This window comes from Flavobacterium sp. 123, assembly GCF_003634825.1.
In the GTDB taxonomy this organism is placed as follows: Bacteria; Bacteroidota; Bacteroidia; order Flavobacteriales; family Flavobacteriaceae; genus Flavobacterium.
Genome location: NZ_RBXD01000001.1, coordinates 230383 through 288053 on the forward strand (window position 1 = coordinate 230383; position 57671 = coordinate 288053).

Annotated in this window: 53 protein-coding genes, 3 tRNA genes and 1 pseudogene (2 of these 57 only partly in view); 27 read left to right on the forward strand and 30 right to left on the reverse strand. The window is 31.9% G+C overall.

Annotated elements, in window-relative coordinates:
* The 8 genes from C8C88_RS01070 to C8C88_RS01105 all read right to left on the reverse strand — a co-directional run.
* Positions 1–32: the beginning of a sulfite exporter TauE/SafE family protein gene (locus tag C8C88_RS01070; protein WP_121336365.1), read on the reverse strand. It extends 670 nt beyond the left edge of the window; the window shows 32 of its 702 coding nt (coding positions 1–32); the start codon lies at positions 30–32; its stop codon lies off the left edge, out of view.
* A gap of 64 nt (positions 33–96) precedes the next feature.
* Entirely contained in the window at positions 97–546 is a 450-nt protein-coding gene (locus tag C8C88_RS01075; RefSeq protein ID WP_121336366.1) for a FixH family protein, read from the reverse strand.
* A 29-nt stretch (positions 547–575) separates the two neighbouring features.
* The gene (gene ccoG / locus C8C88_RS01080; RefSeq protein ID WP_121336367.1) at positions 576–1994 is read right to left on the reverse strand and encodes a cytochrome c oxidase accessory protein CcoG; all 1419 of its coding nucleotides are present in this window, start codon (positions 1992–1994) and stop codon (positions 576–578) included.
* A gap of 57 nt (positions 1995–2051) precedes the next feature.
* Positions 2052–2951: a cbb3-type cytochrome c oxidase N-terminal domain-containing protein gene (locus C8C88_RS01085; protein ID WP_121336368.1), complete on the reverse strand. Its 900-nt coding sequence runs from the start codon at positions 2949–2951 to the stop codon at positions 2052–2054.
* A 19-nt stretch (positions 2952–2970) separates the two neighbouring features.
* Positions 2971–3150, reverse strand: coding sequence for a CcoQ/FixQ family Cbb3-type cytochrome c oxidase assembly chaperone (locus tag C8C88_RS01090; RefSeq protein ID WP_121336369.1), 180 nt, complete (start codon positions 3148–3150; stop codon positions 2971–2973).
* 11 nt (positions 3151–3161) lie between these two features.
* Positions 3162–5339: a cytochrome-c oxidase, cbb3-type subunit I gene (ccoN, locus tag C8C88_RS01095; RefSeq protein WP_121336370.1), complete on the reverse strand. Its 2178-nt coding sequence runs from the start codon at positions 5337–5339 to the stop codon at positions 3162–3164.
* 2 nt (positions 5340–5341) lie between these two features.
* On the reverse strand, positions 5342–5533 hold the full coding sequence (ccoS, locus tag C8C88_RS01100; protein ID WP_121336371.1) for a cbb3-type cytochrome oxidase assembly protein CcoS: 192 nt from the start codon (positions 5531–5533) through the stop codon (positions 5342–5344).
* Between the two features lie 119 nt (positions 5534–5652).
* Entirely contained in the window at positions 5653–8055 is a 2403-nt protein-coding gene (locus C8C88_RS01105) for a heavy metal translocating P-type ATPase metal-binding domain-containing protein (RefSeq protein ID WP_121336372.1), read from the reverse strand.
* Between the two features lie 160 nt (positions 8056–8215).
* Here C8C88_RS01105 and C8C88_RS01110 point away from each other — a divergent pair, with 160 nt between their 5' ends.
* Positions 8216–8896, forward strand: a complete 681-nt coding sequence (locus C8C88_RS01110) for a Crp/Fnr family transcriptional regulator (protein ID WP_121336373.1) — start codon at positions 8216–8218, stop codon at positions 8894–8896.
* 31 nt (positions 8897–8927) lie between these two features.
* On the opposite strand, the gene mazG is transcribed toward C8C88_RS01110, so the two are convergent.
* From mazG to def, 3 genes are all read right to left on the reverse strand, one after another.
* On the reverse strand, positions 8928–9701 hold the full coding sequence (gene mazG / locus C8C88_RS01115) for a nucleoside triphosphate pyrophosphohydrolase (protein ID WP_121336374.1): 774 nt from the start codon (positions 9699–9701) through the stop codon (positions 8928–8930).
* Between the two features lie 81 nt (positions 9702–9782).
* On the reverse strand, positions 9783–10256 hold the full coding sequence (locus C8C88_RS01120; RefSeq protein ID WP_121336375.1) for a DUF5606 domain-containing protein: 474 nt from the start codon (positions 10254–10256) through the stop codon (positions 9783–9785).
* An 82-nt stretch (positions 10257–10338) separates the two neighbouring features.
* Positions 10339–10926: a peptide deformylase gene (gene def / locus C8C88_RS01125; protein ID WP_121336376.1), complete on the reverse strand. Its 588-nt coding sequence runs from the start codon at positions 10924–10926 to the stop codon at positions 10339–10341.
* A gap of 188 nt (positions 10927–11114) precedes the next feature.
* On the opposite strand from def, the gene C8C88_RS01130 reads away from it, so the two are divergent.
* Positions 11115–13328: an FUSC family membrane protein gene (locus C8C88_RS01130; protein ID WP_121336377.1), complete on the forward strand. Its 2214-nt coding sequence runs from the start codon at positions 11115–11117 to the stop codon at positions 13326–13328.
* A gap of 63 nt (positions 13329–13391) precedes the next feature.
* On the opposite strand, the gene C8C88_RS01135 is transcribed toward C8C88_RS01130, so the two are convergent.
* The 3 genes from C8C88_RS01135 to C8C88_RS01145 all read right to left on the reverse strand — a co-directional run bounded on the left by C8C88_RS01135 (position 13392) and on the right by C8C88_RS01145 (position 16126).
* Positions 13392–14888, reverse strand: coding sequence for a malate:quinone oxidoreductase (locus tag C8C88_RS01135; protein ID WP_121336378.1), 1497 nt, complete (start codon positions 14886–14888; stop codon positions 13392–13394).
* 121 nt (positions 14889–15009) lie between these two features.
* Positions 15010–15426 (reverse strand): Holliday junction resolvase RuvX, encoded by a 417-nt coding sequence (ruvX, locus tag C8C88_RS01140; RefSeq protein ID WP_121336379.1) that lies wholly within the window; start codon positions 15424–15426, stop codon positions 15010–15012.
* 37 nt (positions 15427–15463) lie between these two features.
* A complete protein-coding gene (locus C8C88_RS01145) occupies positions 15464–16126 on the reverse strand; it encodes a hypothetical protein (RefSeq protein ID WP_121336380.1) in 663 nt (220 codons plus the stop codon).
* Between the two features lie 238 nt (positions 16127–16364).
* Here C8C88_RS01145 and C8C88_RS01150 point away from each other — a divergent pair, with 238 nt between their 5' ends.
* From C8C88_RS01150 to C8C88_RS01160, 3 genes are all read left to right on the forward strand, one after another.
* Positions 16365–17180 carry a 2,3,4,5-tetrahydropyridine-2,6-dicarboxylate N-succinyltransferase gene (locus C8C88_RS01150; protein ID WP_121336381.1) on the forward strand — a complete coding sequence of 272 codons (816 nt, stop codon included), beginning with the start codon at positions 16365–16367 and terminating at the stop codon, positions 17178–17180.
* Between the two features lie 87 nt (positions 17181–17267).
* Complete coding sequence (locus C8C88_RS01155) at positions 17268–18311, forward strand: glycosyltransferase family 9 protein (protein ID WP_233549300.1); 1044 nt, start codon at positions 17268–17270, stop codon at positions 18309–18311.
* Between the two features lie 4 nt (positions 18312–18315).
* Entirely contained in the window at positions 18316–19095 is a 780-nt protein-coding gene (locus C8C88_RS01160; protein WP_233549301.1) for a glycosyltransferase family 2 protein, read from the forward strand.
* On the opposite strand, the gene C8C88_RS01165 is transcribed toward C8C88_RS01160, so the two are convergent.
* Positions 19092–19856 carry a lipopolysaccharide kinase InaA family protein gene (locus C8C88_RS01165; protein ID WP_121336384.1) on the reverse strand — a complete coding sequence of 255 codons (765 nt, stop codon included), beginning with the start codon at positions 19854–19856 and terminating at the stop codon, positions 19092–19094. The two genes, C8C88_RS01160 and C8C88_RS01165, sit on opposite strands and share 4 nt — an antisense overlap.
* An 88-nt stretch (positions 19857–19944) precedes the next feature.
* Here C8C88_RS01165 and C8C88_RS01170 point away from each other — a divergent pair, with 88 nt between their 5' ends.
* The 5 genes from C8C88_RS01170 to C8C88_RS01190 all read left to right on the forward strand — a co-directional run bounded on the left by C8C88_RS01170 (position 19945) and on the right by C8C88_RS01190 (position 25089).
* Positions 19945–21015 carry a glycosyltransferase family 1 protein gene (locus C8C88_RS01170; RefSeq protein ID WP_121336385.1) on the forward strand — a complete coding sequence of 357 codons (1071 nt, stop codon included), beginning with the start codon at positions 19945–19947 and terminating at the stop codon, positions 21013–21015.
* 107 nt (positions 21016–21122) lie between these two features.
* Complete coding sequence (locus tag C8C88_RS01175) at positions 21123–21692, forward strand: L-threonylcarbamoyladenylate synthase (protein ID WP_121336386.1); 570 nt, start codon at positions 21123–21125, stop codon at positions 21690–21692.
* Between the two features lie 53 nt (positions 21693–21745).
* Positions 21746–23179: a CCA tRNA nucleotidyltransferase gene (locus C8C88_RS01180; protein WP_121336387.1), complete on the forward strand. Its 1434-nt coding sequence runs from the start codon at positions 21746–21748 to the stop codon at positions 23177–23179.
* A 51-nt stretch (positions 23180–23230) separates the two neighbouring features.
* Complete coding sequence (locus C8C88_RS01185; protein ID WP_121336388.1) at positions 23231–24253, forward strand: COX15/CtaA family protein; 1023 nt, start codon at positions 23231–23233, stop codon at positions 24251–24253.
* A 62-nt stretch (positions 24254–24315) separates the two neighbouring features.
* Positions 24316–25089 carry a CDP-alcohol phosphatidyltransferase family protein gene (locus tag C8C88_RS01190; protein WP_121336389.1) on the forward strand — a complete coding sequence of 258 codons (774 nt, stop codon included), beginning with the start codon at positions 24316–24318 and terminating at the stop codon, positions 25087–25089.
* A 92-nt stretch (positions 25090–25181) separates the two neighbouring features.
* On the opposite strand, the gene C8C88_RS01195 is transcribed toward C8C88_RS01190, so the two are convergent.
* From C8C88_RS01195 to C8C88_RS01205, 3 genes and pseudogenes are all read right to left on the reverse strand, one after another.
* Complete coding sequence (locus C8C88_RS01195) at positions 25182–25940, reverse strand: LytTR family DNA-binding domain-containing protein (RefSeq protein WP_121336390.1); 759 nt, start codon at positions 25938–25940, stop codon at positions 25182–25184.
* A 52-nt stretch (positions 25941–25992) separates the two neighbouring features.
* Positions 25993–26301, reverse strand: a complete 309-nt coding sequence (locus C8C88_RS01200) for a 2TM domain-containing protein (protein WP_121336391.1) — start codon at positions 26299–26301, stop codon at positions 25993–25995.
* 28 nt (positions 26302–26329) lie between these two features.
* Positions 26330–27298: pseudogene (locus tag C8C88_RS01205) on the reverse strand (histidine kinase); the annotation flags it as partial.
* A 186-nt stretch (positions 27299–27484) separates the two neighbouring features.
* Between C8C88_RS01205 and C8C88_RS01210 the strand changes: the two are divergent.
* The 6 genes from C8C88_RS01210 to C8C88_RS01235 all read left to right on the forward strand — a co-directional run bounded on the left by C8C88_RS01210 (position 27485) and on the right by C8C88_RS01235 (position 32298).
* Positions 27485–28042: a sugar O-acetyltransferase gene (locus C8C88_RS01210; protein WP_121336393.1), complete on the forward strand. Its 558-nt coding sequence runs from the start codon at positions 27485–27487 to the stop codon at positions 28040–28042.
* 35 nt (positions 28043–28077) lie between these two features.
* Positions 28078–28467: a VOC family protein gene (locus tag C8C88_RS01215; protein ID WP_121336394.1), complete on the forward strand. Its 390-nt coding sequence runs from the start codon at positions 28078–28080 to the stop codon at positions 28465–28467.
* Positions 28468–28632: 165 nt separating this feature from the next.
* On the forward strand, positions 28633–29913 hold the full coding sequence (locus tag C8C88_RS01220) for a chloride channel protein (RefSeq protein ID WP_121336395.1): 1281 nt from the start codon (positions 28633–28635) through the stop codon (positions 29911–29913).
* A 6-nt stretch (positions 29914–29919) separates the two neighbouring features.
* Positions 29920–30528, forward strand: coding sequence for an HPP family protein (locus C8C88_RS01225; protein ID WP_121336396.1), 609 nt, complete (start codon positions 29920–29922; stop codon positions 30526–30528).
* Positions 30529–30611: 83 nt separating this feature from the next.
* Positions 30612–31151: a hypothetical protein gene (locus C8C88_RS01230; RefSeq protein ID WP_121336397.1), complete on the forward strand. Its 540-nt coding sequence runs from the start codon at positions 30612–30614 to the stop codon at positions 31149–31151.
* Positions 31152–31239: 88 nt separating this feature from the next.
* Positions 31240–32298: a nucleoid-associated protein gene (locus tag C8C88_RS01235; protein WP_121336398.1), complete on the forward strand. Its 1059-nt coding sequence runs from the start codon at positions 31240–31242 to the stop codon at positions 32296–32298.
* A 676-nt stretch (positions 32299–32974) separates the two neighbouring features.
* On the opposite strand, the gene C8C88_RS01245 is transcribed toward C8C88_RS01235, so the two are convergent.
* Positions 32975–34042 (reverse strand): hypothetical protein, encoded by a 1068-nt coding sequence (locus C8C88_RS01245; RefSeq protein WP_121336400.1) that lies wholly within the window; start codon positions 34040–34042, stop codon positions 32975–32977.
* A gap of 97 nt (positions 34043–34139) precedes the next feature.
* Here C8C88_RS01245 and C8C88_RS01250 point away from each other — a divergent pair, with 97 nt between their 5' ends.
* The 4 genes from C8C88_RS01250 (at position 34140) to C8C88_RS01265 (ending at position 40640) form a co-directional block, all read left to right on the forward strand.
* Positions 34140–35036 (forward strand): ABC transporter ATP-binding protein, encoded by an 897-nt coding sequence (locus tag C8C88_RS01250; RefSeq protein WP_121336401.1) that lies wholly within the window; start codon positions 34140–34142, stop codon positions 35034–35036.
* A 41-nt stretch (positions 35037–35077) separates the two neighbouring features.
* Positions 35078–35914: an ABC transporter permease gene (locus tag C8C88_RS01255; RefSeq protein ID WP_121336402.1), complete on the forward strand. Its 837-nt coding sequence runs from the start codon at positions 35078–35080 to the stop codon at positions 35912–35914.
* Between the two features lie 14 nt (positions 35915–35928).
* Positions 35929–37791 (forward strand): T9SS type B sorting domain-containing protein, encoded by a 1863-nt coding sequence (locus C8C88_RS01260; protein ID WP_121336403.1) that lies wholly within the window; start codon positions 35929–35931, stop codon positions 37789–37791.
* A 68-nt stretch (positions 37792–37859) separates the two neighbouring features.
* Positions 37860–40640, forward strand: a complete 2781-nt coding sequence (locus C8C88_RS01265; RefSeq protein WP_121336404.1) for a T9SS type B sorting domain-containing protein — start codon at positions 37860–37862, stop codon at positions 40638–40640.
* A 217-nt stretch (positions 40641–40857) separates the two neighbouring features.
* Here the strand turns inward: C8C88_RS01265 and typA are convergent, their stop codons facing one another.
* Positions 40858–42654, reverse strand: coding sequence for a translational GTPase TypA (gene typA / locus C8C88_RS01270; protein WP_121336405.1), 1797 nt, complete (start codon positions 42652–42654; stop codon positions 40858–40860).
* A gap of 164 nt (positions 42655–42818) precedes the next feature.
* On the opposite strand from typA, the gene C8C88_RS01275 reads away from it, so the two are divergent.
* Complete coding sequence (locus C8C88_RS01275; protein ID WP_121336406.1) at positions 42819–44531, forward strand: PAS domain-containing protein; 1713 nt, start codon at positions 42819–42821, stop codon at positions 44529–44531.
* A 1-nt stretch (position 44532) separates the two neighbouring features.
* Complete coding sequence (locus tag C8C88_RS01280) at positions 44533–44940, forward strand: response regulator (protein WP_121336407.1); 408 nt, start codon at positions 44533–44535, stop codon at positions 44938–44940.
* 80 nt (positions 44941–45020) lie between these two features.
* Here C8C88_RS01280 and rpsT read toward each other — a convergent pair whose 3' ends face one another.
* The 5 genes from rpsT to proS form a co-directional block, all read right to left on the reverse strand.
* Positions 45021–45272 carry a 30S ribosomal protein S20 gene (rpsT, locus tag C8C88_RS01285; protein WP_100429968.1) on the reverse strand — a complete coding sequence of 84 codons (252 nt, stop codon included), beginning with the start codon at positions 45270–45272 and terminating at the stop codon, positions 45021–45023.
* Positions 45273–45305: 33 nt separating this feature from the next.
* Positions 45306–45377, reverse strand: a tRNA-Glu gene (locus tag C8C88_RS01290).
* Between the two features lie 42 nt (positions 45378–45419).
* A tRNA-Glu gene (locus C8C88_RS01295) sits at positions 45420–45491 on the reverse strand.
* 48 nt (positions 45492–45539) lie between these two features.
* Positions 45540–45611 (reverse strand) — tRNA-Glu (locus C8C88_RS01300).
* A 78-nt stretch (positions 45612–45689) separates the two neighbouring features.
* On the reverse strand, positions 45690–47168 hold the full coding sequence (gene proS / locus C8C88_RS01305; RefSeq protein WP_121336408.1) for a proline--tRNA ligase: 1479 nt from the start codon (positions 47166–47168) through the stop codon (positions 45690–45692).
* Between the two features lie 102 nt (positions 47169–47270).
* Between proS and C8C88_RS01310 the strand changes: the two genes are divergently transcribed.
* The 5 genes from C8C88_RS01310 to C8C88_RS01330 all read left to right on the forward strand — a co-directional run bounded on the left by C8C88_RS01310 (position 47271) and on the right by C8C88_RS01330 (position 52673).
* Positions 47271–48203, forward strand: coding sequence for a hypothetical protein (locus C8C88_RS01310; protein ID WP_121336409.1), 933 nt, complete (start codon positions 47271–47273; stop codon positions 48201–48203).
* Between the two features lie 51 nt (positions 48204–48254).
* Complete coding sequence (locus C8C88_RS01315; protein WP_121336410.1) at positions 48255–49757, forward strand: OmpP1/FadL family transporter; 1503 nt, start codon at positions 48255–48257, stop codon at positions 49755–49757.
* Between the two features lie 225 nt (positions 49758–49982).
* Positions 49983–51296, forward strand: coding sequence for a 30S ribosomal protein S12 methylthiotransferase RimO (rimO, locus tag C8C88_RS01320; protein WP_121336411.1), 1314 nt, complete (start codon positions 49983–49985; stop codon positions 51294–51296).
* 42 nt (positions 51297–51338) lie between these two features.
* The gene (locus C8C88_RS01325; RefSeq protein ID WP_121336412.1) at positions 51339–51860 is read left to right on the forward strand and encodes a hypothetical protein; all 522 of its coding nucleotides are present in this window, start codon (positions 51339–51341) and stop codon (positions 51858–51860) included.
* 12 nt (positions 51861–51872) lie between these two features.
* Positions 51873–52673: an N-acetylmuramoyl-L-alanine amidase gene (locus tag C8C88_RS01330; protein WP_121336413.1), complete on the forward strand. Its 801-nt coding sequence runs from the start codon at positions 51873–51875 to the stop codon at positions 52671–52673.
* A 62-nt stretch (positions 52674–52735) separates the two neighbouring features.
* On the opposite strand, the gene C8C88_RS01335 is transcribed toward C8C88_RS01330, so the two are convergent.
* From C8C88_RS01335 to C8C88_RS01355, 5 genes are all read right to left on the reverse strand, one after another.
* Positions 52736–53539, reverse strand: coding sequence for a TorF family putative porin (locus C8C88_RS01335; RefSeq protein ID WP_121336414.1), 804 nt, complete (start codon positions 53537–53539; stop codon positions 52736–52738).
* Between the two features lie 406 nt (positions 53540–53945).
* A complete protein-coding gene (locus tag C8C88_RS01340; protein ID WP_121336415.1) occupies positions 53946–55298 on the reverse strand; it encodes an NAD-dependent succinate-semialdehyde dehydrogenase in 1353 nt (450 codons plus the stop codon).
* A gap of 69 nt (positions 55299–55367) precedes the next feature.
* Positions 55368–56018 carry a GNAT family N-acetyltransferase gene (locus C8C88_RS01345; protein WP_121336416.1) on the reverse strand — a complete coding sequence of 217 codons (651 nt, stop codon included), beginning with the start codon at positions 56016–56018 and terminating at the stop codon, positions 55368–55370.
* A 63-nt stretch (positions 56019–56081) separates the two neighbouring features.
* Positions 56082–57503: an aldehyde dehydrogenase family protein gene (locus C8C88_RS01350; protein WP_121336417.1), complete on the reverse strand. Its 1422-nt coding sequence runs from the start codon at positions 57501–57503 to the stop codon at positions 56082–56084.
* A protein-coding gene (locus C8C88_RS01355) for an aspartate aminotransferase family protein (protein WP_121336418.1) crosses the window boundary here: on the reverse strand, positions 57503–57671 show its 3' end. The gene runs 1130 nt beyond the window's last position; 169 of the gene's 1299 nt are visible here — the last part of the coding sequence; its start codon lies beyond the right edge, outside the window; it ends in the stop codon at positions 57503–57505. Before C8C88_RS01355 ends, C8C88_RS01350 begins: the two co-directional genes overlap by 1 nt.

Sequence of the window (57671 nt, forward strand, 5' to 3'; positions counted from 1 at the left end):
ATTAAGCCAAAAAAGAAAGCTGAGTAAAGCATTTATTATAATCTGAGGTTAAAGAATCGAAAAATAAAAATTACATTCCTCCTTTCGAGTTCAAAACTAATTTATATAAATTATTTCTTTGGTCAAATATGATTTTCCTTCATTTTGCCATTCCATATTAATATCCCAACGACCGCCTACCAAACTTTTTTTAGGTATGAGCAAAGTGTGACCAGAAAGCGAAATCGGAACTTCAAAATCTAGTTTTTTGTTAGACGGTCTATATAGGGACACATTTCCTTTTATTTCATTGGGAATAAACACCTCTGGAAAAGTGACTAAAATGCCCTCTGAAGTAGATTTTATTGATGGTTTTTGAGCTAAATCATGCGCATTTTGAACCCTTACCATTTCATCACCAAAATGAGCGTCATGTTTATAATATTCCTCAACAACTAACTCATTATCATATTTTGAATTTGATTGTACTTTAAAAACAAAATATAATATGAATGACATGAATAATGCAAAAGCAATTACAACGCCTGTTCCCCAATTGAATTTCATTATTTTTTATTTAAATTTTTATTATTTGATTAATCAAAACTTCTTGGACTTAAGAAACTAGTTGTACTAGTTTCAATTTTTTTATCACCATTATATACTTCAATCTGCAATTTAGTTTTGTCACTTTGTAACAAATATTGATTGATTTCAATAAATAAAGTTCCTCCATCCATACCTTGTTTAGGCACTTTGAAATCTTGTTTTCCTACTACTTTTAAAGTCCCTTTAATACCGACTAATTTAAAATGAATGTCATTAAAATCAGTGTTGGTTTTATTAATGATTTTAAAAGTATAAATATTACTTATATTATCTCCTTTGTGCTGAAACAACTGCCCTGGTAATCTTAAAAAGGTGGCTTCAACCTCAGTTCTCAAGAATAATAAACCAATTAGAATTCCCGTCAAAATAAATAAGACAGCGGAATATCCTTTCATTCTGGCTGTAAATTTGAACTTAGATTTTTTCTCTATTTCATCTTCTGATGCATATCGAATCAATCCTTTTGGCAATCCAACACCTTCCATAATTGTATCACATTCATCGATACAAGCGGTGCAATTTACACACTCTAATTGAGTTCCATTACGAATATCAATTCCTGTTGGGCAAACATGCACACATTGTTTACAATCGATACAATCTCCTTTGCCTGTTAAGGCTCTGTCTTCTTGCTTATTGAATTTTGCACGACCAACTTCTTTTTCACCGCGGACAAAATCATAAGCTACATTTATTGATTTATTGTCTAACAAAACCCCTTGTAATCTTCCGTAAGGGCAAGCTATTATACACACTTGTTCTCTAAACCAAGCAAATATAAAATAGAATACTCCAGTAAAAATGAGTAAAGCAATTAATGTGCTTATATTGTTCTCTGGCCCTTCTTCAATCATTTTGAACAATTCATCACTACCGATTAAATACGCTAAAAATACATTAGCAATAAAAAAAGATATGATAAGAAAGATAAACCATTTAACACCTTTTTTTCTTATTTTTTCGGCATTCCATTCTTGTTTACTCAAACGAATTTGAGCACCACGATCTCCTTCAATCCAATATTCTATTCTTCGGAAAACCATTTCTAAAAAGATAGTCTGTGGACAAATCCATCCACAAAATATACGTCCAAAAATTACCGTAAAAAGAATAACGAAAACGACACCAACAATCATGAAAAGAACAAAGAGATAAAAATCTTGGGGCCAAAAAGGAAATCCGAAAATATTAAATCTTCTTTCTAAGACATTAAACATCATGAACTGATTGCCATTAATCTTTATGAACGGATTAGCAACTAAAATAATTAACAAGAAATAACTAATCCATTTCCTGTAATCATAAAATTTTCCGGAAGGTTTTTTAGGAAAAATAAATTTTCTATTCCCTTCTTCGTCAATAGTTCCTATGGTATCTCTAAAAGCTTCGTCTGGTAATTTTGACATGTGTTTTATATTTTAAAAGACCAATTTCACATTTGAGAAATTGGTCTTTTTATTTTTTTATTTTGCTGGGGTTGCAGCTGCATCCTCAACCCAAATTTCTCCATCTGGTGCTTTTGGATCTTTTGGATTACTCCCTTTTAAAGAGATAACATAACTGGCAACTTTTTGTATTTCTTTCGGTTTAAGTGTTCCTTTCCAGGCAATCATTCCTTTTCCATCACGACCACCATTAGTAATGGTATGAAACAAGTTCTTAATTCCACCACCTAGAATCCAATTGTCATCTGTCAAGTTCGGTCCAATTTGTCCACCAGCATCTGCTCTGTGACAAGCAGCACAATTAGTTTCAAATATAGTTTTACCTTCTGCTAAGTCGGCTCCTTCTGTCAATAAGGTAACCGTTTTTTCATCCATTAAATCTGGAGCAGTTTTCATATACTCAGCCACTTCAATTTTAGCTTGAGCCATTTCTTTTTTAAGTTCCATTTCTTGATTATCAGCACCCAAAATTTCAAAACGAACTAGGTAAACAATCGAAAATAGGATACAAGCATAGAATAAATATACCCACCATGGTGGTAAATTGTTATCTAACTCTTTAATGCCATCATAATCATGATCTAATAATAGTTGACCTTCATTTTCAATTGGTTCTGATTTAGTCAAGCTTTTTACTAATTTCTCATACCACTGACTTTCTTTAAAACTAGTGGCACTTGCAGCTTCTAATTTTGCTTTTTGCTCATCTGTCAATAATTGGTATGTGATTTTATCAATGGCACTAATTGTAATTTCTATTGCTATCAAAAGAAATAAAAATACAAATAAGAAAACGGAGACCATTGGGAACTTTATAAAAGCTGGCCTATCTCCAGAGTCTACAAAATACTCCATTGCTGCAAATACAGCAAAAAAGATAAGGGGGACTCTAACATATACTGGGATTAATTTTTTCATTTTCTAAATTTTTAAAAAATTATATTGTTTGATTGTCATTCAATGGGATTTGGCTCATCTCTTCTATTTTTTCTTTCTTATAAGAGAAAACCCATAGACCAAGTCCTACAAAAAACAAAAAGAAGATTAATAACGATAGTATCGGATAAATCGCAACTCCTGCGATGGTTTCCATATTGTGTTTTATTTGTTCAAACATGACTATATTATTTATTCTTTTACTTTAATATCTGTTCCTAATCGTTGAATATAAGCTATTAATGCTACGATTTCTCTTTCATTCATTGGCACAAATTTCTCTCCTTTTGCATCCGCTTTTTTCTTGCTATCATCATAACTTTTTACAAAGTCTGGATCATTTTTCAAACTTTCTTCAATAGAAATAGCTTGAGCTCTTAAATCTTTTTGAGCATTCGCAACTTGCGCGGCAGTATAAGGTACTCCTAAAGTAACCATTGCTTCCATTTTCTTTTGAGTCATAGAAACATCCATTGCTTTGTTATCAAACAACCATTTGTACCCTGGCATAATTGAACCTGCAGAAATACTTTGTGGACTCCAGAAGTGGTTGAAATGCCAGTTATCATTGTATTTACCACCTACTCTTAACAAGTCTGGACCGGTACGTTTAGAACCCCAAAGGAATGGATGATCGTATACAAATTCACCTGCTTTAGATTGTGGTCCATATCGTTCCACTTCACTACGGAAAGGACGAACTGACTGAGAGTGACATCCTACACAACCTTCACGAATGTATAAATCACGCCCTTCTAACTCTAATGGAGAATATGGTTTTACACTTGCAATAGTAGGGATATTAGATTTCACCATAATAGTAGGCACAATCTGAATAATTCCTCCAATTAAAATAGCTACTGTAGCCAAAAGTGTTAACTGAATAGGTTTTCTTTCTAACCAAGGGTGGAATTTTTCTCCTTTAACTCTTCCTGCACTAATTTTTACTAATTCAGGTGCTTCGGCTAATTCATCTTCAATTGCAGAACCTGCTTTTACCGTTTTGATAATATTATAAACTAACACAAACATTCCTGTTAAGTATAATGTTCCTCCTACAGCTCTCATCCAATACATTGGCATAATTTGAGTTACTGTTTCAAGGAAGTTACCATACGTTAAAGTTCCGTCTGGATTAAATTGTTTCCACATTGAAGCCTGTAAAAACCCTGCAACATACATTGGAAGTGTGTATAATATAATTCCTAATGTACCAATCCAAAAGTGGAAATTAGCTAATTTAATAGAGTATAAAGTACTTTTTGTCATACGTGGAATCAACCAATAAATCATACCAAAGGCCATGAATCCATTCCAAGCTAAAGCTCCAACGTGAACGTGTGCAATAATCCAATCCGTATAATGCGCAATAGCATTTACATTTTTAAGAGACAACATTGGTCCTTCAAAAGTAGCCATCCCATAACCAGTAATAGCAACTACGAAGAATTTCAAAACAGGATCAACACGAACTTTATCCCAAACTCCTCTCAAAGTCAATAATCCGTTTATCATACCTCCCCAAGATGGAGCAATCAACATGATTGAAAACACAACTCCTAAATTCTGTGCCCAAGTTGGCAATGCAGAATACAATAAGTGGTGTGGTCCAGCCCAGATATAAATAAAAATCAAAGACCAGAAGTGAACAATAGAAAGTCTATAAGAATATACTGGACGATTAGCTGCTTTTGGAACAAAATAATACATCAATCCTAAAAATGGTGTAGTCAAGAAAAAGGCAACAGCATTATGTCCGTACCACCATTGAACTAAAGCATCTTGAACCCCTGCATATACAGAATAACTTTTCATTGCTGAAACAGGTAATTCTAAACTATTGAAAATATGTAAAACAGCTACAGTTACAAATGTTGCCAAATAAAACCAGATTGCTACATATAAATGACGCTCTCTTCTTTTTATCATGGTTCCAATCATGTTAATACCAAATACAACCCAAATTAACGCAATTGCAATATCAATTGGCCATTCTAATTCGGCATATTCCTTTGAAGTACTAAAACCTAAAGGCAATGAAACAGCTGCGGCAACAATGATTAATTGCCAACCCCAAAAGTTTAGATTACTCAAGAAATCACTAAACATCCTTGCTTTTAATAACCTTTGCGTCGAATAGTAAACCCCTGCAAACATAGCGTTTCCTACAAAGGCAAAAATAACTGCATTGGTGTGTAAAGGTCTCAATCTACCAAAACTTAACCACGAAATTCCGTCAGTTAGGTTTGGAAAAAGAAACATAATAGCCAGAATAAGTCCAACTAACATTCCCACTACACCAAAAACAATGGTGGCGTAAATGAATTTCTTTACAATTTTGTTGTCGTAATAAAATTGTTGCATTTCCATAATTAAATTTGTTTTTCTTCTGTTGTTTGTATTGATTTTGGATTGTTAATTTTGAGCTCATCGTCAAAAAGCATTCTGACAGATGGCGTATAATCATCGTCATACTGACCTGTTTTTACTGCTCGAATAAAAGCAACAAAAAAGCCAATAGCAACTACGATACTAATGGAGATTAATAAATATATAACACTCATACCTTAAAATTATGTTAACAAAATTAGTTTTTGAATCTCGCAAAAAACATGACATTTATCATGATTAAAGCATTATGATAAATTTATACAAAAATTTAATACAAAAATATCCTTTATTGCTATTTCCTACTTGCGAAGTAATTACTCATCAATGTCACAAAGCTCACTATTGTAATGGTACTCAGCGGCATAATGATTGCAGCTACCAAAGGCAACAAATTTCCGGTTACCGCAAAAGATAATCCAACCACATTATATAATAATGAAAGAGTAAAACTCATTTTGATAGTTGTGATTGCTTTTTTAGATAATTTCAAGAAATAACTTAATTTTTGGAACTCATTAGCATCCAAAATAGCATCGCAAGCAGGCGAAAAAACATTCACATTTTCGGAAATAGAAATTCCTACATTACTTTGTGCCAAAGCTCCAGCATCATTCAATCCATCACCAACCATCATAACATTTTTACCTTCATCTTGCAACTTTTTGATGAACTCTAATTTCTGTTCAGGTTTTTGATTAAAGATTAATTCGGTTCCTTTTGGCAAAAGCATTTCTAAAGTATCTCGTTCGCCTTCATTATCACCTGACAAAACTTTGATTTGGTAATTTACATTCAAATTCTGAAAAAGCTCCGCCAAGCCTTCTCTATATTGATTATTAAAAACGTATTTACCATAATAGACTTCGTTTATTTTAACATGAACAGAAGTCCTCTCCCCAACCCTCTCCAAAGGAGATGGAGCTGAAAATGGCAAAGTAGAATTTTGAAAAATAAAATCGTAAGAACCAATTCGAATTATATTTTCTTCTATTTGAGCTAAAATTCCTTTACCTGTTATTTCTTGAAAATCAGTTATTTTTACTTTTTTCATTTCAGGTAAAAAATCATATAACATCCTACTTAATGGATGGTTAGATGCTCTAAGTACATTTTTAATGATCAAAAGATTTTCCTCCGAAAGTGCTTTTCCTTCATACGAAATATTAGATTTCTTATTGGTGGTTATGGTTCCTGTTTTGTCAAAAACTATTGTATCAACTTTTGCTAATTGTTCAATCACCAAAGCATTCTTGAGATAGAATTTCTTCTTGCCCAAAATACGCAATATGTTTCCGGTTGTAAAAGGAGCTGTTAATGCTAATGCACAAGGACAAGCCACAATAAGAACTGCCGTAAAAACATTGAAAGCCGTATTTACATCAATAAAAATCCAATATCCAAAGCCAGCAAAAGCTATTAATAATAATATTGGAGTAAAATATCTAGATATTCTATCCGTAATCGTTTTGTGTTTTTGTTCTACATTCTTTTGGAACACATCATTACTCCATAATTGGGTCAAATAACTTTGTGAAACTGAATGCAAAACTTCCATTTCAATCACTTTTCCTATTTGTTTTCCTCCTGCAAAAATCTTGTTACCTGATTTTTTAGTAATCGGGATTGCTTCTCCGGTAACAAAACTATAATCTATTTCAGCTTTTTCGGAAATCAAAATGCCATCAACTGGAATAAGTTCTTGGTTTCTAATTAATAATCGATCTCCTTTTTGAATATCATAAACGGGCACGCTTTCTTCGGAAGTAGCATTAATACGGGTAATTGCTATTGGAAAATACGATTTAAAATCTCTTTCGAAACTCAAAAAACTATAGGTTTTAATTTGGAACATTTTCCCTAAAAGCATAAAGAAAATCAAGCCCGTTAAGCTGTCGAAAAAACCTGAACCATAATCCATGACAATATCAACTGTACTTCTAATAAACATCACAACAATCCCTAAAGCTATAGGAATATCGATATTAAGCATTTTAGCTTTGATGCTTTTGTAGGCTGAAACATAATAACCACTTGCCGAATAAAAGAAACTTGGTAAAGACAATATAAAAATCAACCAACGAAAAAAACCGCGGTATTGATCTAGCCAATATTCTTTTACCTCAAAATATTCTGGGAATGAAAGCAGCATAATATTACCGAAACAAAAAAAGGCCACACCCAATTTATAAGTCAAACTTCGGTCAACATTATTGCTTCCAGTCTCGTAATTTTCTAAGCTTATATAGGGTTCGTAACCAATGGAGCTTAATAAATAAACAATGGTTTTAAGTGAAACTATCTCTGGATTATAAGTGACACGTACTTTCTTTTCGGGAAAATTAACTTGTGAAGTACTTATTCCCTTTTGAAGACGCTGTAGATTTTCCAAAATCCAAATACACGAGCTACAATGAATATGAGGAATGTTAAGTGAAATAATTTCGGTTGAATCCTCTTGGAATTCCAACAGTTTTGAAACAATACTTTCATTGTCTAAAAAATCATATTTACCATTAATATCTTGCGGGGTTGCTCCAGGCGATTTTTCAAAATCATAATAGCATGTCATATCATTGAGACTGAAAATTTCGTACACGGTTTTACAACCATTACAACAAAATTCTTTGTCATCAAATATAATTTCTTCAGCTTTTACAATATCTAAACCACAATGGAAACAGTTTTGTCTGTCCATAAATCTTTGCTCATTTTACCTGTTACAAAGGTTGTTAATTGAATTAGTTAAAAATATGACTTTTGTCATATAATTGTTTAAATTTGCAGTACAAATTAGGACTTATTTTGTAGAATATATTAGACCTGTTTTGTAGAACAAGTAAAGCCCCTTTCTTATTATGAGTAAATGTGAACAATGTATTGTTAGAGAATTCAGTTCTTTGAAAGCACTTAATAAAGATGAACTAGTAAAACTAGCGGAATGTAAATCATCTCACACAGTCAAAAAAGGAGATGTTATCTTTGAAGAAGGAGAAACAATCAATGGTATTTATTGCGTCAAAGATGGTATTTGTAAACTAACAAAACTGAGCCCTAACGGAAAAGATCATATTGTCAAATTGATTAAAAAAGGCGAGCTATTAGGGCAACGTTCTTTAATTAGTGACGAACCCGTAAACCTAAGTGCGATTGCTCTTGAGGACATGGAAGTATGCTTTATTCCTAAAAATGAGGTGATGGGATTTTTTGATAAAAACAATCAGTTCTCTATGAATGTCATGAAAACTATTTGTGGCGATCTTAAAGAAGCGGATGATCATATGGTTAATATGGCTCAAAAAACCGTTAAAGAAAGACTGGCCGAAACATTACTTTACTTGCTAGATACTTTTGGAAAAAATGAAGATAACACTTTGAAAGTCCAGCTTTCAAGAGATGAATTAGCTAGCATGATTGGTACTGCTACCGAAAGTTGTATTCGTTTATTATCCGATTTTAATAAATTAGGATTAATTGAATTGTCTGGTAAAAAAATTATTTTAAAAGACATTAATAAATTAAAAAAAATAGCGGACTAAACGCTAAACTATAAAATGAAGCAAAAGAGTACTAAAGCTTTTTTGCTTCATTCCAAAAAACATCCATTTCAGCAAGCGTCATATCCATTAGTGGTTTACCTAATTCTCCTGCTTTGCTTTCGAGATATTGAAATCTTTTAATGAATTTTTTATTGGTTCTTTCTAAAGCGTCTTCGGGATTTACATTCAAAAATCGGGCGTAATTAATCATGGAGAATAACACATCGCCAAATTCAGCTTCTATTTTATCCTGATTTTTAGCATCAACCTCAACTTGTAATTCCTGTAATTCCTCTTGAACTTTATCCCAAACTTGATGAGGCTCTTCCCAGTCAAAACCTACACCTTTTACTTTATCTTGAATACGACTCGCTTTTACTAATGCAGGCAAACTTTTAGGAACTCCTTCAAGCACTGATTTTTTACCTTCTTTCAATTTCAGTTTTTCCCAATTTTGCTTTACTTCTTCTTCGTCTTTTACCACAACATCACTATAAATATGAGGATGACGATGAATCAATTTTTCGCAGATTTCATTACACACATCCGCCATGTCAAAATCGCCTGTTTCACTTCCTATTTTAGAATAAAAAACAATGTGCAATAATAAATCCCCCAATTCTCTCTTAACCTCACTTAAATCATTATCCAAAATAGCATCGCCTAATTCATAGGTTTCTTCTATGGTTAAATGACGTAAACTTTGCATGGTTTGCTTTTTATCCCAAGGACATTTTTCGCGCAAATCATCCATAATATTCAATAATCTTTCAAAAGCCTGAAGTTGATGTGTTCTTGAGTTCATTGTTTGAGTGGTTTTTGTAAAAATAAAAAAATCCTGTCAAGAAATCATCTCAACAGGATTAAATATAATCTATAAAATCAATTATGCTTTTTTCGCTTTAGCTTTTTTTGGTTTCTCTTCAGCTACAACTTCATCAGCTACAGATACGTCAACACTTTGTGCCGCTGGAGCTTCGTCAGTAACTAAACCTTTATTTTGTAGCATATTATACCAATTCAACACTTTTTTGATGTCAGAAGGATACACTCTTTCTTCATCATAATCAGGTAAAATTTCTTTAAAATAAGCTGCTAATGTAGCATTATCTGATTTATGAGAAATGGCTTGTTCTTTGTTTTCTTTTTTAGCAATGTTTGACATTATTTCTGACAAAGGTTTTTCGCCTTCGTACGTATAAATTGAAATCTCAGACAATAAACTTACATTACTTTTTAAGTTCACTGTAATTCTTTTTCCATCCAATAACGATTCTGCAACAAAACCAGTACGTGTTTGTACTTTTAATACATATAAACCTGGTTTCCCAGAAATTGCTAATATTTTTTCTAAATTCATGCTTGTTTAATTATTATTAAGAATTCAATTATTTTTTTCTTTAACCCAAAAACCATACCAAGACGGCACAATTAAAGTGTTTTTATCTTCCTTTTTTACCGAAAAATTTCATTCGGTATTCTTGAAAAGTCTTTCCTTCCAAGATGTTTTTTAATTTCTTTTGAATCAATCGCTTCTTAAGTGATGAGATTTTATCTGTAAATAAAATACCTTCGATATGATCGTATTCGTGTTGAATCACTCTGGCAATTAAGCCATCAAAAACTTCGGTTTTCATCACAAAATCTTCTTCACAATATTCAATAGTTATCGTTGGATTTCTATAAACATCTTCTCTGACATCCGGAATGCTCAAACAACCTTCGTTAAAAGCCCATTCTTCCCCTTCTTCTTTAATCATTCTAGCATTGATAAATGTTTTTTTGAACCCTTTCAAGTTTTTTTGTTCCGTTTCTTCTAGATCATCATCATCACTAAAAGGAGTTGTGTCGATTACAAATAAACGCAACGCTAATCCTATCTGTGGTGCAGCAAGTCCTACTCCGTATGCATTATACATAGTTTCGTACATATTAGCGATAGTTTCTTTTAAGTTAGGATGCTCTGGTGTAAGATTTCCCCCTACTTTTCTTAAAACGGGATCGCCATAACCTATAATTGGTAAAATCATTATTCTTATATTAAGTATTATATACTGAAAACTTAGTGTGTATTGCCCTTGATTTCAGTCTGCAAAAATAGTAAAAAAATAAACAATCAATTATCTCTAAATGATAATTAAATTTAGTTGTTAATTCAATTTGGAATATTCCCAAAACAAATGGCACAATTCTTACCTTTGTAGTGAATATATCCCATATGATTGATCAAATTCAAAAATTCACTGAAAGCACAAATTTCACTAATGCTTTAAAAATAACTATTGCTGCAGTTATACCCGTTTTATTGTTTACATTTTTAGGTGATTTTCAAATGGGATTTACAATAGCTCTTGGTGCTTTCTTTACCTATCCAGGTGATATCCCTAGTAGTCCAAAACACAAGATTAATGGAATCCTTTTTACTGCAGTATTAGTCTCAGTTGCGAACCTTATTATAAATATTGTTTATCCTTACCCCTACTTTTTTTATCCCGTTTTTGTCACTTCAGTGTTTTTTCTAGCCATGTTATCGGTTTACGGACAACGAACAACTTTAGTTTCGTTTTCGGCATTACTTGCTGTTTCATTGGCATTTGCACATATTAATACAGGCTGGGCAATGATTCAACATTCCCTTTTAATACTAATTGGAGGCTTATTTTACCTTTTAGTTTCATTAATTTTTCATTACATAAGACCTTATCGTTATGTTGAATTACAAACGGTATCTTGCATTCAACTTACAGCAAAATACTTAAAACTTCGCGGGGACCTTTGGTCACCTGACGCTGATAAAAAAGCAATAATCGAAAAGCAATTACATCTTCAAGTTGAAATTAATGCTATACACCAAAACATAAGAGAAGTTCTAATAAGCAATCATAAAAATTCAGGTTCTTCCAATCAAAATCGAAAATTACTAATTGTATTTGTTTCCTTGGTCGAAATCTTAGAACTAGCCTTGTCTACTTCTTTTGATCACAATAAATTACACCTAAAATTTAGTGAGTATCCAAATGTTTTGGCTACTTACCAAAAGTTAGCTTATAATTTAGCATCAAATTTAAAACAGTTATCGAAAAGCGTAAAAAACAAACAGAAATTCACGCCAAAGCACAATCTTATTAAGAATCTAAATGATTTGGAACTTGCTATCGTAGCTTATGAAAATCATCTCGGGAAAATTGCCGCTTCCGAAGGTGTTTTTATGCTAACAACTATGTTGCAATATGCTGAAAAACAAATCGAGAAAATAAAAATTGTTGAACGCGCATTTTCATTGGCAATTCTTTCGCAAGATCTAAAAGGTAAAGACAAAGATTTAGAGAAATTTCTAACTCCACAACATTATCTTTGGAGTACACTGATTGAAAATTTAAGTTTTTCATCAACGCTTTTCAGACATTCTTTGAGATTAACCATTACTATTTTGATTGGGTTTATAATTGGTAAAATATTGCCTTTTCAAAATGTATATTGGATTTTACTTACTATCTCAGTTATCATGAGACCTGGTTATGGATTAACCAAAGAGAGATCCTTCAATAGAATTTTAGGTACTATTTTAGGCGGTTTAATCGCTTTTGGTATTCTTTATTTTATTCACAATAATATTATAATTAGCATATTCACAATTCTTTCTATGCTTTTAGGATTTTCATTTACGCAAACTAATTATAAAATCAGTGCCACTTTTGTTACGATGTATATTGTTTTCATATATGGAATTCTGACTCCAAATGTAGGGACAGTAATCCAATATCGAATTTTAGACACATTAGTTGGGGCTATTCTAGCTTTCTTATCCAATCACTTTTTGTGGCCTTCGTGGGAATTTTTGAATATTCCGGTTTATCTAAAGAAATCAATCAAGGCAAATCAAAATTACTTGAAAGAAATTTCTATTTTTTACAACAAAAAAGGAACCGTTTCAACATCCTATCGCTTAGCACGAAAAAATGCTTTTATTGAAATTGGAAATCTTATGGCTTCTTTCCAAAGAATGGCGCAAGAGCCTAAATCAAAACAAAAACAATTGCCACAGGTTTATAAATTGGCTGTTCTAAATCATACACTTTTATCATCATCCGCTTCATTGGGAACCTATATTCAATCCCACAAAACAACAAGAGCTTCAGAAGCTTTTAATGTTGTGGTAGATACAGTCATAAAAAATCTAGATAATGCAATTGCGCTCTTAGAGGAAAATACAATTCATCCTCAAGAAAGCATCACAAAAACTGATTTGGCGCTTCGTTTCACCGAATTAAAAAACATTCGTGCAAGAGAATTAAAAGAAGGAAATACAATAGATGAAGAAGCTTTTTTATTGAAAATGCAAGAAGCACAATTGATTATAGAACAATTAATTTGGCTTACAAATTTGTCTGAGAATATTGTAAAAACCACAAAGACATTACTTGATTCCTAAAATCAAAAAAGGTGCTGAATTAGATAAAATCTAAAAACAGCACCTCAATCTTTATTAACAATTCTAACTATTCAATTTTAAAACTTCAGCAGTTTCTTTTCTGATTTTGTCTAATAATTCTGGGTTTTCATTTAAAGCCTGACCAAATGAAGGAATCATAACTTTTAGTTTATCCTGCCATTCTTTTGACTTTAATTCCTCTTTAAAACATCTTCCTACCAAGTCAATCATAATTGAAACCGCAGTTGAAGCACCTGGAGAAGCACCTAATAATACGGATAAAGTTCCATCAGCAGTTGTAATCACTTCAGTACCAAACTCCAAAACTCCACCTTCTTTTTCGTCTTTTTTTATAACTTGAACCCTTTGCCCTGCTCTTTCAATTTTCCAATCTTTTGATCTAGCACCAGGAACATATTCTCTTAAAGCAGCGATTCTATCTTTTGGTTTTAATCGAACTTGTTCAATCAAATATTTTGTAAGTGGAATATTTTTATAACCCGCAACAACCATCGGAATAATGTTGTTAGGCTTTATTGACATTGGCAAATCAGAATATTTCCCGTTTTTCAAGAAGCGAGTAGAGAAGCCCGCAAAAGGACCAAAAAGCAACGCTTTTTCTCCGTTTATCATTCGAGAATCAATATGTGGAACAGACATCGGTGGTGCTCCTACGCTTGCTTTACCGTATACCTTTGCTTCGTGTTTAGCAATTACTTCTGGATTAGTACATTTAAGCCATTGTCCGCTTACAGGAAACCCTCCATATCCATTTCCTTCTGGAACATTTGCTTTCGCTAATAATGGCAAAGAACCTCCGCCAGCACCAATAAAAACAAATTTGGTATATGCTTTTTTCTTTTGGCCTGTAGCCAAATCTGTGATTTTGATTCTCCAAGATTTATCCTCACGTTGTCTCATTTTTTTAACTTCGTGATTGAAATGCATCGTTACCCCTTCTTGTTTCGTCAAATAGTTGAACATGCTTCTGGTTAACGCTCCAAAATTTACATCTGTACCAATTTCCATAGAAGTGGCTGCAATTTCTTCCGTTCCTTTTCTACCTTCCATAACTAGAGGCATCCATTCTTTTATTTTAGAAGGATCTGTACTGAAAAGCATGTCTTTAAAAAGAGGGTTTGATTGTAAGGTTTCAAATCTCTTTTTTAGATACTCCACGTTTTTATCTCCCCAAACAAAACTCATGTGAGGAATTCCTTTTATAAATTTTTCAGGTGATGAAACTTTATTTTGTTGTACTAAATAAGCCCAAAACTGGCGAGAAACCTCAAAAGATTCTGCTATACTTATTGCTTTTTTAGGATTAATGCTTCCATCTTCCCCTTCTGGTGTGTAATTTAATTCGCAAAATGCGGAATGACCTGTACCAGCATTGTTCCAAGCATCAGAACTTTCTGCGGCAGCAATATCTAATCTTTCAAAAATATCGATTTTTATATCTGGTTGTAATTCTTTCAAAATTACTCCAAGTGTAGCACTCATAATCCCGGCACCAATAAGAACTACTTCTGAATTTAAACGAATGGTTGTATCTGGCATAATAATAATTTAAAAGCCGCAAATTTACTTCATTTTTTTAAAAAAAATATAACAAACAATTGTTAAAAAGTGGTAATTTTAAAAGAGATAATATCTTCTAAATAAGACAAAAAAGAGGGTTTTAAAACGCTTTTCGAGACAAATAATCTTGCAGCATTATAGTTGCCGAAATCTCATCTATCAATGCTTTATTTTGGCGTTTTTTCTTACTAAGACCACTATCAATCATCGTTTGAAAAGCTATTTTGGAAGTAAAACGTTCATCAACACGAATGACTTTCATATCTGGAAAATGATTGGTAAAATGAGTTACAAATCCTTTAATAATAGAAGCACTTTCGGATGGTTGCCCATTCATTTGTTTAGGCTCTCCAATAAGAACTGCTTCTACTTTTTCTTTCGAAAAATAGTCTTTCAAAAAAGCAATCGCAGTTTGTGAAGGTATTGTAGTTAAGCCTGAAGCAATAATTTGCATCTCATCAGTTACGGCAATGCCAGTACGTTTTTGTCCATAATCGATTGCGAGAATTCTTGGCATATTATTTAAAAAAAGGTTTTATTATAAAGTAATAAAGCTAAAATAATACTGTTTTAGCAAATACGCCTACATTATTAACATTTATTTTTAAAGGACCATAGGAATCCCAATTATAACCTATCCCAAAAACCATATTTTTATATCCCAAACCAAGTCGTGTATCACAATAACTTCTATCATGATCGTTATTTTGAATGTTGAAATTATACAAGCCTCTCAATTGAGTATAAAGATTCAATTTATCATTTATTTTTGGTTGGTATTCTATAGAGGCATACGTTTCAAAAAACTGATTGTTCGAAAAATACATTGTGGGTACAACAACCAGCATAATCCCTTTAATATGTTGAGCAAACACCAATCCTAACAAAGCTCTTTTACCAAAAGCTGGATTTAAAGCCAAACCACCATTTAGTGCAATTGAATTGAAAATTTTACAGGTAATAGAAACTGGCACCATTATACCTGTTTTTGTTTCTTTAGTAATATTATAATCTGAAGTCAAGGAAGCTATTAAAGAATATCCCCATTTACTTCCCGCAGCAAACGGTTTATTTATAGATGTTTGAAAAGCCATACGGGTGTTTCCAAATAAAATTTCTACAGGAATTGGCTGACTTTGATTATTTAATTTTGGAGCTTCCTGAGCGGATATCGAATTAAAAAAAATAAAACAAGAAAGGAAAAAGAAATATTTCATAAAATAAAATTTTGCGTGTTAATTGAATATTTTATGGACATTTAATATCATAATTAGATATACAATTCAAAAATATTTACTTAAAAAGTGGCGAATTTAATAAATTACTACTTTCAACTCTCATTTAATTTAAAAAATAAAAAAAACATTTTTTATAACAAATTACACCTCTTTGTTTCTGTTTTCAGCTTTTGACAATTCCTTAAAAAAGTTATCTTTGCTAAAAATTTATCAAACTATGAACTCGTTACAAACAATTATAGAACAAGCTTGGGAAAATAGAGCTTTATTACAAGAAACTACAACTACTAATGCTATTAGAGAAGTTATCGAATTATTAGACTATGGAAAATTACGCGTTGCAGAACCAAAAGGTGATGGATGGCAAGTAAACGAATGGGTAAAAAAAGCGGTAGTAATGTACTTCCCTATTCAAAAAATGGAAACATTAGAATCTGGAATTTTCGAATACCATGACAAAATGTTACTAAAAAGAGGCTATGCTGAAAAAGGAATTCGTGTAGTTCCTAATGCAGTAGCACGTTACGGAGCCTATATTTCTAGCGGTGTTATTTTGATGCCAAGTTATGTAAATATTGGTGCTTATGTTGACGAAGGAACTATGGTTGATACCTGGGCTACAGTAGGAAGTTGTGCTCAAATAGGTAAAAACGTTCACTTAAGTGGTGGTGTTGGAATTGGCGGAGTCCTTGAACCTTTACAAGCTGCTCCAGTAATCATTGAAGATGGTGCTTTTGTAGGTTCTCGTTGTATTGTTGTTGAAGGAGTTCATGTGGGTAAAGAAGCAGTTCTTGGTGCTAATGTGTGCTTAACTGCATCAACAAAAATCATCGATGTAACTGGTGACGAACCTGTTGAAATGAAAGGTTTTGTTCCTGCTCGTTCAGTAGTAATTCCGGGAAGTTATACTAAAAAATTCGCTGCTGGTGAATTTCAAGTTCCTTGTGCTTTAATCATTGGAACTCGTAAGCCTTCAACAGATTTGAAAACATCTTTGAATAACGCTTTACGCGAATATGACGTAGCTGTTTAATACTTCTATAATAAAAAAATATTGTATATTCCTCCCTTAAACGGGAGGTTTTTTTATGCTATGAAAATACTGGTTATACAACAAAAAATGATTGGCGATGTCTTGATAAGCAGCATTATATGCAACAATTTGCGTATAGCTTATCCTAATGCTCATATTGATTATTTGGTTTACGAATCAACTACTCCTGTTCTGGAAGGAAATCCTAACATTGATACTATCATCCTGTTTCAGGAAAAACACCGTAATAGCAAAAAAGAATTATTAAAATTAGCTTTTCAGATTCGTGCCAATAAATACGACTTATTAATTGACGCTTATTCAAAACTGGAAAGTTGGCTCATAGTTTTATTGAGCGGTGCCAAAAGAAAAATATCGTATAAAAAACCTGGACGAACTTTTTTATACACCGACAATGTACCTTTTGAAGCATTTCCAAAAACAAATTTAGGCTTGGCTATTGAAAGAAGACTTTCGTTATTAGAACCTTTGCATTTGTCAATACCGATTGATCCTTTGCCAAAATTGTTCGTAACCGAAAAAGAAAAACAAGAAGCAAAAGCACTTTTTGAAGAGCATAAGGTTCAAAAAGACAGAAAAACAATTTTAATCAGTCTTTTAGGAAGTGAAAAACTAAAAACATATCCTTTAGAGTATATGGCTAAAGTAGTTGATACCATTGCCGATAATCAAGATGTAAATATTTTGTTTAACTATTTTCCAAAACAAATTGATGATGCGCGAATCGTTTTTAATAGCTGTAAACCTGAAACGCAACAAAAAATTTATTTTGATATATTAGGTGGTCAACTCCGAGGATTTATTGGCATTATGAATCAATGTGACATGATTATTGGAAATGATGGAGGAGCTATAAATATGGGAAAAGCATTGAATAAGCCTTCTTTTACTATATTTTCGCCTTGGATTGAAAAGAAAATATGGGCTACTTTTGAAGATGGAATCCAAAATATTTCAGTTCATTTAAATGATTTCAAACCTGAATTATTTAAATCGAAAACAGAAAAAGAACTCAAAAAAGAAGCACTGGATTTATATCAAGAATTCACACCTGATTTATTCAAAACTGAAATAGAAACTTTTTTAAAACAGAATATTTCTAATATTTAAAAAAGTGAATACAAGAAGCCTCCAAATAAACAAAGTGCCTATTAGTGCCTTAATAATTACTTTCAATGAAGAAGAAAATATTGAAGCGGTAATTAATGATTTGGATTTTGCAACGGAGATTCTAGTAATTGATTCTTTCAGTACTGACCAAACAACAAAAATTGCTGCATCATTCAAGAATGTAAAGGTGATTCAGCATCCTTTTGAAAATTATGCCGCTCAAAGAAATTTTGCTTTAAGTTTAGCTTCAAATTCTTGGATACTTTTTCTTGATGCTGATGAAAGATTAACTCCAAAACTTAAAGAGGAAATAATTCAGATTACGAATAAAAAAGAGAGTCATTCCGCTTATTATTGCTACAGAACTTTTATGTTCAAAAACACCAAATTACGTTTTAGTGGTTGGCAAACGGATAAAATTTTTAGACTTTTCAAGAAAGATGAAGCACACTATACTTCACAGAAAATTGTTCATGAAAAATTAATTGTGAATGGGACTACTGGAAAATTAAAAAACAAACTCGTTCACTTTTCCTATAAAGATTATTCAAGTTATCAGCAAAAAATGATTTTTTATGGTCAATTAAAAGCAAAAGAAGAATTTAATAAAGGAACCAGACCTACTCTTTTCCACTTTTATATTAGACCTTTATACCACTTTTTATACCTATATATAATTCGGTTAGGAATTCTTGATGGAAGTAATGGAATTACAATTTGTTATTTAAATGCATATAGTATTTACGTTCGATTTCAGGAACTTAAAAAAACACAGTTAAATTAAGATTTCCAGAATTTCAATTTCTTTTTCATTCGCTGTTTTTGAGCAAATTTTTCTTGAAAATCATTTGTTGCTTGCCACATTTTTTCGAAAACCAAATCACTTGATTGAGCATACTGTTTTGCATATTCATCGCTCATAATAGCAATCATTTCTTTTTTTGGTGTAAGCCTGCTCAAATTTTTCATTCGTAAATCAAAGTCCATTGATTCATGAAAATTCATTCGGTTTAAATCCACTAAATAGAAGCTATATTGCCCTTCTGAAACTTTTTTAATCAGTGTATTCCCAGGAGAATGATCAAGAAACTCAATTCCTTTTTGATGTAAATCATAGGAAAACTTAGTGAATTGTCTTAAAATATTTTCATGATCAGCATATTCTGGCATTTCAACTAATTCTCTAAAAGTCAATTCCGTAACCAGATGTTCACTAGCATAATAACTTTCTTTTAATCCAAGCCAATTGTAATTTTCAACATAGGCAATGGGTTGTGGTGTCCCTATTCCTCTTTCCAATAAAATTGTAGCGTATTCAAAAGAACGTTTCGCTTTAGATTTTCTAAAATGCTTGTAGGCAACTTTGTTAATTAAGTTCGGAATTTTGAAAGATTTGACATTAATTGTTTTTCCTTCTAATTCAAAAAGCTTGATTTTATTTCTTTTACCATCACCAAAAAGCACTCCGCTTGAATCGAAGTTTTCAATGTAATTCAACAACTTTGATTTATTGGCTAAAAAAGAAGAAAAGATATTTATTTGCATCAATAGAATATTATGAGTAAACAAAAGTAGGTATTGCTTTTTATTTATCCAATTTAAGACTTACTTTTACATAATTTCCATATCTTTTATGTCAAAAACTGTCTTTTTAGAAACACACAACCTTAAAAATAAGGCAACAGGATTAGGTACTTTTAATTATGAATTGATTAAAGGTCTGTATCAATTAGATTTTAATGATTTAGAATTAACATTAAATGCCAAAGAACCAAAGATACTTAAAGCTGAATTTGGTGATAAATTTAAGTATCACAAATACACTAACCTATCTAGACATCATATATTTAGGGTCAGAAAAAAATATGATTTATGGCATTCTGTAAATCAAAACACAAAAGTAGAACCTTTCCATGTCAATAAATATTTACTGACTGTACACGATGTGAATTTTGCCGAAGAAATTTCTTCTGACATGACTCATAAAGTCAATGCGCTTTTTAGAGCTAAATTAGAGAAATCAACCGCAATCACTTATATCTCTGAATTTGCAAAAAAGCAAACTCATGATTATTTTCAGGTTCCAAATGTTCCTGAATACGTAATTCATAACGGAAATCCTATTTCAACTCTTTTAGACACTTCATCTTTTGTGTCGAAAATCCCAGTTGACAAACCATTTTTGTATGCCATAGGTGATTTCTTAGAACGAAAAAACTTTCTTTCTTTAGCAAAAATGATGGTTCACATTACCGATTTTAATTTAATTATATCAGGAAATAATAATAAATCTTATGGCAAAGAAATAGAACGTTTTATAAATGAAAATCATTTACAAAATCGAGTTTTTTTAACTGGAAAAGTGAATGAAACAGCAAAACAATTTTATTTATCAAAATGCCTTGCCTTTGTTTTCCCATCTATCAGAGAAGGTTTTGGATTACCTCCTATAGAAGCAATGAGTTTTGGAAAACCTGTTTTTTTATCTGACAAAACTTCTTTGCCAGAAATTGGTGGTGAAAATTCTTATTACTGGAATAATTTCGACCCAGAATATATGAAAACAATTCTAGTTGATGGTCTAAATGATTTTTACAGCAATCAAAAGGAAAAAGAAGACCTTATGAAAGAAAGAGCTGCAAGTTTTGATTGGAAAGTTGCCGCAACAGAGTATTTAAAAGTGTATAGAAAATGCCTTATTTAAAAACGCTCTATTAATTTCCAATCACAAACCTAAAATAAAGTATTTTATACATTGAAAGCAAAAGAGTAATTTTGCATCGATAATTGCCAAGCATACAAAAAACAACAATGGAAAATCTTAATCAAGAAATACACAACGCATTCGAAGTGATACAAAAAGGAGGTATTATTCTTTACCCTACTGATACCGTTTGGGGAATTGGATGTGACGCAACAAACCCAGAAGCAGTTGCTAAAATATACAAACTAAAAAAAAGAGCCGAAACCCAAAGTATGATTTGCTTGATGAATGGGGAAAAAATGATGTACAATGTTTTCAAAGACATTCCAGAAGTAGCCTGGCAAATATTAGATTTATCCGAAAAACCAACTACTCTAATATTAGACAAGCCCAGAAATGTAGCCCCTAATATTATCGCATCTGATAATTCCTTAGGAATCCGAATTGTAAAAGAACCTTTTTGTTTTAAGTTGTTGGAACGAATGAAAAAACCTTTAGTTTCAACATCAGCAAACATCTCAGGTCAGCCTACTCCTATTGCATTCAAAGATATTAGCCCAGAAATTATAAAAGGTGTTGACTATGTTGTAAATTTGCATCACGATAAAATTGCAGGAAAACCTTCGACTATAATTAAATTAACGAATGATTCACAAGTAAAAGTGATTCGAAAATAGTTTACAGTATTCAGTTTAGCAACTTTAAACTTTAAGCGTTAAACATTTTTAAAATGAGCATTAAAACTTCATACAAAGAAGCCTTACATAATAAAATTTTTGAAGTAATTTCTCAAGCGTCACAAGAACTTAAGATTGACAGTTATGTCATTGGGGGATTTGTTCGGGATTTACTCTTGAAGAGAGATTTCAAAAAAGACATAGATATAGTTGCTGTAGGTAGCGGTATCGAATTAGCATTAAAAGTTTCAAGTCTGCTTCCTAAAAAACCAAAGGTTCAAGTTTTTAAGACCTACGGAACAGCAATGTTGCGTTTTGAAGATACCGAAATAGAGTTTGTTGGAGCTAGAAAAGAATCCTATCACTTTGAAAGTAGAAATCCAGTTGTCGAAAATGGAACCTTAGAAGACGACCAAAATCGTCGTGATTTCACCATAAACGCATTAGCATTATCTTTAAACCAATCTGATTTTGGTGAATTGTTAGATCCTTTTGATGGATTAGCTGATTTGAAAAACAAAACAATCAAAACACCGCTTGACCCAGACATTACCTACTCTGACGATCCGTTACGAATGATGCGAGCCATTCGTTTTGCAAATCAATTGAATTTTGAAATTGAGGAAAACTCATTGAATTCTATTACTAAAAATGCAGAACGAATTAAGATTATTTCTGGAGAAAGAATTGTTGATGAGTTGAACAAAATTCTCTCTACAGAGAAACCTTCCATTGGATTTTTACTCTTATTCAAAACAGGACTTTTAGATATTATTCTTCCTGAATTAACTGCTTTAAACCAAGTGGAAGAAATTGAAGGACATACACATAAAAACAATTTTTACCACACTTTAGAAGTTGTCGATAATATTTGCCCTAACTCAGATGATGTTTGGCTACGATGGTCTGCATTATTACACGATATTGGCAAAGCTCCAACAAAACGCTTTAATAAAAAACAAGGATGGACCTTTCATGGACATGAATTTCTAGGTGGGAAAATGGCAAAAAAAATCTTCGAAAGATTACATATGCCGCTCAACCAAAAAATGAAATTTGTTCAAAAAATGGTCATGATGAGTTCACGACCTATTGTTTTATCCCAAGAAACGGTAACGGATAGTGCCGTTCGCCGTTTGGTTTTTGATGCCGGTGAAGATGTAGAGAGTTTAATGACGCTTTGCGAAGCAGATATCACAACCAAAAACCCTAGTAAATTCAAGAAATATCATAAAAACTTTGAAATCGTTCGAAAGAAAATTGTTGAAGTTGAGGAACGCGATCATGTTCGTAACTTTCAGCCACCTATTTCTGGTGAAGAAATTATGAAACTTTTTGATTTAAAACCTTCTCGTGAAATTGGAATGTTGAAGGAAGCCATAAAAGAAGCTATATTAGAAGGGGAAATTCCAAACGAATATCAAGCTGCTTATGATTTTATGATAAAAAAAGCCGAGAAATTAGGACTAAAGATTAACGCTTGTTGAATTAAAAATTAATTAGTTTTAAAATACCTTTGCAAAAATTAGCTTTGAACAATGAAAAAAGAAAATAAATACGTTATAACTTGGTTGTTATCTGGTTGCTTATTATTGTTTATGATGGTTGTCGTGGGAGGAATCACCCGATTAACCAATTCAGGATTATCAATGACCGATTGGCATTTAGTTACGGACACATTTCCTCCGTTGACAGAAGCAAAATGGTCACAGGCATTTGAGGAATATAAAAAATTTCCTGAATACCAAAAGATTAATATCCATAATGACTTTACCCTTAGTGATTATAAATTCATTTATTTCTGGGAATGGTTTCACCGTTTCATCGGAAGAATTATTGGATTAGTTTTTATCGTTCCTTTTTTCTATTTCTTATTGAAAAAACGTCTTTCTACAGAAACACTTAAAAAATGTGTAGTCTTATTAGGAATGGGAGCTTTTCAAGGTTTTTTAGGATGGTTTATGGTTCGTAGTGGATTAATTGACAATCCTGATGTAAGTCATTTTAGACTTTCTTTACATTTAACTTTTGCTTTTATAACATTTGCTTATACACTTTGGGTTGCTTTGGATTTAATATATCCAAATAGAACAGCTTCAATAGTACCGTTAAAAAAACTAGCACGTATTGGATTAGTATTTTTATTATTGCAAATTATCTATGGAGGATTTGTTGCGGGATTAAATGCAGGATTAATACACAATCACTGGCCACTAATGAGTGATGGACAATTTATTCACGATAGTGTTTTTATCGAACAAAAATCATTGTTTCTTAATCTTACTGAAGGCAAAAGTGGGGTTCAATTTGTACACCGAACTATGGCTTATGTAGTAGTTGGTCTTATTTTAGCTTTATATTTCGCAAGTAAAAAATACACTTTGTCATCCACACAAACCAAAGGAATAAATGCCTTAGTAATCATTGTGTTTTTGCAGTTTACATTAGGTGTTTTAACTTTGTTGTATAGCGTTCCGCTTTGGTTAGGACTTGCGCATCAAATTGTAGCATTCTTTTTGCTAACCGCAATGACATTTACTTTACATCGATTATCCAAATAATTATACCGAATACCTAAATTACATCTGACTATATTGTCGCATTTCTTTGTTCATTATTTTAAATGTCAAAACTAGCTGCTCAGGATAAATTTCTAGATTTATCAGATTACGGAAGGCCTTTTGGAAAACTGTTAGCAAATCAATTAAAAAACACTCGTTTCACACCTATTCATGTGACCTTACTTTTTGGGGTATCTGGCTTAATTGCTATATACTGCATTTTAGAAGGATATTATTTTCTTGCTGGTTTATTCATCGTTTTAAAATCTATAATTGATGCTGCAGATGGTGAATTAGCGAGGATAAAAAACACACCATCTTATGTAGGTCGTTATCTCGACAGTGTGTTTGATATCATCTTGAATTTTTTGTTTTTTACAACCATTTGTTATGTTTCTAAAACTTCTATTTGGACTACACTTTTAGCTTTTATATGCATTCAATTACAAGGTACTTTATACAATTATTATTATGTAATTCTAAGAAATAAATCTGTGGGTGGAGATTCAACTAGTAAAATTTTTGAATACAAATCTCCAAGAGCTTTGCCGGGCGAAAGTCAAAAATCAGTTGATATTCTGTTCCTAATTTATACTATTGTATATGGCAGTTTCGACAAAATAATTCACACACTAGATAAAGAAGCTTACAAGGTAAAAACGTTTCCAAATTGGTTTATGACTTTTGTTTCTATTTACGGTTTAGGCTTTCAATTGCTTATTATTGCCATTATGTTACCAATGAATTTAATAGAGTACATAGTCCCGTTTTTTATCGTTTACACTTTGTTTATTTTTGTGCTCATTGGAGTCCGAAAAACAGTTTTTAAGGTATAAATCCACTATAGAAATAATCTATATTAAATTTTTAAAAAACTCATTACCATATTTTTAATTCAATTTACATAAACTAAAATTTTAAATGAAATTTATCTGATCCAGTTTTTAAAATCAGATACTTTTTCTCTACTTACTATAACTTCATCTTCCTTATAGGAAGGCAAAATCACCTTTAATCTAGAATTAGAGTACACCACAATTTCTTTGACCGACTTCAATGGAATAATAAATTTTCGGCTAATTCTGTAGAATTCTTTTGGATCTAATTCATTTTCTAAAACTTCCAAAGTTGATTCTAATAAATAACTTCTATTATCGAAAGTATGAATATAAGTCCCTTTATTTTCACTAAATATACACTCAATTTCATCGGAAGAAATCACTTTCAAATGCTGCCCAATTTTTATGGTAAATCTTTTTTTATAATTTTTTTCGAATGGGTTAGAAAGCATTTTTCGAATCTGTTCGAAGTCTAAACTTAGGTTCGTTTCTGGTTTGGGCAAACGGGTTTTATATTTAGAAATTGCGGCTTCTAAATCATCCTCATCGATAGGTTTTAAAAGATAATCAATCGAGTTTAATTTGAACGCTTTTAAGGCATATTCGTCATAAGCTGTGGTAAAAATTACAGCACTTTTTATTTCCATTTTTTCGAAGATTTCAAATGACAATCCATCCGATAATTGAATATCCAGAAAAATTAAATCTGGATGCTCATTATTAGAAAACCACTCGATAGATTCTTCCACAGAATGGAGCATCACTCCTACTTCAATATTTAGTTTACTGAGTTTTCGTTGCAATAATCTTGCTGCTGGTTTTTCATCTTCGATTATAATTGTCGTCATTTTTGGCTTATGGTTTTTGGTTAATATAATTTAAACCCAAGAAAATAAATTATTACTCCCATTTCTTGTTTACATCTTTATTCATTAACTCTTGGATTTTTCTTTCTTCCCATTTTTTTCCAAAAATTAAATTACTACCAAAAACACTTGTTCCATGAGCCAGTAATCCAATGCCCCAGAATAATGCCGTAGAAAAGTTTTCTAATCGAAAAAATTCGCGATCATTATGTGTAAAAATTTGAGCAATTATAACCGTATTAATTACCAAATAGAAGAATAAATGGATATAAAATCCTCTCATACTTTTGACTCTTTTCTTCGCTAAAAAATAGCGTTCATTTTGTTCTGAAATATTTTCCATTTTGTTAGTTTTAAATTTAATTCTAAAATTATTCCCAAGTTTGCTTACGTTCTTCTTTTTTTAAAATCTCTTGTATTTTACGCTCTTCCCAATTAGAACCATATCCATAAACTCGAAGTGCTTTCATAACTAATCCAAATCCCCAACCGAACATTGGAAACCAAAACCATTGAAATCCACTGCTATATTTTAGGTTTATAAAAATTAGAAAAGGAATTATTACGCAATATGAAATCAAACTAGTGTAAAACCGTTTTATTTCATCAACTCTCATTTTAGCATTATAGTAGGCATTATTCTGATTGTAATTTACATTTTCCATAATTGATATTTGTTTAGTTAATATTGGTATTTTGACTATAAATAAGCTTTCGGTTTGTTCTATTTTTATTTTTCTATTTGTAATAATTCCATAGCGATTAATGATATTATCAAGTCCAACACCTTGACGGTCTTGCAAAACATCTTTTTTTTGATAATTATTCTCAATCCTTAAAAAATCATCTTCTAAATAAACCTTAATACACAAGGGTTTTTGCTCACTTATTATGTTGTGTTTTACTGCGTTTTCCAATAATAATTGTAAGGAAAGAGGAACTACTTTGGCTTCAGCATCAATATTTTCGGCCAACAATTCATAAGAAAGACTGTTTTCGAAACGCATTTTTAACAAATCCATATAAGTTTTGGCAAAAGCTAATTCTTCTGCTACAGAAACCAGCTCTTTATCCTTTTGTTCTAAAACATATCTGTAAATTTTTGATAACGAAGTTGTAAATCGTTGTGCATTCTCAGGATTTTCTTCAATTAAGGAACTCAAAACATTTAAACTATTAAAGAGAAAATGCGGATCGATTTGATTTTTTAGGCTTTCAAATTTTGCATTTGCTGTTCCCGCAATAATTTTCTGAACCTTAATTTTATTTTCTTGTTTTTTGATAATTGATTTGATTAAACTATATATCCAAAATGAAACAAATATTGTTGCTATTAACCAAATAAATTGACGAATCATCTCTGGACTCCAACTCTCTATATTGAACCAATTTTTTTCATATATCTTAATAATTTAAAACAAATATAACGTGCTTCTTGTTCTTCTAATTTTTTTAAGTACTGAATTGTAATAATTAAAGGTTGAATTGTAATTTTCAATTATATTTACCCGAAAAAAGACTTTTTTATGAAAACTGAAAAAGAGAAAATGATAGCTGGAGAATACTATTTAGCTGGCGATCCTATTTTAGTAAAAGACAGACGAAAATCAAAAAACCTACTCCATCGGTTAAATGTTATCGAATATAGAATAACTAAAAAAGCAAGAGAAATACTCCGAGAATTAATTCCAAATGCTGGGGCAAATTTATACATCGAGCCACCTTTTTTTTGTGATTATGGGTATAATATTTATTGTGGAGAAAATGTGTATTTCAATGTGAATTGCGTTGTTTTAGACTGCGCAAAAGTGACGATAGGTTCTAATGTGTTTTTTGCACCTGGAGTCCAACTCTACACCGCAACTCATCCTCTTGATGCAGAACTTAGAAAAACACTCGAAAATGCGTTACCCATAACCATCGGAGACGATTGCTGGATTGGCGGAAATACCGTCATTTGTCCCGGAATAACTATTGGAAATGGTTGCGTAATTGGTGCTGGATCTGTGGTTACAAAAAACATTCCTGATAATTCTCTAGCTGTAGGAAATCCAGCTAAAGTGATTCGGAAATTGAACCAATAAATAAAAAAACAAAATATCAATCCTAAAGACAAACTATGCTCTCTTTAAATAAAATTCATCATATTGCTATTATTTGCTCTGATTATCAAAAATCAAAACATTTCTACACCGAAATATTAGGACTAACTATTGTTCAAGAAATTTATAGAGCTGAGAGAGAATCCTACAAACTCGATTTAGCACTCAACGGAATTTTTACCATTGAATTATTTTCGTTTGAAAACGCCCCAAAAAGGGTTTCAGGACCAGAAGCTGCTGGTCTTAGGCATTTAGCTTTTGAAGTTAACGACATACAAAAAACAAGAGATTATTTTACTTCACAAAATATATATGCTGAAGAAATCCGAATGGATGTTCATACCAAAAAAAATTATTTCTTTATTGCTGATCCTGATGATTTACCAATAGAATTTTATGAAAAATAAGAGAATTTTGAATTATAAAATCTTAAAATTGGCGTTGAAATCATAAAAAAGATAAAAAACTCCTTTTTAAATTTTATTTTAAATTTGTTTATTTAAATTTGTAACACTCTGACAAACTGTTTCATTATGTCCTAATAATGAATAGAGAATTAACTTATTTTAAAAATGAACAATACCACTCTGATTAAAAAAAATTACCTCCGAATTAAATATCAAAAATTAATTGTTGTTTCTATTCTAATTGGATTTCTTTCTGCTTTCTTAGGAATCTCATTAAAAAAAACAACAGCGTATTACGAGGAGATTTTTTTTAACCAAGCATCGTCAAACCCTATTTTCTTTATTATTTTTCCTGTTTTTGGTTTTTCAGTTATTTATTTCCTTCGAGAATATCTTTTTAGAAAAAAAGAAAACAAAGGAATCAAAGAAGTTTTTGAAAGCACTAAATCAAAATCGAATAACTTACCTAATTATAAAATTCCTTCTCATTTTATTAATGGATTATTGACGGTAGCTTTTGGCGGATCAACAGGAATCGAGGTATCTACTGTAGTAGCATCAGCTACAATTGGCGCTGTTGCACAACGAAAACAAAATGTTTTTAAACAATACAAAACAGAATTAATTTGTGCTGGAATAGCTGCTGGAATAACCGCTTTATTTAGTAGTCCCATTGCAGGGATTCTTTTTGCACTGGAAGTTATTTCCAAAAAAGCGACCAAAACCTTTTTAATCACAAATTTAATAGCGGTAACAACTGCCTTTGGTCTTGTTTTTTTATTAAACGAAAAACCACTGTTTGACATCACCATTACAACATGGCATTTGAGAGCAATTCCTTATTTTATACTCTTAGGGATTTTAGCAGGAATGAACTCCGTATACCTTACTCGCTGTGTTTTGTTTTTTAATGCCCAATTTTCAAAAATCAAAAGCCATTACTATAAGATTCTATTAGGATCGCTTTTTTTGAGCATTTGTCTGTTCCTATTTCCACAACTTTATGGTGAAGGATATCATGCTATCAAAACTATATTTGCTAATTCACATCAAAATACTATATCCTTTTCTTTAGCACTAACATTTATAGCAATTGTACTTTTAAAACCCATTGTAACTTCATTAACACTAGCTTCTGGAGGAGATGGAGGTGTTTTTGCTCCAAGTCTTTTTATTGGAGCTTTTTTAGGACTACTAGTAGCTTCTATTTCTAATACTTATCTCAGTGCCGATATAATTCCCTTAAATTTTATGGTTATTGGAATGGCAGCCGTTTTAAGTGCAAGCATCAACGCTCCTTTTACATCAATATTCTTAGTCTGTGGATTAACGAATAATTACACCTTGTTTATTCCTATTATGGCAGTTTGTTTTATTTCAAAACATACCGCTCAATTGATTTACCCATTCACGGTATATACCTATTCGTCTAGTTTATCCAAATAATATTTTATGCCAATTCAGAAAATAAAACGGAGTTATCGCAAAACAAAATACGTTCTTTACAAAGAGACTTTGGTAGACTTTGAAGAACATTTTTGGGCATTTTTAGGCTCCTTTGTTGCTATTGGAATTTTAGCCTACATCCAATCCATCCATTTTTCAGGAAATGATGCAGTATACTTGATTGGCTCATTTGGAGCTTCGAGCGTATTAGTTTATGGAATTATCCAAAGTCCATTTTCGCAACCCCGTAACTTAGTTGGAGGCCACTTAATCTCTGCTTTTGTAGGAGTTACAGTTCACAAGTTAGTTCCTGATATTATTTGGATTGCTGCGCCAATGGCTGTTTCACTTTCTATAGTTTTGATGCAAATTACCAAAACTTTACATCCGCCAGGAGGAGCTACTGCTCTTATAGCTATCATAGGTTCGGATAAAATAAAAGCGCTAGGTTACACCTATCTATTTTCTCCAGTTCTGATTGGTGTATTGATTTTACTCCTAGCTGCCTTAATTTTCAACAATATGACTTCAAAAAGGCAATATCCGAATCATAAAAAATACCATACAATAAAAAAAAGAATTAGAGCAGTTTTCAAAACAGATCCGATTTCTTGAATAATCTTTTCAACAAAACGAGAATCTGAAAAATTAAATCAAAATTAAATTTTACATTTGCACTTTAAGCAAAAGCAAAGATTATGGTTTACAAATTTAGAGTCATTCTTGACGCAGAAGAAGATGTTTTTAGAGACATTGCAATCCTTGAAGATGATACTTTAGAAGATTTACACAATGCAATCTTTAATTCCTTTGGATTTGATGGAATGGAAGTAGCTTCTTTTTACACTTGTGATGAGACTTGGAATCAAGAAGATGAAATTTCTCTTTTTGACACTGGTGACATTCCTGGTGAACAAAGAATTATGAGTGATTATCCATTATCTGATATATTAGACAAAGAAAATACAAAGATTATTTACGTATATGATTTTATCAATATGTGGACTTTTCTTGTAGAACTAGCTGCAATAGAAGAGCAAGTTGCTGGTAACATTTATCCTGAAACTCTTTTCTCACACGGAGAAATGCCAGATGAAGCTATCGAGAAAAACTTTGAAGCAGATATGCATGACGATATCTATGGCGAATTTGAAGATGATTTAGACGAGGAAGATCTAGATATGTTTGAAGGCGATGATAGCTTTGAAGATTACGGATTTGAAGAAAATTGGAACTAAAAAAATAATAGATTACGAAAAGAGCCAAGATGAAAGACTTCAAAACTGTCTTTTATCTTGGCTCTCTTATCTAAAATAAAAAACAAACATGATTAACTTATTCAACACCCACATTGAAACGCTTTCCATACATCGTGTAGGAAATAAAAGCCGCAATGAAGCAATCTTCTTATCAGAGCAACCATTTAATCTAAATGATGAAATTGTGCCGCTGATGAAAGAATTTTTCCTAAGACCCTTTAGAGAAAAAGAAGAAAACTATTTCCAATTTGCTCATGAAGTGGATTTGGATTATAATGACATGTATAAATTTGCTTCTCAAATTTTTGACAAACCAGATAGTTTACATGAGGTTTCAAAACAAATTACAAAGCATTTATTTGAGCAATCAAATCATCCACACATAAAGAATGGTGAAGTTTATGTCACGTATTTGACTAATGTAAACATTGATAACAATGTGGTTGATGCTATTGGTGTTTTCAAAAGTGAGATTCAAGCTGACTTTCTACAATTTGAAGAAAAAACAACACATCTAGAAATGATCTTACAACATGGAGTAAGCTTGAATAAATTAGATAAAGGATGTTTGATTTTTAATCATAAAAAAGACGAAGGATACAAAATCCTTACTGTTGATAGCAACCGTTATGACGCTAGATATTGGTTAGAACATTTCTTATCAGTAGATGCTTTTGAAGACGAAAATTTTATCACTAAAAAATATTTAAAATTCTGTCAGAACTTTGCTAAAGATGTTGTTTTTCCTGCCGAAGACAAGAAAGAAGAAGTTATGTTTATGAATCGTTCTGTGAATTATTTTGCTAAAAACGATCAATTTGAAGAAACTAATTTCTTGAATGAAGTCTTAGACAATCCTGATTTGATTCCTGAATTCAAAAATTACAAAGTTGACAAAGGAGAAAAATACAGCATTGAAGATGTAACTTCTTTTCCGATTGCTAATGCTGCCGTTTCGGATGCTAGAAAATCGATCAAAAATGTTATCAATTTAGATACTCACATTCAAATAAAAATGGATTTCATTAATCCTGAAAGTGCAGAGAAATTTGTAGAAAAAGGTTGGGATGAAGAGAAACAAATGTATTACTATTTAGTTTATTTCAATAAAGAAGAAAAATCATAAACATATCTTATATACGTTTAAAAATCAAGATACTAAAATCTCATTTGCTAATCCCAAATGAGATTTTTTTATTTTGTATAAAGACTGTTCGATTGAAAAATTACAAATAAATTAAATGTTAAAATAGTAATAATTATCTTATATAAAAATAAAAAATACGCATTTTATCGATAAAATTATACACTTTAACGTTTTTTGGATTAAATTTACTGTCCCAAATCTAAATGCTCCAAATTATATGAACACAATTGAAATAAAAAGAAAATTTCTCAATAAAAAGCTTTTGTGTTCATTATTTGGGCATCGATTTATAAAAACTCGAAATGTAACTGATCATTTCAAAGAATATAAATGCACGGTTTGTAAACTGGAATTAACAAATAATGAAAAAGGGGAAATAACATCTTTAACCCCAGAATTGAAGGAAATTAACGAAACACTAATTGGATTTTATAAAAAGAAACTCCATTCTGTTTAAACAATGAACAGCTCACTATCAAAACTATTAATTTAATAACACTTGAAAAGATGCTACTATTTCTCCTGATACAATCGATAATTCTGTTGAAACAAAAATACAGATCCAGAAAAGGTGTTTTAAACTCTGAAATAGGGCTTATTGAAAAACTGCAATAATTTTTCACCGGGGCACCCTACTTCATTATATATTTAGAAATTAAATTCCATTGCTAAATAAATTGGTGTTTTTGAAATTACGCGTAATAAACTCAAATGCTGCGCTCATAATATTTCCCATAGATTTTGCTTTTTTAAAATTCAAATCATTCGTATAGCGATACAATTCTAATTTCAGCTGCTCTAAATGCTCATCTGTAGAAATAACATCAGTACCCATAATTTTCATTAATCGCTTAATCCTATTTTCAGCCGAAATTATTCTTTTAGCAAGAACTGCCCTTTCTTCGTCTTTATATTGTTCAATTGAACTGGTTTGAAGTTTATCTTTAACCAATTTAACCATTGGATAATTTTCTTTAAAAAACTGCGGTCTATAGACTTTAAAATTACCTTCATAGCATTGTTGATCAAAATCAATTGCTCGAATTCTATAAACTACTTGGTCAAAATCATGAATCGGGACAATCACATAATTGTAAGCACGCATATCTCCCAGCAACCGAATCATACTTCGCTCATTAAACTTGACAAACTCCTTGGCAATTTGAGATTTTTCGGTTTCGCTACAATCTTTCAAATATTCCTTAATGAAGACATCTCCGGCAATTCCCATAATATGTTCTTCAATCAAGGTATCTCCATAAACTAAAAAGTTTATTTTATCTGGCGACAAAATATGTTCTAATTCTAAGCCGTAAACTCGGGAAGCATCTGCTTTTTTAACATAAAAATGAGTGTAATTATCATTTAAAATATTTCTTACTTTTATTCTAAATGGTTTTGAATTACCAAATGTGCAGTAATCAATTGAATCGACATTCAAAAACTTGATAATTCCAAGATTACCATCTGAATGCAATAATGAATATATTTTTTTTAGCGTTAAATCAATTTCATTTCTTTCGAATTCATTATAATATACCCGAATCCAAAGCGTATCATGTTCATTTTTATCGTACACATTTATTGAACCTGAAAAACGCAACAAATCATCGTAAGAAATAGGTACTTTTGAAATGCGGTCAAATCGCTCTAAATAATCTAAAAGCAATGGATTTATAGGATACGACGGTTTTTTAAAAATCATTAAAGGTTCACTGCTCATTTGGGTACATTTTATATGCAAATTTACGTTAAATAATAATTGGACAGTAACAAAATACTATCTTGTTCGTCTTATCTAAAATCAAAAAACAGACTCTTTGGAAACAATACTTACAATTCAGAATCTTAATAAAAGGTATGGTCGCATCCAAGCCCTAAAAGATGTCTCATTCGAAATAAAAAAAGGACATGTTTATGGAATTTTGGGGCCTAACGGAAGTGGTAAATCCACTACGCTAGGAATTGTCCTTAATGTAGTCAATAAAACATCTGGAAAATATAGTTGGTTTAACGGGCAAATGCAAACCCATGAAGCCTTAAAAAAGGTTGGTGCCATTATTGAAAGACCCAATTTTTATCCTTACATGACTGCAGAGGAAAATCTGAAGTTAGTTTGTAAAATAAAAGGAATTGAGTACATTAAAATAGATGAAAAACTAAGTCTAGTAGGACTTAATGATCGGAAATCAAGTAAATTCAGTACTTTTTCTTTAGGGATGAAACAACGTTTAGCTATTGCTTCTGCTCTACTAAATGACCCTGAAATTTTGATTCTTGATGAGCCTACAAATGGTTTAGATCCTCAAGGAATTCATCAAATTCGAGATATCATAAAACAAGTAGCCGCTAACGGAACTACTATTTTATTAGCATCTCATTTATTAGACGAAGTAGAAAAAATATGCTCTCATGTCTTGATTTTAAGAAAAGGCCTGATTTTATATTCCGGTTTAGTTGACGGAATGACCGCAAATGAAGGGTTTTTCGAATTACAAGCCACCAACCTTGAACATTTAATTGAAGTCTTAAAAACACATCCTGCAGTTGAAAAAGTCAAAAAAGAGGATGATAAAGTTTTAGTCTATTTGAAAAGCCCACTAGAAGCAACGGATTTAAACCGGTTTCTTTTTGAAAAAAACATTAGCGTAAGTCATCTTGTAAAAAGAAAAAACAGCCTTGAAGAACAATTTTTAGAATTGACGAACCATAAATAAAAAAGTTTTTTCAAAACTAATTTCAATCACAAAACAATAACATGAAACGATTACTCTCTATAGAATTGCAAAAAATATGGTTAAACAAAGCAAGCAGAATACTTACTTTAACCTACTTTATTTTACTTTCGTTTATTGCACTTATAGCATCAATAAAATTTGATCTTGGTGTTTTTAAATTTCATCTTGCTGAAATGGGAATTTTTAATTTCCCTTTTATTTGGCATTTTAACACCTATATTGCCGCTATTTTAAAGTTCTTTTTGGCTATAGTTATTGTCTCTATGATGGCGAATGAATATAGTTATGGAACCTTAAAACAGAATCTTATTGACGGAATGAGTAAGAAGGAATTTATTTTGTCAAAATTTTTAACCGTGGTTTTATTTGCCTTCTGTACCACTCTGTTTGTGTTCTTAATGAGTCTAATTCTTGGGTATAGTTTTTCATCTTACACGGAATTTAGTATTGTTTTTTCTGACTTAGAATACCTTTTGGCCTTTTTTGTAAAATTGGTTGGTTTTTTCTCGTTCTGTTTATTTTTAGGAATATTAGTCAAACGTTCTGCTTTTGCACTTGGTTTTCTTTTGGTTTGGAATATTATTGAAAGTATAGCTAAAGGAATTCTAACTTTCAAAATATTTCCCGAAAGCGATATTCCAAGTTATATAACACCGTTTTTCCCTTTAGAGTCTATGTCTAATTTAATTGTTGAACCTTTCTCAAGACTATCTTTAGTAAAAACTATTGGCACTCAAATAGGACTTGAAAATATCAAAGATTATGATGTTCATTTTTCTACTATTTTAATCGTTTTAACCTGGACTTTCATTTTTATTTCATTATCGATCAAACTACTTAAAAATAGAGATTTATAGTATATTTGTGAACTATGAAATCTCTTGGAAAAAAAATATTTTATATTCTCTTGTGCTGTAATTTCTATGTCGTACAGGCACAATATATTACTGTAGATGATTCAAAAACAGCGCAAGAACTTGTATCCGAATTAATACCTAATAATTCCTGCGTTACTGTAAGTGGAGAGAAAATTTCTGGAGATACTAGTCCACTGACAAGCAATAGTTTTGGTTTTTTCAATCAAAACAGAAGCAGTTTCCCTTTCTCAGAGGGGATTGTTCTGAGCACTTGGTCTAGTGAAAAATCTGTTGGGCCTTTTATATCAATTAACAAAGGTGATTCGGAATGGACTGGCGATTCTGATTTAGAATCGGCATTAGGTTTAGTTTCTAATACAACTTACAACGCTACAGCTTTAGAATTTGACTTTGTACCCACTTCTAGTTTTATTAGTTTTGATTATATATTTGCATCTAATGAGTATCAATATGATTTCCCTTGTAAACACTCCGATGGATTTGCTTTTTTAATAAAAGACATAACTGTATCGCCAAATACTCCTTACACTAATATTGCAAAACTCCCAAATGACACTCCTGTTTCTTCCTTCACCATTCACCCTACTATTAGTTATACAGATTCGTTTGGGATAAATACAAGTTGCGTTTCTGAAAACGAAGCGTTTTTTGGCCAATTAAATACAAATCCAACAAATACAAGCCCAATAAATTATAGTGGTCAAACCAAAGTTTTAAACGCTCAAACAACTGTAATTCCAAACAACAAATACCATATTAAATTAGTTCTTGCAGATAGTGATAGTAAATATTGGAATTCTGCAGTTTTCTTGAAAGCAGGAAGTTTTTTATCTAAAATAGATTTAGGAATTAATCGGTTGTTAACTTCTAATAATCCTATTTGCTATGGCGATTCCTTTTTAATAAACACCAATTTAACAGATCCTTCCTATAGCTTTAAATGGTTTAAAAACGGCAATTCATTACCTATCTTAGGTGAAACTAGTGCTTCATTATTAGTTACTAATGCTGGAAATTATAGCGTTGAAGTAACAAATAGCAATGACTGTATTACATTTGGCGAAATAAAAATTGAATATTCCTCAGAGATAAAAACAACTGATATAAATCTTCAAAAGTGTGTTTTTGATGAAAATAAAACAGCAGTTTTTGATTTAACAACAGCAGAAGAAATCATTAAAAGTATTGATACAAACCTAAATGTTACTGCCTATTATGAAACAAAAACTGGTGAGACTTTATCCAATCAGATTTTAAATCCTAATTTGTATAACAAAATACCAACTTCAGATCAAACTGTATACGCATTAGTGAAAAACATTTTTGATTGTAGTCGCATCTTAAATATAAATCTTCACACACTTTCAGGAACTCAAATCAATTCAACTAACGCTAAATTGCCTATAATTACTGAATTTTCAGGTAATGAAAATTCAGTAGAATTAATTCCCCCAAGCGGAGGAGGTAATTTTGAGTTTTCATTAGATGGAATGAATTATCAAGTCAATCCTTTATTCTTAAATGTTCCAATGGGGAATTATAACGCCTATATAAAAAATTCAGAAACGTGTGAATACTTAAGCTTTCCTGTTACTGTCCTTGATTATCCTAGATTTTTTACTCCAAATGGAGATAATTACAATGATTATTGGAAAATAAACAATCTTGATTTATACCCTAATACTACCCTATTTGTATACAATCGTTTTGGAAAACTTCTAAAACAACTTTTACCATCTGGAGATGGATGGGACGGCACTTTTAACGGTTTAAACTTACCATCCGATGACTATTGGTTTACATTAAATCTAGAAGGCACTAAAGAATACAAAGGCCATTTCAGTTTAAAACGATAAAAAAATAACAAAATCATCGTATTTCGTTATGATGTTTACATTTACTATATTTGAACATTACAAGAAATATGAAAATCAATCCTTTTTTTATCAGTCTATTTTTTTTATTGTCAGCACCTACTTTTGCACAAAAAGAAGCGGCAATATGGTATTTTGGAGAATATGCTGGACTTGATTTTAATTCTGGCAGTCCCGTAGCGTTAACCAATGGTCAATTATCAACTGATGAAGGTTGCACTACTATTTCTGATAAAAATGGGAACTTGCTTTTTTATACTGATGGAACTATTGTATACGATAAAGCACATAATGTTATGCCCAATGGCAATGGTCTATTAGGACATCGCTCAAGCACACAATCTGCAATTATTGTACCTAGACCAAACAATCCTAATTTATATTATATTTTCACTGTTGATGAACCAAATCCTTATAATGCAGATGATAACAATATAAATGATGTCGACCCTCCTAATAATGGATTAAATTATTCTTTAGTAGATTTAAGACTAAACAATGGATTGGGAGATATTGTAAGCACCGAAAAAAACATTCCGCTCATAACCTACAATAAAAATGATAGTGAAGAAGTAAAATTTAAATGTTCTGAAAAAGTAACCGCAGTACAACATGGAGATGGTGTTTCCTTTTGGGTAATTACGCATTTCATAAACACTTTTTATTCTTTTAAGGTTGGGACATTAGGTATTGATAAAAATCCCGTTAAAACAGTCACTTCGTTTAACATTCCGATTGGTGGATATAATTATAATGCGATAGGTTATTTAAAAGTATCTCCAAATGGCAGAAAATTAGCTATGGCTAATTCATCAACAAGATCAACAAATGAATTAGGCCCAAAAAATAGTGTGATAAGAGATACTGGAAATGTTTTACTTTTTGATTTCAATGCAATTACTGGAACAATATCAAATGGCATGAAATTAATTGAAAATTCAAATCCTTATGGACTAGAATTTTCAGCCAAATCAAAAAAAATCTATGTTACTTTAAATAAATACAATAATGAAGGGCTCACTATTGGAAGTGAATTACTACAGTTTGATTTAAAAAATTCAAATATAATTGGCTCAAAAAAAATAGTTAATTCCTCTACTAATGTAGCTGGCGCTTTACAACTTGCAATTGATGAAAAAATATACAGAGCAGGATATCCTAATACAAGTGCAAATACAACCAAATTATCTGTAATAAATAATCCTGAACTAGATGGAACTAGCTGTAATTACATCCAAAATGCTATTGATTTAAAATTAAAAATTGCAAAAAAAGGATTACCTCCTTTTATAACTTCTTTTTTTCTTTACAGCTTTAGCTATGAATTTAATTGCTTAGGAGATGCTACTCATTTTTTTATTAATACCACCGAAAAAATAGATAGTGTACTTTGGGATTTTGGTGACGGAACAACATCTACTGACATAAATGCGTATCATACCTATGCAAATACTGGTGATTATAAAGTTACACTTATAAAGTCAGTCAACGGAGAACTTAGGGAGCCATTAGAAAAAACTATTACTATCTATGATACACCAAAAGTTTTAAGTACTCCTTTTAAATTAATACAATGCGACACTCAAGATTCACAACCTACTGATGGATTAAGTACTTTTAATTTATCTCTTGCAAACGAAGCAATATGTTTAGGCAAAAAAGATTTTGAAGTATATTATTATCACAGTATTAATGACGCAGAAGCTGATATTTCGAACACTAATTCAATACCTATTATATATCAAAATAACATTCCCGACGAACAATTATATGCGAAAGTAATTCAAAATAACGCATCCTGTAGCAACATCGGGAGCGTCATTCTGCATGCTAACAAAAACAATTTAATAGCTCCAAGTCCATTACACGGATGTGATATTGATAAAGGGGAAGCTGTATTCAACTTAGAGCAAAAAAAAGAACTAATAAAGGCCGAATTAAACTTACCTTCAGATGTACGTTTGTTTTTCTATGCTAATGAAAATGATGCTTCTCTTGGAATAAACGAACTAGAACAACAATATCCTTCAAGCTCTAAAATAATATTCATAAGAGCCGAAAATAGTGAGGGCTGCTATGGAACAGGACAACTGGAGCTAATTGTAGAACCAATACCTAAAATAAAAACCTTAGAAAACAAAATTCTATGTGAAGGAGAATTATCAATAGTTTTAACTCCGGGAATATTGCCTCCTGCACTCATTAATGACTTTAGCTATTTATGGTCAACAGGAGAAACAACCCCTTCAATATCTATCAATAAAGAAGGTAATTATAATGTGACCGTTACAAACAAATCAAATTGTTCTAGTGTAGAAAATTTTGAAGTTACTCTTTCCTATTTAGCAAGAATAAATGATATCATAATAAAAGATTTAAAACCTCAAAACGAGGTATTTGTTGATGTCATAAATCCAGATGAATACAAATACATGATTCAATTCCAAAATGGAAGTGCAACAGTTCTTCAAGATTATCCATTTTTTGAGAACATTCCAGGAGGCGTCCATGAATTGATCATCGAAAACAATCAAGGTTGTGGTCAAGTAAGAAAACAAATAATTGTACTTCAAGCTCCTACTTTTTTTACTCCAAATGGAGATGGCTATAATGACTACTGGAACATAAAGGGTATAAATGCCACTATCGATCAAACTACTTCGATTTATATTTTTGATAGATATGGGAAATTCCTTAAACAATTATCTCCATCAGGATCTGGATGGGACGGAACTTTTAATAAATTCCCATTACCATCTGATGATTATTGGTATACTGTTAAATTAGAAGGAGGAAGAGAAAGTAAAGGCCATTTCAGTTTGAAGAGATAAAAATTATCAAAAAAAATTATCCCCTATATAGATTTTAATAAATGTTGCTATGATGAGCAAGAAATAATATGTAAAAAAGACTCATTAAAAAGCTCGACACATTTACTAGGTAATAACTATTCTTGAAAATAATGATTGTATTTTCCTTAGAATTGTATTAAAAAAAGACATAAAAAAAGCCATTCTTTCGAATGGCTTTTCTAATATAAAAATAGAATTAGAATTTAAATCTTTTTCTATCTGTTTCTGTCAAATATATTTTTCTCAAACGAATAGATTTTGGAGTAACCTCAACATATTCATCTTTTTGAATGTACTCTAAAGCTTCTTCAAGAGAGAAAATAATCGGTGGAATAATTCTTGCTTTTTCATCATTTCCTGAAGAACGAACGTTAGATTGTTTTTTCTCTTTAGTTACGTTTACACACATATCATCACCACGAGAGTTTTCTCCAATTACCTGACCTTCGTAAATTTCAGCATTTGGTTCAACAAAAAACTTACCACGATCTTGCAATTTATCGATAGAATAAGGAATAGCCTTTCCTTTTTCCATAGAAATCAATGAACCTTTGTTACGTCCAGCAATTTCTCCTTTGTAAGGTTCGTATCCTATAAAACGGTGTGCCATAATTGCTTCACCGGCAGTAGCAGTTAACAGTTGATTACGCAATCCGATAATTCCACGAGATGGAATATTAAATTTTACAATCATACGGTCACCTTTAGTTTCCATACTCAACATTTCACCTTTACGCAATGTAACGAACTCAACCGCTCTACCTGAAAGAGTTTCTGGTAAATCAATTGTTAATTCCTCAATTGGTTCACATTTTTTACCATCAATTTCTTTGATGATAACTTGTGGCTGACCAATTTGTAACTCATACCCTTCTCTTCTCATTGTTTCAATAAGAACAGATAAGTGAAGTACTCCACGACCAAAAACCATAAACTTATCAGCAGAATCAGTTTCACCCAATTTCATTGCTAAGTTTTTCTCTAATTCTTTTATCAGTCTTTCTCTAATATGACGAGAAGTTACAAATTTACCTTCTTTACCAAAGAAAGGAGAGTCATTGATAGTAAACAACATACTCATCGTAGGCTCGTCAATATCAATAGTTTTTAAACCTTCTGGATTTTCAAAATCAGCAATAGTATCACCAATTTCAAATCCTTCAACACCAATAATAGCGCAAATATCACCTGCAATAACTTGTTGTACTTTTTTACGACCAAGTCCTTCAAAAGTATGAAGTTCTTTGATACGGGATTTAGATATTGTACCATCTCTTTTTACTAATGAGATTGGCATACCTTCGTTAAGAACTCCTCTTTCAAGACGACCAATAGCAATACGACCTGTAAAAGCAGAGAAATCTAAAGAAGTAATTAGCATTTGTGGTGTTCCTTCAGAAACTTTAGGAGCAGGTACATTTTCAACGACCATATCCAATAATGCTTCAACATTATCCGTTACGTTTTCCCAATGATCAGACATCCAGTTGTTTTTAGCAGAACCATAAACTGTTGGGAAATCCAACTGCCATTCTTCAGCACCTAATTCAAACATTAAGTCAAAAACTTTTTCATGAACTTCCTCAGGAGTACAGTTTTCTTTATCAACTTTATTGATAACAACACAAGGTTTTAAACCTAAATCAATAGCTTTTTGCAGTACGAAACGCGTTTGTGGCATTGGGCCCTCAAAAGCATCAACTAATAGACAAACTCCATCAGCCATATTCAATACACGCTCAACTTCACCACCAAAATCGGCGTGACCAGGAGTATCGATAATATTAATTTTTGTTCCTTTGTATACTACAGAAACATTTTTAGAAGTAATAGTAATACCTCTTTCACGCTCTAAGTCGTTGTTATCAAGAATTAGGTCACCTGTGTTTTCGTTGTCACGAAATAATTGACAGTGATACATAATTTTATCAACCAAAGTGGTTTTACCGTGATCGACGTGGGCAATAATTGCAATGTTTCTAATAGATTCCATCTGAGATTTTTTGTGGGTGCAAAGGTACACTTTATTTTGATATAAAAAATCTTTATATAATAGTTTACATATTGTTAACTATTTAGACGCCTAAATAATCTTTAAAAACAGTGCTTTAAAAAATAAGACTTGAATAATATATAATAATTAATTATATTTGATTAATGAAAAATAAGACCAATCAAATATCTATAATTTATATCCTTATTTCCCTATTTGTGGCTATTATCAGCCATAAATTATTACAAAAATACACCTCTACTTCTGATTTTTATTTTTTCAACTTTATAAAAGATATTGTATTCATTGTTTTATCAGGATTATTATTCCGATACATTCTTTCTAAGAATGATCAAAAAAATATTTCTATTTTCAAAAAATTAAAGAAAACAAATGACGAAATCAAAGAATCGAATGAAAAATATGACATTGTAGCAAAAGCAACTAGTGACACTATTTGGGATTGGAAAATTCAAGAAGACCAAATTTCTTGGAACAAAGGAATTGAAAGCGTTTTTGGATACAAAGAATACGAAGTAGGAAACAGCTCTCAATGGTGGTTTGACAAAATACATCCAGAAGACAGTATCAAAATGTCTATAAAACTCTATTCCTTTATTGAACAAAAAACAGAAAAATGGCAAGATCAGTATCGTTTTAGATGCGCAGACAACTCTTATAAATATGTTTTAGATAGAGGATTTTTGTTAAAAGACGAAAACGGAAAGGCCATAAGAATGATTGGAGCAATTCAAGACATTACCAAACAAAAAGAAGAAGAACAAAGGCTTAAACTCCTTGAAACCGTAATTACACAATCTAAGGACTCTATAGTAATTACCGAAGCGAATTCAAATGAAGGTAAAATTCCAAATATAATATATGTAAATCCGGCATTTTCTTCTATGTCAGGATATGCATCCGAAGAAATAGTTGGAAAATCTCTTAATATCTTTAATGGAGAAAACTCAGACACAAATGAGCTCCAAAAGCTATTAAACGCCATCGAACATAAAGAAGAATGTTTATTAGAAACTATTAGCTACAAAAAAAATAAGGAAGAATATTGGGTTCGACTCTCTATGATACCTATATACAATATTGAAAATGAACTGTCGCACTGGATTTCAATTCAAAGAGATATTTCAGTAGATAAAAAACAAGAAAAAGAAAAAGAGCAACTCATCAGAGAGTTAACACAAAACAATAAAGATTTAAAACAATTCTCTTACATTACATCACACAATCTTAGAGCTCCGTTATCAAATCTTACCGGATTATTAAATCTTATTGAAGACATACCTATTGAAAATGACGAGCTTCAAGAAATACTTGACGGCTTCAACAAATCAACTCACTTATTAAACGAGACAATAAATGACTTGGTAAAAGTTATCATCATTAAAGACAACCCTTCTATCAAAAAAGAAGAAATTTTACTTAAAGAAGTTTTTGAAAATGTTTTTAGCCAGCTTAGTTTTCAAATAGAATTATTCAAACCTATCATCAAAATAAACTTTGACAATGTTTCTATCATTAATATAAACAAAGCATACATTGAAAGTATACTTCTGAATTTACTAACGAACGCTATAAAATACCGCTCTGAAAACAGAAAACTAAAAATAACAATTCACGCCAATCAAGTTGACGATCAAGTTGAGCTTAGCTTTAAGGACAATGGAATTGGAATTGATTTAGAAAGAAATAAAGACAAAGTCTTTGGACTTTACCAACGATTCCATAATTACCCCGACAGCAAAGGATTAGGACTTTACCTTGTAAAATCACAAGTTGAAACTATGGGAGGAACTATAAGTATTGAAAGCGAGGTCAACAAGGGAACTGCTTTTACATTAACATTTAAAAACAAATAATATGTTTGATATAATTCTATGCGTAGATGACGATCCAATAACTCTTATGTTATGCAAAAAAGTGATATCAAAATTATCCTTCGCACAAGAAATAATAACAGCTCAAAATGGTGAAGAAGCTCTAGCTTATTTTAATACGTTAAAATACAACAAAACAGACAGCCTCTCTAAGAGCCCTCAACTTATTTTTTTAGACTTAAACATGCCTGTTATGGGAGGTTGGGAATTTTTAGATCTCTTTAATAGCGATGAATTTTCGGAATTTAAATCAACAAAGGTCATTATACTGTCGTCAACTATAGACCCTCAAGATTTAGAAAAAGCAAAAACCTATCCTGTGGTAATAGATTTTCTATCAAAGCCAATCAGTCATTCCATGCTTGAATACTTAACAAATAAGCTTTCTTAAACACAAAACAAAGAAACAACAACGCATAAAAAAAGCCTTCAAAACTGAAGGCTTTTTTTATATTTTATAATTGTATTATATTACAATTTAGCAACGTGCTTAGTTAACTTAGATTTTAAGTTAGAAGCTTTGTTATCATGAATGATATTCTTTTTAGCTAATTTATCAATCATAGAGATTACATTAGACAACTTAGATGTAGCATCAGCTTTATCAGTAGCTATTCTTAACGCTTTGATAGCATTACGAGTAGTTTTGTGTTGGTATCTATTTAATACTCTTCTTTTTTCGTTACTTCTAATTCTCTTTAATGCTGACTTATGATTTGCCATTTTATTATTTTTTTATCTTTTATTATTTTGTTGTAGTCCGTAAGGGAATCGAACCCCTGTTACCAAGACGAAATCTTGGCGTCCTAACCCCTAGACGAACGGACCAGTATCCTCCTAAGTTAGTTTTCAATTTAAAATTGAATTTTGTAGCCCGTAGCGGAATCGAACCGCTCTTACATGGATGAAAACCATGCGTCCTAACCGATAGACGAACGGGCCATTTTCCCAATGAGTTTGGGATGACTTTATTCGCAATAAAAGAATTTGTAGCCCGTAGCGGAATCGAACCGCTCTTACATGGATGAAAACCATGCGTCCTAACCGATAGACGAACGGGCCCTGCTTCTCTAATGCGGATGCAAAAATACAACTATTTTTGAAACGTACAATAGCTGGTATTAAAAAAATAAAAAAAAATTAATATGCCTTCGCAAACAACACTCTTCCTACCGACTTTTCCCCTGTAAAAACACAGCTTCCCGCCTCTTCAACACGGTCTAAAGGGATACATCTAATGGTTGCTTTAGTCAAATCCTTTATTCTTTCTTCTGTAGCTGCAGTCCCATCCCAATGCGCGGATATAAAACCTCCTTTTGTATCGAGAACTGTTTTAAATTCCTCAAAACTATTTACTTCCGTAATATGGTTTTGACGATAATCTAAAGCTTTATCAAACATTTCACTTTGAATTTGCTCTAATAAATCATTAGTATAAGCAACAATTGATTCTTTTGAAACCACTTCTTTTGTCAAAGTATCTCTTCTTGCAACTTCAAAAGTTCCGTTTTCTAAATCTTTTGGTCCAACTGCAATTCGAACTGGCACACCTTTCAATTCCCATTCTGCAAATTTAAAACCTGGCTTTTGTGTAGTTCTATCATCATATTTTACTGAAATGCGTAATTTTCGTAAAGACGCAATTAAAGTATTCACTTCATTTGTAATCTCCGCTAATTGCTCATCTGTTTTATAAATAGGAACAATAACAACTTGAATTGGCGCTAAATTAGGAGGCAAAACCAATCCTTTATCATCTGAATGCGTCATAACAAGAGCTCCCATTAATCTGGTAGAAACTCCCCATGAAGTACCCCAAACATGTTCTTGTTTTCCTTCAGAATTAGCAAATTTAACATCAAATGCTTTCGCAAAGTTCTGTCCTAAAAAGTGTGATGTCCCTGCTTGTAATGCTTTTCCATCTTGCATCAAAGCTTCAATGCAATAGGTTTCTTCAGCTCCTGCAAAACGTTCTGTTTCGGTTTTCAATCCTTTTATAACTGGAATAGCCATAAAATTTTCGACAAACTCCGCATAAACATTCATCATTTTCTCTGATTCCTCAACGGCTTCTTTTTTTGTTGCGTGAGCCGTATGCCCTTCTTGCCACAAAAATTCCGCTGTACGCAAGAACAATCTTGTTCTCATTTCCCAACGAACCACATTAGCCCATTGATTTATCAATAACGGTAAATCTCTATAGGATTGAACCCAACCTTTGTATGTAGACCAAATAATAGCTTCACTTGTAGGACGAACTATTAATTCTTCTTCTAATTTAGCATTAGGATCCACCATTAACTTTCCAGGTTTATCTGGATCATTTTTTAGTCTGTAATGCGTAACAATAGCACATTCTTTAGCAAATCCTTCCGCATTTTTCTCTTCCGCCTCAAACATGCTTTTTGGCACAAATAAAGGAAAATAAGCATTTTGATGACCTGTTTCTTTAAACATACGATCTAGCTCTGCCTGCATTTTCTCCCATATTGCATATCCGTAAGGTTTGATAACCATACAGCCTCTAACTCCTGAATTTTCGGCTAAATCAGCTTTTACAACTAGCTCATTATACCATTTCGAATAATCTTCCGATCTTGTAGTAAGGTTCTTACTCATATTTTATAGTTTGGCACAAATTTTGTTTTATTTTTTTTAACTAAAATAGTTTCGCAAAACTAACTATTTTTGTAATGTCCAACAATAAAAAATCCTACTGATATGAAAACTAATATTTTTTTCCAAAAAAGAACACTTCTTTACTCCTCAATTGGATTTTTAAGTGTCCTGATAACATCATGTGGATCTTACCAAAACATCTCCTATTACGACACGGATGGAATATATGGCAATGCAAATGGCAGAGCACACCATAGAGAAATTGAAAACACGGCTCCTAATCAATATAGAGATTATTTCAATTCTTTAAAAAATCAAAATCAGCCAGCTGAAATTTTTACTGACGTAGACAATTACAGTTCTTATGACACTCCTAATGACTCTATACCTGAATCCATTTCTAACTATGGCGGTTGGGGAAATAATCCTCAGCAAGTAACTATAAATACATACTCTGATAATTGGGGACTTAGTTACGGACTAGGATTTGGTTGGAGATATCCTTATTATGGATATAGTGGATATGGTTATAGTTTTGGTTATCCTTATTATGGATGGGGATACCCAGGATATAACTGGGGGTATCTATCCTACGGATGGGGCTCTCCTTATTATGGATGGAATTACCCTTACTATGGATACAATAACTATTATTACAACGGTAATTATTCTTATAATCCAAGCCGAAGAGGATCAAATTACTCCAATAATGCTAGCGTAAATAGAAGTTACACCAATAGAAATTCTCAAACGGATTACAGAAGAAGTTCTAATACTACTTATTCGTCACCTAATTTTTCAAGAACCGATAATCGATTTCAATCTCGAAATAACACGTATACAAACCCAACAAGAACGAGAACAAGTTCTGACTACAATTCAAACACCTCTCGCAATCAAAACTACACCCCTTCAAGACAGTCCTATAATTCTAGTTCAAACAGCAGCTATAGTACCAGTCGTTCAAGTGGAAGCAGTTATGGTGGAAGCAGCGGTGGTGGTGGAAGATCATCTGGTGGCGGAGGAAGAAGATAAAAAACATCACTTTTTCTTTCATAATTATTTAAAAACTTAGTACTACGCAACATGAAAAAATATATTTTTATTCTACTTACAGGTTTAACTTTTGGAGTAACACAGGCACAAGAAATTGGAGATGCAGTACGTTATTCGCAAGACAACTTGAATGGAACCGCTCGTTTTAGAGCTATGGGAGGCGCTTTTGGTGCTCTTGGAGGAGATATGTCAGCTATTAATGTGAATCCTGCTGGATCAGCTGTTTTTTCAAACAATCAGATAGCTGCAACCGTAAGTAACTTTGATGCAAAAAACAATTCTAACTACTTTGGGACTTTAACTACTCAAAAAGACAATTCATTTGACCTTAATCAAGCAGGTGGCGTATTTGTTTTTAAAAACCAAAACACCAATAGCAATTGGAAAAAGTTTTCGGTAGCGATAAACTATGAGAATACTAACAATTTTGACAATTCATTATATTCAGTTGGAGTAAACCCTACAAATTCTATTGATGGTTATTTTTTAGCATATGCTAATGGTGTTCCTTTAGATATTCTACAAAACTCTAATTATTCTGATTTGAATCACGGAGCCCAACAAGCTTTTTTGGGATATCAGGCCTACATTATAAATCCTGTAGACAATAATGCAGCTAATACACTATACACCTCAAATGTTCCAGCTGGCGGAAATTATTACCAAGAAAATCACATTACTAAAAATGGATTTAACGGGAAATTGTCTTTCAATGCTGCAACTTCTTACAAAGACAAACTATTTTTAGGGATAAACTTAAATTCTCATTTTACTGATTATTACCAATCTTCAAGTTTTTACGAAGATAATAATGCACCATTAACTTCAGATTACACAATTTCAAGATTACGTTTTAATAATGATTTATACACCTATGGTACCGGATTTTCATTTCAAGCAGGTGCTATTGCTAAAGTCACTAATGAATTCCGATTAGGTCTTTCTTATGAATCTCCAACTTGGCTAAAATTAAGTGATGAATTTTCACAAAAAATTGTTGCTGTAAGTGCTAATACGGTCGAAGAACTTCCTAGCGATGTTGTTGACCCTCAAGTTACTAATTACTACTCTCCATACAAATTACAAACACCAAGTAAATGGACTTTTAGTACTGCTTATATTTTTGGAAAAACAGGGTTAATAAGCATTGATTATGCTGTGAAAGATTATAGTAACACCAAATTTAAACCCGAAAATGATTCTTATTTTCAAGGCTTAAATAGTCAGATGAATGCAACTTTAGCAAGTACTAGTGAATTACGAATTGGTGCTGAATATAAAATCGAAGCTTTGAGTCTTAGAGCAGGATACCGTCATGACCAAAGTCCTTATAAAAACACCTCTACAATTGGAGATTTAACTAGTTATTCAGGTGGCTTAGGTTATAATTTTGGTTCAACCAAAGTTGATTTATCTTATTCATATGCAAAGAGAGATTCCAATGAAGGTTTCTTTGCACAAGGATTTACTGATGGAGCTCAAATTAATACCAAAAACAACAATGTATCTCTAACCCTATTATTTGAATTATAATATAAAAATTGCCCCCATTTTTAAATCCGTTTCTTTTAATTCGAAACGGATTTTTTTTAGCCCTGATGGAAATGACATCCTTTTACTTTTTATTCTGACGAAGGAAGAATAAAAAGTAAAAGATAAAATGGACAGCAGGATTAGCTCCTTAAAACATGGAAAAGAGAACGAAACAAGTTCAGTTTGAATAAAAAATTGTAATTTTGCACTCCAATTTATAAATCTATGAGAACCAAGTCTTTAAAAAAGAACAAAATCAATGTAATCACTCTTGGGTGTTCAAAAAATGTATATGATAGCGAAGTCCTTATGGGTCAGTTGCGTGCAAGCGGAAAAGATGTTGCTCACGAAGCACCAGAAGCTGAAGAAGGGAATATCATAGTAATTAATACCTGTGGGTTTATTGATAATGCAAAGGCCGAATCTGTAAACATGATTTTGGAATATGCTGATAAAAAAGAAAGAGGTTTAGTCGACAAAGTTTTTGTAACTGGATGTTTATCTGAGCGTTACAGACCTGATTTAGAAAAAGAAATTCCTAATGTGGATCAGTTTTTTGGAACTACTGAACTTCCACAATTATTGAAAGCTTTAGGTGCTGATTATAAACACGAATTGCTAGGAGAACGTTTAACTACAACTCCTAAAAATTATGCTTATTTAAAAATTGCAGAAGGTTGTGATAGACCTTGTAGTTTTTGTGCTATTCCGATAATGAGAGGAAAACACGTTTCGCAAACTATTGAAAAACTAGTTAAAGAAGCGGAAGGTCTTGCTAAAAATGGTGTTAAAGAATTGATTTTGATTGCTCAAGATTTAACGTATTACGGTCTTGATATTTATAAAAAACGCAATCTTGGAGAACTCCTTGAGGCTTTAGTAAAAGTAGAAGGAATTGAATGGATTCGTTTGCATTATGCCTTCCCAACTGGATTCCCAATGGATGTATTAGAAATCATGAAGCGCGAGCCTAAGATTTGTAACTATATTGATATTCCGTTGCAGCACATTTCTGATTCTATTTTGAAATCTATGCGACGCGGAACAACACAGGAAAAAACCACTCAATTATTAAAAGATTTTAGAGCTGCTGTTCCTGGAATGGCAATTCGTACCACTTTAATTGTTGGTTACCCTGGAGAAACACAAGAAGATTTTGAGATTCTTAAAGATTTTGTTCAAGAAATGAAATTTGACAGAATGGGTTGTTTTGCTTATTCTCATGAAGAAAACACACATGCTTATTTGTTAGAAGATGATGTTCCAGATGATGTAAAACAAGATCGTGCCAATGAGATTATGGAGTTACAATCTCAAATTTCTTGGGACTTAAATCAAGAAAAAGTAGGGCAAACTTTCAAATGTATCATTGACAGAAAAGAAGGTGGTCATTTTGTAGGAAGAACAGAATTTGACAGCCCTGATGTTGATAATGAAGTTTTAATTGACGCAACCAAGCATTATGTTAAAACTGGTGAGTTTGTGATGGTGAAAATCATTGAAGCAACCGAATTTGATTTATACGGAGAACCTGTTTAATTTACTCTATATTTTTATATATTTGATTTTAAAATATTTGCCATGAAACCCATTCAGAAATTAGTTGTTCTTGTTTTCTTATTCACATCATTCAATAGTGCTTTTGCTCAATATAGTAATAGTGGATATGGTGGTGGTTACAATCGTGGATACGGAAGTGGTTATGGCGGAGGAAGCAGAATGGGCCAAATGAATGGGGGAATGTCGCAAGAAAGAGATAAACCAAAAGAAATTCCTGTTGAAGTAACGGTTGGTAAAATAATGGATAATCTCAAATCTAGAATTGATCTAGATGAATTACAAGTAATTGCTATTTCAAACATTCTAACCGAAAGCATTAGAAGCCAAGGAATTATAATGAAACAAGAAACGAGTCAAGAAGCTAAAATAAACGACATCAAAGCACTTTCAGAAATTACTGATTCTAAAGTAATGGTTTTATTGAATAGCGATCAAAAAGAAAAATACCTTTTGATGAAAGACGAATTTAAGAACCCAAAGAAGTCTAAATCAGATAAAAAATCTAAAAAAGAGGCTAAAAAAGAAAAGGAATCTGAAGAATAATATTCTTAAAGTATGAAAAAGCCTTTTTATTACCTGATTTCTGCTTCTTTTATAATTTCATGTGCTTCAAATACTTACAGACTAAGCGATAAGTCCTATAAGAAGCAATTGAAAACCCTGACAAAAAAAATATCTAAAAAGGAATCCTTACCCTTGCAAAATGGGATTCATACGGAATGGATTGGTACCGTAAATTTCAATTTAAGAAAGCCTAATTTCATTATTATTCATCATACCGCACAAGATTCTTTACAACAAACTCTAAAGACCTTTACATTAGTAAAACCGCAAGTAAGTGCTCATTATGTAATTGCAGATGATGGCCGTGTGGTACAAATGCTAAATGATTATTTGCGTGCTTGGCATGGAGGAAATGCAAAATGGGGTAAAAATACTGACATAAATTCTGCTTCAATAGGTATTGAATTAGATAACAACGGAACAGAACCTTTTTCAGAAGCTCAGATCAATAGCTTATTGGCACTATTGGCTAAATTAAAGAAAGACTACAATATCCCTACTCAAAACATTATTGGACATGCTGATATTGCGCCTAGCAGAAAAAAAGATCCGAGTGCCTTATTCCCTTGGAAAGTTTTAGCAGAAAAAGGATATGGGATTTGGCCAGATATTTTAGAAACTGCTCCTGCTGATTTTAATATAGAACAAGGATTGCAGATTATAGGATATAACACTAAAGACCTTTCGGCCGCAATTACGGCATTCAAATTGCATTATATACAAACAGAAGTTAATGATGCCCTTGACGAGAAAACAATAAACACGATTTATACTATTTATAAAAAACAATAAGCATAAAAAAACTGCCAAAACACTAATGAAAGTATCTTGGCAGTAAAAAAAAATTCTTTAAATTATTTTATTGTAAAGGTCATCCCTCCAGACACAAAGCTTTTCTTCAACTCTCCATCTTTATTGTAATTACCATTGTCATTATAAGTATATCTTACAAAAACTGGCAAGCTAAAGCTCTCTGAGAATTTAATTGCTTTAGAAACATTCAAACCTACATTTGTAAATTTAAATCCATCAACTAAATAATATGCACTTGGTTTAGACAAAATTGCTCCCGCAAAAAATCTTAAATCAACACCAGCACTTTCTATAGATTGAGTATATCCAAGTTCAGTGTAGCTTGAAAAGTTTCTGTCTCCACTAGCATTATAATCATTACCTGCAATCAAAGTATTCCATTGAAAATCTAATGGCACTCCTTTATCAGCAAAATTCAAAGCAATAGACAAATCAATTGCTTGAGATCCTGTTTTTCCGTAATCCCAATAGTTAGTTCTTGTTAATTCTGATTTCTTTGTGTTGTTGTAATAATAATCACTTAACGATATTTTCACAACAGAAGATGCTTGATAAGATAAATACCAATCAAATTCATTATACGCATTTGCTTCGCTTGATAAATTAGTTGTCCCCCAAACTCCTGCAGTAAGTTTATCTGTTAATGCATATGAAGCATAAGGTTGAAAAGCTACTTTATTAGCATTAAGTCTAATACCTCTCCACAAATAAGGATATACAACATCCACTCCGATTGCTAAATTACTTGATGGTTCTTCTGCCGCTGGTGCAGGAGCTGGTGCATCTTGTGCAAATGTCAATGTACTTGTTAGCATTAGAGCTAAAATAATTACTACTTTTTTCATGTTTAATCTGGTTTTAATTATTAATTGGTTTTGGTTAGTATTCTTTTTAAATCGTTAAATGATCTTGATTATTAGTTCGATTTATCAAGGAAATTACCTGTTTCCTGATGCGAATTTATTAACTTTTATTTTAGTTAAAAACTTAATACTTGTTTTTTTGACCGTTTTGCGTTCGAATTATTAATTATAAAAAATCAATTAAAAATAATGTGTATTCCTTATTTATTGTTAATTATTTTACAATATCAATAATCTCATTTTTTAAAAACACCCCTTTATTTTAGAACAAAAACAACGAAAACAAGTTTTTAAATTAATTTTTAAACTATTTTTCAGTTCATTTTAAAAAATACCCCCTAAAAAAACAGGGTTGAAACAAAAATTTATTTGTTTTGCAAAACAAATGTTATTCTATAATAACAGATTTCATATTCATAAATTCTTTTATTCCAATCTCAGACAATTCTCTTCCATAACCTGATTTTTTTATTCCACCAAAAGGTATTCTTGAATCAGAACGCACTAATGAGTTTACAAAAACATTACCTGCATCAATTCTTCTTGCTAATTGATAAGCTTTATCTCTATCCTCAGTCCAAATAGCAGACGCTAGACCATATCTATGATTATTTGCTATAGCAATAGCATCATTTTCATCTTTTGCTCTGACAATAGTTGCAAGCGGTCCGAAAGTCTCTTCTTGAAAAGTAATATTATTAGCATCTACAAAATCAATCAATGTAGGTTGAAAATTACATTGTTCACGCTCCCCTCCTACTACTAACTTGGCGCCTTGTTGCAATGATTTTTCTAGTTGACTACTCAATTTTTCAGCCAAATCTAATCGCGCTAATGGTCCCATATTAATCCCTTCAAGCAATGGATTCCCTTGATTAAGCGCACTTACTTTTTGGCTAAAAAGTGCCGCAAACTCATCTGCTACTTTTTCAGTAACAATAAATCGCTTGGCACAAATACAGGCTTGACCAGCATTTAGCATCCTAGATTGCGTAGCAACAGTTGCTGCTTTCTCTAGATCAGCATCATTTAAAACAATAAAAGCATCAGAACCGCCAAGTTCCAAAACTGATTTTTTAATATGTTTTCCTGCTAATGCCGCAACTGACGAACCTGCCATTTCGCTTCCTGTCAAAGTAATTCCATGAACAATATCCGAAGCGATAACACTTTCTACCTGTGGAATATCAATAATTATTTGTTGAAAAACACCTTCTGGAAAACCTGCTTCTAGAAAAGCATTTTCGATAGCTTTCGCACAACCAATAACATTAGGAGCATGCTTCAAGAGCGTAACATTCCCCGCCATAATTGCTGGCGCTGCATAACGCAAGACTTGCCAAAAAGGATAATTCCAAGGCATAATTGCAAAAACAGCTCCCATCGGATCGTAAACAGACATACTCTTAAAAGGCGTATCATACTGTTGATCTTTCAACATTTTCTCTGCATTTTCTGCATAGAAATCACAGTTTCCTGCTGATTTTTCGACTTCTCCAATTCCTTCAGGTAAAATTTTACCCATTTCATTGGTAATTAACAATCCTAATTCATTTTTATTTGCACGCAAAATATTCGCTAGCTTTTGCATTTTATCTGCTCTTTCTTGAAAAGTAGTGGTACGCCAGTTCTTGAAAGCACTTTCCGCTAATTGTAATTTTTGAGCTAATTGGGCCTCTGTCAACACTTCGTGCTCTGCAATAACTGCTTGCGAAAATGGATTTATAGATTTGAATATCATTTTATTTATTTGTAATAATTACAACTTTTCAGTATTAATAATTCTAAAAGCGTTAATTAAAGAATCCAGTTAATGATTCTCACTTAATTTAGTGTTGGGATCTAATGGCCAATACATCAATACAGAACAATTCCCACTACGTGGATCATCTAAATAATCAAATAATGGTTCTACTAAAATGAACCCACATTTAGTTTGAGCCGTAACTGTAGGGTCTACTATTTCTCCTTTTATCAACTTATCGCAATATTCTGCAATAGTCATTTGATCTTTAACTTTATCATAACCAATAGGCATTCCTGCAGTCATTTGTCCTTTACAGCCTAATGTTTTTGCTACTTCTTGTCTTGCATTATAAATCTCTCTTCCAATACCTTTTCCTTGATAATCTGGATGAACTGACACATCTAAACCGTATATCCATTCTGCTTTTGGATCATGCGTTCCCAACCACAAATCATCCGAAATTTCTAAAAAAGTATGATGCCCTTTATGATAATTTTGACGCAAAGTGGTGCAAGAGGCTATTACCCTATCGCCATCTAATACAATAAACTGCCCTTCAGGAAAAATCTCCAAATGTCTTTTGTATTTTTCTTCAGTAATCAACTCTTCTGCTGACAATGTAGGAAAAACAATCTCTTGCAATTCCGCTTGTTGCTTAGCATGCTCTGGTAAAGGTGTCTGTAAAATATACTTACCTAAAATTTCTTTTTTCATATGTTTTGATTAAAATTTTGAAGATTTAAAACTGGAAAGACAATTAAAATAACCTAAGACTTATTACGACATATTACCGTAACTAATGAGTTTCAATTCCATGTATTCTTTTAGTCCTTCAGCTCCTGATTCATGACCGATACCGCTACTTTTCCATCCCGAAAATGGCAACTCAGTTCCATGGGCAGCCCATTCGTTGATGCCTACCATACCAAATTCTAAATTTTCAGCATAAAAATTAGCCGTCTTAATATGATTTGTAAATACATATGAAGCCAATCCATATTCCGTATCATTTGCCCATTCCAAAGCCTGTTCTTTGGTTTCAAAAGGAATAACAACCATCAAAGGCCCAAAAATTTCTGTTTTAATAAAAGTCTGATTCTGTTTTGCCTCAATTAAAGCAGGATGAACAAAAAATCCTTTCTCAGAAGCTTCACCACCAATATGAATTGTAGCACCTTCATTTTTTGCTTTTTCAAGCATAGCCAAAGAATGTTTTTGTTGGGTTTTATTAATTAATGGTCCAATAAAATCAATATCACCACCATTTATACCTGTTTTCAGTTTTGAAATATCTTCTTTAACAATCGAAATAAATTGGTTGAATATAGATTCGTGTACATAAAAACGTTGTGGCGCAACACAAACCTGCCCACAATTTCTAAGTTTAGCAACCAAAGCTTGCTTCGCAATTGCTTCAACATCAACATCCTTTTCAATAATTACGGGGGCATTTCCACCTAACTCAAGTGATAATTTAGTCGATGTTTTTGAAGCACCATCCATTAATATTTTGCCCACACGAGTACTTCCTGTAAAGCTTATTTTTTTTAATAATGGATTTTCAATCATTTCAGTTCCTGTTGAAACAGGCTCTGTATTAATTAAGTTAAAAACACCTTTAGGAATTCCAGCTTCGTCTAAGGCTTTGGCCATATTAAAACTAGACAATGGCGTAAACTCTGAACCTCGCATAACCACACTACAACCCGCTGCTAATGCAGCTGCTACAGCTCGAGCTGGATTATATGCTGGAAAATTCCAAGCCGTAATTACTCCCACAACACCAAGCGATTGATAAATTACCATAGAGCGTTTATCAGCTCTATTCGTAGGAACTACTCTACCATAATTGCGTTTTCCTTCCTCAGCATACCATTCAAAAAGATTAGCAGAAACCTGCCATTCTCCTCTAGATTCTAACATTGGCTTCCCCGTTTCTAAAGAAGTTTCTTTTGCAAAAGATTCGGCATTTGCTCGAATATAATTGGCAACTTTTTTTAATATTTCAGCTCTAAAATAAGGAGTTGTATTTTTCCATTCTTTAAAAGATGCATCCGCTGCAACAATAGCAGCTTTACAATCTGCTACATCCCCAAAAGGAACTGAGTCAATTATTTCTTCCGAAGATGGACTCTGCACATCCCAAGTTCCACCACCAATTGCATCACACCAAACCCCATTTATATATTGCTTTCTCATTACAGTATTTCTTTTATGGTTTCCTCTAAAATAGTCAAGCCTTTTTGCAATAGTTCCTCTTCAATAAATAAAGGGCTTAAAATTCGTATACAATTTCCATACGTTCCAGAAGTGATCACTATCAAACCTTTCTCCAAGCACTTGTTTACAATTGCTTTTGTTGCATCT

Coding starts and splice junctions, on each gene's coding strand:
- C8C88_RS01075 (WP_121336366.1), bottom strand. CDS start 546: ATGAAATTCAATTGGGGAACAGGCGTTGTAATTGCTTTTGCATTATTC.
- ccoG (WP_121336367.1), bottom strand. CDS start 1,994: ATGTCAAAATTACCAGACGAAGCTTTTAGAGATACCATAGGAACTATT.
- C8C88_RS01085 (WP_121336368.1), bottom strand. CDS start 2,951: ATGAAAAAATTAATCCCAGTATATGTTAGAGTCCCCCTTATCTTTTTT.
- C8C88_RS01090 (WP_121336369.1), bottom strand. CDS start 3,150: ATGTTTGAACAAATAAAACACAATATGGAAACCATCGCAGGAGTTGCG.
- ccoN (WP_121336370.1), bottom strand. CDS start 5,339: ATGGAAATGCAACAATTTTATTACGACAACAAAATTGTAAAGAAATTC.
- ccoS (WP_121336371.1), bottom strand. CDS start 5,533: ATGAGTGTTATATATTTATTAATCTCCATTAGTATCGTAGTTGCTATT.
- C8C88_RS01105 (WP_121336372.1), bottom strand. CDS start 8,055: ATGGACAGACAAAACTGTTTCCATTGTGGTTTAGATATTGTAAAAGCT.
- C8C88_RS01110 (WP_121336373.1), top strand. CDS start 8,216: ATGAGTAAATGTGAACAATGTATTGTTAGAGAATTCAGTTCTTTGAAA.
- mazG (WP_121336374.1), bottom strand. CDS start 9,701: ATGAACTCAAGAACACATCAACTTCAGGCTTTTGAAAGATTATTGAAT.
- C8C88_RS01120 (WP_121336375.1), bottom strand. CDS start 10,256: ATGAATTTAGAAAAAATATTAGCAATTTCTGGGAAACCAGGTTTATAT.
- def (WP_121336376.1), bottom strand. CDS start 10,926: ATGATTTTACCAATTATAGGTTATGGCGATCCCGTTTTAAGAAAAGTA.
- C8C88_RS01130 (WP_121336377.1), top strand. CDS start 11,115: ATGATTGATCAAATTCAAAAATTCACTGAAAGCACAAATTTCACTAAT.
- C8C88_RS01135 (WP_121336378.1), bottom strand. CDS start 14,888: ATGCCAGATACAACCATTCGTTTAAATTCAGAAGTAGTTCTTATTGGT.
- ruvX (WP_121336379.1), bottom strand. CDS start 15,426: ATGCCAAGAATTCTCGCAATCGATTATGGACAAAAACGTACTGGCATT.
- C8C88_RS01145 (WP_121336380.1), bottom strand. CDS start 16,126: ATGAAATATTTCTTTTTCCTTTCTTGTTTTATTTTTTTTAATTCGATA.
- C8C88_RS01150 (WP_121336381.1), top strand. CDS start 16,365: ATGAACTCGTTACAAACAATTATAGAACAAGCTTGGGAAAATAGAGCT.
- C8C88_RS01155 (WP_233549300.1), top strand. CDS start 17,268: ATGATTGGCGATGTCTTGATAAGCAGCATTATATGCAACAATTTGCGT.
- C8C88_RS01165 (WP_121336384.1), bottom strand. CDS start 19,856: ATGCAAATAAATATCTTTTCTTCTTTTTTAGCCAATAAATCAAAGTTG.
- C8C88_RS01170 (WP_121336385.1), top strand. CDS start 19,945: ATGTCAAAAACTGTCTTTTTAGAAACACACAACCTTAAAAATAAGGCA.
- C8C88_RS01175 (WP_121336386.1), top strand. CDS start 21,123: ATGGAAAATCTTAATCAAGAAATACACAACGCATTCGAAGTGATACAA.
- C8C88_RS01180 (WP_121336387.1), top strand. CDS start 21,746: ATGAGCATTAAAACTTCATACAAAGAAGCCTTACATAATAAAATTTTT.
- C8C88_RS01185 (WP_121336388.1), top strand. CDS start 23,231: ATGAAAAAAGAAAATAAATACGTTATAACTTGGTTGTTATCTGGTTGC.
- C8C88_RS01190 (WP_121336389.1), top strand. CDS start 24,316: ATGTCAAAACTAGCTGCTCAGGATAAATTTCTAGATTTATCAGATTAC.
- C8C88_RS01195 (WP_121336390.1), bottom strand. CDS start 25,940: ATGACGACAATTATAATCGAAGATGAAAAACCAGCAGCAAGATTATTG.
- C8C88_RS01200 (WP_121336391.1), bottom strand. CDS start 26,301: ATGGAAAATATTTCAGAACAAAATGAACGCTATTTTTTAGCGAAGAAA.
- C8C88_RS01210 (WP_121336393.1), top strand. CDS start 27,485: ATGAAAACTGAAAAAGAGAAAATGATAGCTGGAGAATACTATTTAGCT.
- C8C88_RS01215 (WP_121336394.1), top strand. CDS start 28,078: ATGCTCTCTTTAAATAAAATTCATCATATTGCTATTATTTGCTCTGAT.
- C8C88_RS01220 (WP_121336395.1), top strand. CDS start 28,633: ATGAACAATACCACTCTGATTAAAAAAAATTACCTCCGAATTAAATAT.
- C8C88_RS01225 (WP_121336396.1), top strand. CDS start 29,920: ATGCCAATTCAGAAAATAAAACGGAGTTATCGCAAAACAAAATACGTT.
- C8C88_RS01230 (WP_121336397.1), top strand. CDS start 30,612: ATGGTTTACAAATTTAGAGTCATTCTTGACGCAGAAGAAGATGTTTTT.
- C8C88_RS01235 (WP_121336398.1), top strand. CDS start 31,240: ATGATTAACTTATTCAACACCCACATTGAAACGCTTTCCATACATCGT.
- C8C88_RS01245 (WP_121336400.1), bottom strand. CDS start 34,042: ATGAGCAGTGAACCTTTAATGATTTTTAAAAAACCGTCGTATCCTATA.
- C8C88_RS01255 (WP_121336402.1), top strand. CDS start 35,078: ATGAAACGATTACTCTCTATAGAATTGCAAAAAATATGGTTAAACAAA.
- C8C88_RS01260 (WP_121336403.1), top strand. CDS start 35,929: ATGAAATCTCTTGGAAAAAAAATATTTTATATTCTCTTGTGCTGTAAT.
- C8C88_RS01265 (WP_121336404.1), top strand. CDS start 37,860: ATGAAAATCAATCCTTTTTTTATCAGTCTATTTTTTTTATTGTCAGCA.
- typA (WP_121336405.1), bottom strand. CDS start 42,654: ATGGAATCTATTAGAAACATTGCAATTATTGCCCACGTCGATCACGGT.
- C8C88_RS01275 (WP_121336406.1), top strand. CDS start 42,819: ATGAAAAATAAGACCAATCAAATATCTATAATTTATATCCTTATTTCC.
- C8C88_RS01280 (WP_121336407.1), top strand. CDS start 44,533: ATGTTTGATATAATTCTATGCGTAGATGACGATCCAATAACTCTTATG.
- rpsT (WP_100429968.1), bottom strand. CDS start 45,272: ATGGCAAATCATAAGTCAGCATTAAAGAGAATTAGAAGTAACGAAAAA.
- proS (WP_121336408.1), bottom strand. CDS start 47,168: ATGAGTAAGAACCTTACTACAAGATCGGAAGATTATTCGAAATGGTAT.
- C8C88_RS01310 (WP_121336409.1), top strand. CDS start 47,271: ATGAAAACTAATATTTTTTTCCAAAAAAGAACACTTCTTTACTCCTCA.
- C8C88_RS01315 (WP_121336410.1), top strand. CDS start 48,255: ATGAAAAAATATATTTTTATTCTACTTACAGGTTTAACTTTTGGAGTA.
- rimO (WP_121336411.1), top strand. CDS start 49,983: ATGAGAACCAAGTCTTTAAAAAAGAACAAAATCAATGTAATCACTCTT.
- C8C88_RS01325 (WP_121336412.1), top strand. CDS start 51,339: ATGAAACCCATTCAGAAATTAGTTGTTCTTGTTTTCTTATTCACATCA.
- C8C88_RS01330 (WP_121336413.1), top strand. CDS start 51,873: ATGAAAAAGCCTTTTTATTACCTGATTTCTGCTTCTTTTATAATTTCA.
- C8C88_RS01335 (WP_121336414.1), bottom strand. CDS start 53,539: ATGAAAAAAGTAGTAATTATTTTAGCTCTAATGCTAACAAGTACATTG.
- C8C88_RS01340 (WP_121336415.1), bottom strand. CDS start 55,298: ATGATATTCAAATCTATAAATCCATTTTCGCAAGCAGTTATTGCAGAG.
- C8C88_RS01345 (WP_121336416.1), bottom strand. CDS start 56,018: ATGAAAAAAGAAATTTTAGGTAAGTATATTTTACAGACACCTTTACCA.
- C8C88_RS01350 (WP_121336417.1), bottom strand. CDS start 57,503: ATGAGAAAGCAATATATAAATGGGGTTTGGTGTGATGCAATTGGTGGT.